57 protein-coding genes and 1 riboswitch (2 of these 58 running past the window's edge) are annotated in these 55,667 nt (G+C 72.8%); of the genes, 27 read left to right on the top strand and 30 right to left on the bottom strand.

All coding sequences use genetic code 11. From position 1 onward, the window contains the following. Positions 1-260: the 5' portion of a GlsB/YeaQ/YmgE family stress response membrane protein gene (locus tag ABZ877_RS11515; RefSeq protein WP_361068096.1), read on the bottom strand. It extends 16 nt beyond the left edge of the window; 260 of the gene's 276 nt are visible here — the first part of the coding sequence; it begins with the start codon at positions 258-260; the stop codon falls past the left edge of the window. Positions 261-486: 226 nt separating this feature from the next. On the opposite strand from ABZ877_RS11515, the gene ABZ877_RS11510 reads away from it, so the two are divergent. Further along, positions 487-837, top strand: coding sequence for a DUF3099 domain-containing protein (locus ABZ877_RS11510; protein WP_361068093.1), 351 nt, complete (start codon positions 487-489; stop codon positions 835-837). A gap of 232 nt (positions 838-1,069) precedes the next feature. Next, positions 1,070-1,327: a hypothetical protein gene (locus tag ABZ877_RS11505; RefSeq protein WP_361068090.1), complete on the top strand. Its 258-nt coding sequence runs from the start codon at positions 1,070-1,072 to the stop codon at positions 1,325-1,327. A 21-nt stretch (positions 1,328-1,348) separates the two neighbouring features. On the opposite strand, the gene moaA is transcribed toward ABZ877_RS11505, so the two are convergent. From moaA to ABZ877_RS11490, 3 genes are all read right to left on the bottom strand, one after another. Beyond that, positions 1,349-2,347 carry a GTP 3',8-cyclase MoaA gene (gene moaA / locus ABZ877_RS11500; RefSeq protein WP_361068087.1) on the bottom strand — a complete coding sequence of 333 codons (999 nt, stop codon included), beginning with the start codon at positions 2,345-2,347 and terminating at the stop codon, positions 1,349-1,351. 156 nt (positions 2,348-2,503) lie between these two features. Further along, positions 2,504-4,129, bottom strand: coding sequence for a cation acetate symporter (locus tag ABZ877_RS11495; RefSeq protein ID WP_361068084.1), 1,626 nt, complete (start codon positions 4,127-4,129; stop codon positions 2,504-2,506). After that, on the bottom strand, positions 4,126-4,497 hold the full coding sequence (locus tag ABZ877_RS11490) for a DUF485 domain-containing protein (RefSeq protein WP_361068081.1): 372 nt from the start codon (positions 4,495-4,497) through the stop codon (positions 4,126-4,128). Before ABZ877_RS11490 ends, ABZ877_RS11495 begins: the two co-directional genes overlap by 4 nt. Positions 4,498-4,794: 297 nt before the next feature. Here ABZ877_RS11490 and ABZ877_RS11485 point away from each other — a divergent pair, with 297 nt between their 5' ends. From ABZ877_RS11485 to ABZ877_RS11475, 3 genes are all read left to right on the top strand, one after another. Next, positions 4,795-6,333 carry a S8 family serine peptidase gene (locus ABZ877_RS11485; protein WP_361068078.1) on the top strand — a complete coding sequence of 513 codons (1,539 nt, stop codon included), beginning with the start codon at positions 4,795-4,797 and terminating at the stop codon, positions 6,331-6,333. Between the two features lie 59 nt (positions 6,334-6,392). Further along, on the top strand, positions 6,393-7,850 hold the full coding sequence (locus tag ABZ877_RS11480; RefSeq protein WP_361068382.1) for a S8 family serine peptidase: 1,458 nt from the start codon (positions 6,393-6,395) through the stop codon (positions 7,848-7,850). A gap of 84 nt (positions 7,851-7,934) precedes the next feature. Beyond that, positions 7,935-9,293, top strand: coding sequence for a CoA transferase (locus ABZ877_RS11475; protein WP_361068075.1), 1,359 nt, complete (start codon positions 7,935-7,937; stop codon positions 9,291-9,293). 15 nt (positions 9,294-9,308) lie between these two features. Here the strand turns inward: ABZ877_RS11475 and ABZ877_RS11470 are convergent, their stop codons facing one another. The 7 genes from ABZ877_RS11470 to ABZ877_RS11440 all read right to left on the bottom strand — a co-directional run bounded on the left by ABZ877_RS11470 (position 9,309) and on the right by ABZ877_RS11440 (position 16,253). Continuing rightward, positions 9,309-10,352 (bottom strand): zinc-dependent alcohol dehydrogenase family protein, encoded by a 1,044-nt coding sequence (locus ABZ877_RS11470; RefSeq protein ID WP_361068072.1) that lies wholly within the window; start codon positions 10,350-10,352, stop codon positions 9,309-9,311. Between the two features lie 21 nt (positions 10,353-10,373). Next, positions 10,374-11,048, bottom strand: a complete 675-nt coding sequence (locus ABZ877_RS11465; RefSeq protein WP_361068069.1) for a lysoplasmalogenase — start codon at positions 11,046-11,048, stop codon at positions 10,374-10,376. Further along, on the bottom strand, positions 11,045-11,929 hold the full coding sequence (locus ABZ877_RS11460) for a sterol desaturase family protein (protein WP_361068066.1): 885 nt from the start codon (positions 11,927-11,929) through the stop codon (positions 11,045-11,047). Before ABZ877_RS11460 ends, ABZ877_RS11465 begins: the two co-directional genes overlap by 4 nt. A gap of 104 nt (positions 11,930-12,033) precedes the next feature. Beyond that, complete coding sequence (locus tag ABZ877_RS11455) at positions 12,034-13,269, bottom strand: amidohydrolase family protein (protein ID WP_361068063.1); 1,236 nt, start codon at positions 13,267-13,269, stop codon at positions 12,034-12,036. Beyond that, a complete protein-coding gene (locus ABZ877_RS11450) occupies positions 13,266-14,558 on the bottom strand; it encodes an amidohydrolase family protein (protein ID WP_361068060.1) in 1,293 nt (430 codons plus the stop codon). Before ABZ877_RS11450 ends, ABZ877_RS11455 begins: the two co-directional genes overlap by 4 nt. Before the next feature lie 13 nt (positions 14,559-14,571). Beyond that, positions 14,572-15,456: an SDR family NAD(P)-dependent oxidoreductase gene (locus tag ABZ877_RS11445; protein WP_361068057.1), complete on the bottom strand. Its 885-nt coding sequence runs from the start codon at positions 15,454-15,456 to the stop codon at positions 14,572-14,574. Further along, positions 15,456-16,253, bottom strand: coding sequence for an acetoacetate decarboxylase family protein (locus ABZ877_RS11440; protein WP_361068054.1), 798 nt, complete (start codon positions 16,251-16,253; stop codon positions 15,456-15,458). The genes ABZ877_RS11445 and ABZ877_RS11440 overlap by 1 nt, the downstream gene beginning before the upstream one ends. A 162-nt stretch (positions 16,254-16,415) precedes the next feature. Here ABZ877_RS11440 and ABZ877_RS11435 point away from each other — a divergent pair, with 162 nt between their 5' ends. From ABZ877_RS11435 to ABZ877_RS11410, 6 genes are all read left to right on the top strand, one after another. Then, a complete protein-coding gene (locus ABZ877_RS11435; RefSeq protein WP_361068051.1) occupies positions 16,416-17,054 on the top strand; it encodes a TetR/AcrR family transcriptional regulator in 639 nt (212 codons plus the stop codon). A 67-nt stretch (positions 17,055-17,121) separates the two neighbouring features. Further along, positions 17,122-18,126 (top strand): DEDDh family exonuclease, encoded by a 1,005-nt coding sequence (locus tag ABZ877_RS11430; RefSeq protein WP_361068048.1) that lies wholly within the window; start codon positions 17,122-17,124, stop codon positions 18,124-18,126. Positions 18,127-18,189: 63 nt separating this feature from the next. Further along, entirely contained in the window at positions 18,190-18,423 is a 234-nt protein-coding gene (locus ABZ877_RS11425) for a hypothetical protein (protein WP_361068045.1), read from the top strand. Between the two features lie 78 nt (positions 18,424-18,501). After that, positions 18,502-19,299: an SURF1 family protein gene (locus ABZ877_RS11420; RefSeq protein ID WP_361068042.1), complete on the top strand. Its 798-nt coding sequence runs from the start codon at positions 18,502-18,504 to the stop codon at positions 19,297-19,299. A 73-nt stretch (positions 19,300-19,372) separates the two neighbouring features. Then, complete coding sequence (locus ABZ877_RS11415; RefSeq protein ID WP_361068039.1) at positions 19,373-21,166, top strand: glycoside hydrolase family 15 protein; 1,794 nt, start codon at positions 19,373-19,375, stop codon at positions 21,164-21,166. A gap of 5 nt (positions 21,167-21,171) precedes the next feature. Further along, positions 21,172-21,927, top strand: coding sequence for an SDR family oxidoreductase (locus tag ABZ877_RS11410; protein ID WP_361068036.1), 756 nt, complete (start codon positions 21,172-21,174; stop codon positions 21,925-21,927). Between the two features lie 68 nt (positions 21,928-21,995). Here the strand turns inward: ABZ877_RS11410 and amaP are convergent, their stop codons facing one another. The 5 genes from amaP to ABZ877_RS11385 are packed head-to-tail and all read right to left on the bottom strand — an operon-like array spanning position 21,996 to position 24,264. After that, the gene (gene amaP, locus ABZ877_RS11405) at positions 21,996-22,574 is read right to left on the bottom strand and encodes an alkaline shock response membrane anchor protein AmaP (RefSeq protein WP_361068033.1); all 579 of its coding nucleotides are present in this window, start codon (positions 22,572-22,574) and stop codon (positions 21,996-21,998) included. Positions 22,575-22,578: 4 nt separating this feature from the next. Continuing rightward, entirely contained in the window at positions 22,579-23,223 is a 645-nt protein-coding gene (locus ABZ877_RS11400; protein WP_361068030.1) for a DUF6286 domain-containing protein, read from the bottom strand. Further along, on the bottom strand, positions 23,220-23,561 hold the full coding sequence (locus ABZ877_RS11395; protein ID WP_361068027.1) for a hypothetical protein: 342 nt from the start codon (positions 23,559-23,561) through the stop codon (positions 23,220-23,222). The genes ABZ877_RS11400 and ABZ877_RS11395 overlap by 4 nt, the downstream gene beginning before the upstream one ends. Positions 23,562-23,564: 3 nt before the next feature. Then, the gene (locus ABZ877_RS11390) at positions 23,565-23,750 is read right to left on the bottom strand and encodes a hypothetical protein (RefSeq protein WP_361068024.1); all 186 of its coding nucleotides are present in this window, start codon (positions 23,748-23,750) and stop codon (positions 23,565-23,567) included. 40 nt (positions 23,751-23,790) lie between these two features. Beyond that, a complete protein-coding gene (locus ABZ877_RS11385; protein WP_361068021.1) occupies positions 23,791-24,264 on the bottom strand; it encodes an Asp23/Gls24 family envelope stress response protein in 474 nt (157 codons plus the stop codon). Positions 24,265-24,373: 109 nt separating this feature from the next. On the opposite strand from ABZ877_RS11385, the gene ABZ877_RS11380 reads away from it, so the two are divergent. Next, positions 24,374-25,108, top strand: coding sequence for a nucleopolyhedrovirus P10 family protein (locus tag ABZ877_RS11380; protein ID WP_361068019.1), 735 nt, complete (start codon positions 24,374-24,376; stop codon positions 25,106-25,108). Positions 25,109-25,169: 61 nt separating this feature from the next. Here ABZ877_RS11380 and ABZ877_RS11375 read toward each other — a convergent pair whose 3' ends face one another. The 6 genes from ABZ877_RS11375 to ABZ877_RS11350 form a co-directional block, all read right to left on the bottom strand. Next, positions 25,170-25,961, bottom strand: a complete 792-nt coding sequence (locus ABZ877_RS11375; protein ID WP_361068017.1) for an enoyl-CoA hydratase/isomerase family protein — start codon at positions 25,959-25,961, stop codon at positions 25,170-25,172. A gap of 138 nt (positions 25,962-26,099) precedes the next feature. Further along, positions 26,100-26,321: a helix-turn-helix domain-containing protein gene (locus ABZ877_RS11370; RefSeq protein WP_361068014.1), complete on the bottom strand. Its 222-nt coding sequence runs from the start codon at positions 26,319-26,321 to the stop codon at positions 26,100-26,102. A 371-nt stretch (positions 26,322-26,692) separates the two neighbouring features. Beyond that, complete coding sequence (gene abc-f, locus ABZ877_RS11365) at positions 26,693-28,291, bottom strand: ribosomal protection-like ABC-F family protein (protein ID WP_361068011.1); 1,599 nt, start codon at positions 28,289-28,291, stop codon at positions 26,693-26,695. A gap of 202 nt (positions 28,292-28,493) precedes the next feature. After that, the gene (locus tag ABZ877_RS11360; protein WP_361068008.1) at positions 28,494-29,882 is read right to left on the bottom strand and encodes a hypothetical protein; all 1,389 of its coding nucleotides are present in this window, start codon (positions 29,880-29,882) and stop codon (positions 28,494-28,496) included. A gap of 88 nt (positions 29,883-29,970) precedes the next feature. Beyond that, positions 29,971-31,098: an alpha/beta fold hydrolase gene (locus tag ABZ877_RS11355; protein WP_361068005.1), complete on the bottom strand. Its 1,128-nt coding sequence runs from the start codon at positions 31,096-31,098 to the stop codon at positions 29,971-29,973. A 118-nt stretch (positions 31,099-31,216) separates the two neighbouring features. After that, positions 31,217-31,858, bottom strand: coding sequence for a class II aldolase/adducin family protein (locus ABZ877_RS11350; protein WP_361068002.1), 642 nt, complete (start codon positions 31,856-31,858; stop codon positions 31,217-31,219). Positions 31,859-31,951: 93 nt separating this feature from the next. On the opposite strand from ABZ877_RS11350, the gene ABZ877_RS11345 reads away from it, so the two are divergent. The 8 genes from ABZ877_RS11345 (at position 31,952) to ABZ877_RS11310 (ending at position 41,425) form a co-directional block, all read left to right on the top strand. Then, positions 31,952-32,692, top strand: coding sequence for a lysozyme (locus tag ABZ877_RS11345; protein WP_361067999.1), 741 nt, complete (start codon positions 31,952-31,954; stop codon positions 32,690-32,692). Between the two features lie 201 nt (positions 32,693-32,893). Next, positions 32,894-34,189, top strand: a complete 1,296-nt coding sequence (locus ABZ877_RS11340) for an inorganic phosphate transporter (RefSeq protein WP_361067996.1) — start codon at positions 32,894-32,896, stop codon at positions 34,187-34,189. Between the two features lie 12 nt (positions 34,190-34,201). Continuing rightward, complete coding sequence (locus tag ABZ877_RS11335; protein ID WP_361067993.1) at positions 34,202-34,423, top strand: hypothetical protein; 222 nt, start codon at positions 34,202-34,204, stop codon at positions 34,421-34,423. A gap of 162 nt (positions 34,424-34,585) precedes the next feature. Then, a riboswitch (cobalamin riboswitch) is annotated at positions 34,586-34,657 on the top strand. A gap of 80 nt (positions 34,658-34,737) precedes the next feature. Further along, positions 34,738-35,697, top strand: coding sequence for a cobalamin biosynthesis protein (locus tag ABZ877_RS11330; RefSeq protein WP_361068379.1), 960 nt, complete (start codon positions 34,738-34,740; stop codon positions 35,695-35,697). After that, entirely contained in the window at positions 35,694-37,205 is a 1,512-nt protein-coding gene (locus tag ABZ877_RS11325) for a cobyric acid synthase (protein WP_361067990.1), read from the top strand. The genes ABZ877_RS11330 and ABZ877_RS11325 overlap by 4 nt, the downstream gene beginning before the upstream one ends. A 163-nt stretch (positions 37,206-37,368) precedes the next feature. Continuing rightward, positions 37,369-39,435: a putative cobaltochelatase gene (locus tag ABZ877_RS11320; RefSeq protein WP_361067987.1), complete on the top strand. Its 2,067-nt coding sequence runs from the start codon at positions 37,369-37,371 to the stop codon at positions 39,433-39,435. Further along, complete coding sequence (gene cobO, locus ABZ877_RS11315; protein WP_361067984.1) at positions 39,435-40,034, top strand: cob(I)yrinic acid a,c-diamide adenosyltransferase; 600 nt, start codon at positions 39,435-39,437, stop codon at positions 40,032-40,034. Before ABZ877_RS11320 ends, cobO begins: the two co-directional genes overlap by 1 nt. Then, a complete protein-coding gene (locus ABZ877_RS11310; RefSeq protein ID WP_361067981.1) occupies positions 40,028-41,425 on the top strand; it encodes a cobyrinate a,c-diamide synthase in 1,398 nt (465 codons plus the stop codon). The genes cobO and ABZ877_RS11310 overlap by 7 nt, the downstream gene beginning before the upstream one ends. Positions 41,426-41,427: 2 nt before the next feature. On the opposite strand, the gene ABZ877_RS11305 is transcribed toward ABZ877_RS11310, so the two are convergent. After that, entirely contained in the window at positions 41,428-42,159 is a 732-nt protein-coding gene (locus ABZ877_RS11305) for a ZIP family metal transporter (protein WP_361067978.1), read from the bottom strand. A gap of 6 nt (positions 42,160-42,165) precedes the next feature. Between ABZ877_RS11305 and ABZ877_RS11300 the strand changes: the two genes are divergently transcribed. Further along, positions 42,166-42,600: a cobalamin biosynthesis protein gene (locus ABZ877_RS11300; protein ID WP_361067976.1), complete on the top strand. Its 435-nt coding sequence runs from the start codon at positions 42,166-42,168 to the stop codon at positions 42,598-42,600. A gap of 10 nt (positions 42,601-42,610) precedes the next feature. Then, positions 42,611-44,038 carry an Rv2231c family pyridoxal phosphate-dependent protein CobC gene (cobC, locus tag ABZ877_RS11295; protein WP_361067973.1) on the top strand — a complete coding sequence of 476 codons (1,428 nt, stop codon included), beginning with the start codon at positions 42,611-42,613 and terminating at the stop codon, positions 44,036-44,038. Positions 44,039-44,165: 127 nt separating this feature from the next. Here cobC and ABZ877_RS11290 read toward each other — a convergent pair whose 3' ends face one another. Together ABZ877_RS11290 and ABZ877_RS11285 are read right to left on the bottom strand one after the other, a co-directional pair. Further along, on the bottom strand, positions 44,166-45,110 hold the full coding sequence (locus tag ABZ877_RS11290) for an SCO1860 family LAETG-anchored protein (RefSeq protein ID WP_361067970.1): 945 nt from the start codon (positions 45,108-45,110) through the stop codon (positions 44,166-44,168). Positions 45,111-45,449: 339 nt separating this feature from the next. Next, complete coding sequence (locus tag ABZ877_RS11285) at positions 45,450-46,553, bottom strand: amidohydrolase family protein (protein WP_361067967.1); 1,104 nt, start codon at positions 46,551-46,553, stop codon at positions 45,450-45,452. A gap of 96 nt (positions 46,554-46,649) precedes the next feature. Between ABZ877_RS11285 and ABZ877_RS11280 the strand changes: the two genes are divergently transcribed. The 5 genes from ABZ877_RS11280 (at position 46,650) to thpD (ending at position 51,373) form a co-directional block, all read left to right on the top strand. Further along, the gene (locus tag ABZ877_RS11280) at positions 46,650-47,750 is read left to right on the top strand and encodes an aminotransferase class V-fold PLP-dependent enzyme (RefSeq protein WP_361067964.1); all 1,101 of its coding nucleotides are present in this window, start codon (positions 46,650-46,652) and stop codon (positions 47,748-47,750) included. 408 nt (positions 47,751-48,158) lie between these two features. After that, positions 48,159-48,671, top strand: coding sequence for a diaminobutyrate acetyltransferase (gene ectA, locus ABZ877_RS11275; RefSeq protein ID WP_361067961.1), 513 nt, complete (start codon positions 48,159-48,161; stop codon positions 48,669-48,671). A gap of 73 nt (positions 48,672-48,744) precedes the next feature. After that, positions 48,745-50,016, top strand: a complete 1,272-nt coding sequence (gene ectB / locus ABZ877_RS11270; RefSeq protein WP_361067958.1) for a diaminobutyrate--2-oxoglutarate transaminase — start codon at positions 48,745-48,747, stop codon at positions 50,014-50,016. 41 nt (positions 50,017-50,057) lie between these two features. Then, on the top strand, positions 50,058-50,462 hold the full coding sequence (locus tag ABZ877_RS11265; protein WP_361067955.1) for an ectoine synthase: 405 nt from the start codon (positions 50,058-50,060) through the stop codon (positions 50,460-50,462). 5 nt (positions 50,463-50,467) lie between these two features. Continuing rightward, positions 50,468-51,373 carry an ectoine hydroxylase gene (gene thpD / locus ABZ877_RS11260; protein WP_361067952.1) on the top strand — a complete coding sequence of 302 codons (906 nt, stop codon included), beginning with the start codon at positions 50,468-50,470 and terminating at the stop codon, positions 51,371-51,373. 66 nt (positions 51,374-51,439) lie between these two features. Here thpD and ABZ877_RS11255 read toward each other — a convergent pair whose 3' ends face one another. From ABZ877_RS11255 to ABZ877_RS11235, 5 genes are all read right to left on the bottom strand, one after another. Beyond that, positions 51,440-52,477 (bottom strand): maleylpyruvate isomerase family mycothiol-dependent enzyme, encoded by a 1,038-nt coding sequence (locus tag ABZ877_RS11255; protein ID WP_361067949.1) that lies wholly within the window; start codon positions 52,475-52,477, stop codon positions 51,440-51,442. Then, positions 52,477-53,073 (bottom strand): sigma-70 family RNA polymerase sigma factor, encoded by a 597-nt coding sequence (locus tag ABZ877_RS11250; protein WP_361067946.1) that lies wholly within the window; start codon positions 53,071-53,073, stop codon positions 52,477-52,479. Before ABZ877_RS11250 ends, ABZ877_RS11255 begins: the two co-directional genes overlap by 1 nt. Positions 53,074-53,157: 84 nt before the next feature. Next, entirely contained in the window at positions 53,158-54,285 is a 1,128-nt protein-coding gene (locus ABZ877_RS11245) for an aminotransferase class V-fold PLP-dependent enzyme (RefSeq protein WP_361067943.1), read from the bottom strand. A gap of 52 nt (positions 54,286-54,337) precedes the next feature. Beyond that, on the bottom strand, positions 54,338-55,054 hold the full coding sequence (locus ABZ877_RS11240; protein WP_361067940.1) for a DsbA family oxidoreductase: 717 nt from the start codon (positions 55,052-55,054) through the stop codon (positions 54,338-54,340). Between the two features lie 75 nt (positions 55,055-55,129). Next, positions 55,130-55,667, bottom strand: partial view of a DUF1349 domain-containing protein gene (locus tag ABZ877_RS11235; protein ID WP_361068376.1) — the 3' portion only. Its footprint extends 68 nt past the window's final position; only the last 538 of its 606 coding nucleotides appear in the window; the start codon falls outside the window, past its right edge — the gene reads right to left on this strand; it ends in the stop codon at positions 55,130-55,132.

Genomic DNA, 55,667 nt, shown 5'->3' with positions numbered 1-55,667 from the left:
TTGCCGCGGAGCGCCGCGTAGGCCGCGTCACCGACACCGACGACGATGACCGCGCCGATCAACTGCAGCAGGTGGCGGATCCAGTCGATGCCCTTGGTGTCGTTGACCCCGAGGCCCGTGGCCGCCCAGTTGCCCAGGACGCTGCCGAGGATGCCGAAGATCACCGTCAGCCACAGCGGGATCTGCTGCTTGCCCGGCAGGATCGCCTTCGCGATCAGACCGAGCACGAGACCCACGATGATTGCCCACAACCAGTTCATGCCGTCGCCTCCTCATGCGGCGTGCGCATACGGGCGTGCGCACCGTCATCTCAGTCTCTGTCCGTACTCCGTACGGCGCATGTCGGGCACGGCCGTACGCGGTACGGCGCAGGCCACACGCCCGGCTCCGGGCGCCCCCGGTCTCGTAGCGGGCGGACCCCGGGCGTACCGTGGAGGCAGTCCGGTCCGGGGAGAGTCCGGTGAAACGGTCGGGTGGTGGAGTGTGATGCGGAAGCGCGGCGGCAACGGCGGAGCAGAGGTCTTCCGTATCACCGGGGCCCGGCAGGGGCTCGCGGAGGACGTGCGCGGCCGGCAGCGCAGGTACGTCATCTCGATGGCGATCCGCACGGTGTCGGTGATCCTCACGGCCGTGCTGTGGAACGTCGAGCGGCCGGTCGCCATCGTGACGCTGGTGTTCGGAGCCCTGCTCCCCTATGTCGCGGTGGTCATCGCCAACGCGGGCCGGGAGAACGCGCCGGGCCTGCCGTCGACCTTCGTGCCCGCCGCGACCCGGCCCATGATCGCGTCCGGCCCCGCGGTCACCCCGGCGGAACCGGGTGCGGAGGACCGCGCCTGAGCGTGCGCGGACGCCCGTCGTCGTGGCCGGTCCGGACCGCCCGCGGGGGAAGCTCAAGAAAAGCTCAGATCAATCATGGAGTTCAGGTGCCGGGCGACGGGTCCCGCGTGACATACTGCGTACGCGCTCCGCATCCCCCGTCGGAGCGACGGACCGACGCCGGGCAGCTCCCCCCGTGGCTGCTCGGCGTCGCCATTTCCGGGCCTTTTCGCGGTGCCTTTAGGGTGGGGTCGTGAACCTCGCGAACCTCTCCGGACCGTCCGGCCCGTCCTCGCCGGACCCCGCCTCTCCCCAGTGCTCGGCCAAGGGCTGTCGCGCCGACGCCGTGTGGGTGCTCGCGTGGAACAACCCGAAGCTGCACACGCCGGAGCGGCGCAAGACGTGGCTCGCCTGCGAGGAGCACCGTGAGCACCTCGCCCAGTTCCTCGGCGTGCGCGGATTCCTCAAGGACGTGGTGAGCCTCCAGGAGTGGGACGCGCGCGAGCAGTGACGCGGCGCCCCTGAGTCCAGGTCAGCCGCCGATCGCCGACATCGGGCGGTCGGGCTGGAGGAACGACGGGTCGTCGAGGCCCGAGCCCGCCTTCTTGCCCCACATGGCGAGCTTCCAGATGCGGGCGATGTTCTCGTCGTTGTTCTCCGGCCCCTCCGCCCTGAGCGCCGCGCGCAGATCCGTCTCCTCCGTGGCGAACAGGCAGGTGCGGACCTGGCCGTCGGCGGTGAGCCGGGTGCGGTCGCAGGCGGAGCAGAACGGGCGGGTCACCGAGGCGATGACGCCGACCCGGTGCGGGCCGCCGTCGACGATCCAGCGCTCGGCCGGGGCGGAGCCCCGCTGCTCGGTGTCCTCGGCGGTCAGCTCGAAGCGCGTCCGCAGCGAGGCGAGGATGTCCCCGGCGGTGATCATGCCCTCGCGCTTCCAGCCGTGCTGCGCGTCGAGCGGCATCTGCTCGATGAAGCGCAGCTCGTAGCCGTGGTCGACGGCCCAGGCGAGGAGGTCGGGTGCCTCGTCGTCGTTGAGCCCCGGCATCAGGACGGAGTTGATCTTCACGGGGGTGAGGCCCGCCTCGTGGGCGGCGGCCAGGCCCTCGATGACGTCCTTGTGGCGGTCGCGGCGGGTGAGGGTCTTGAAGACGTCGGGGCGCAGCGTGTCAAGCGAGACGTTGACCCGGTCGAGACCGGCCTCCTTCAGGGCCTCGGCGGTGCGCTTGAGCCCGATCCCGTTCGTCGTCAGGGACATCTTGGGGCGGTTCGGCAGTGCGGCGACCCGCTCGACGATGCCGACGAGCCCGGGGCGCAGGAGCGGCTCGCCGCCGGTGAAGCGGACCTCGGTGATGCCGAGGTCGGAGGTGGCGATGCGGATCAGGCGGACGATCTCGTCGTCCGTCAGCAGGTCCGGCTTGGACAGCCATTGCAGGCCCTCTTCGGGCATGCAGTAGGTGCAGCGCAGATTGCACCGGTCGGTCAGCGAGACCCGCAGGTCGGTGGCGGTTCGGCCGAAGGTGTCGATGAGCACGTGGGCCCCCTCCCTGGTACGTGGTCCAGCCTTGTACCGAACGAGCCTACGTGACGGGTCCGACAGCGGCAGGGCGTTGATCCCACGAGCGTGCCCGGGCCCCGTCGTAGCTCTCTACGACGAGCTGCGACAAGACCCGGGCGCGGAAGGTTCGGCTCAGTGGGCGCCGGTGCCGGTGAGGGAACGGACCTCCAGCTCGGCGTACTTGCCCTTGTCGGCCTTCTCCTTGCCGAGGTAGGTACCGATGACGCCGAGGGCGAAGCCGACCGGGATGGAGATGATGCCGGGGTTCTCCAGCGGGAACCAGTGGAAGTCGACGCCCTTGAACATGGACGTCTTCTCGTTGCCGGAGACGACCGGCGAGAAGAGGACGAGGAAGACGGCGGTGAAGAGGCCGCCGTAGATCGACCACAGCGCCCCGCTGGTGTTGAACCGCTTCCAGAAGAGGCTGTAGAGGATCGTCGGCAGGTTCGCGGACGCGGCGACGGCGAAGGCGAGGGCGACGAGGCCCGCCACGTTGAGGTCGCGGGCGAGCGCGCCGAGGGCGATCGAGATGATGCCGATGAAGACGGTGGCCCAGCGGGCGGCCTGCATCTCCTGCTTCTCGGTGGCCTTGCCCTTCTTGATGACGTTCGCGTAGATGTCGTGCGCGAAGGAGGAGGACGAGGCGAGGGTGAGGCCCGCGACCACCGCGAGGATCGTGGCGAACGCGACGGCGGAGATCGACGCGAGCAGGATCGCGCCCCAGTTGGAGTCGACACCGCCCAGATGGAGCGCGAGCAACGGTGCCGCCGTGTTGCCCGCCGGGTTGGAGGCGATGATCTCGTCCGGCTTGATGAGGGCGGCGGCGCCGAAGCCGAGCGCGATCGTCATGAGGTAGAAGGCGCCGATGATGCCGATGGCCCAGTTGACCGACTTCCGGGCGGCCTTGGCGGTCGGCACCGTGTAGAAGCGGATCAGGATGTGCGGCAGTCCGGCGGTGCCGAGGACGAGGGCGATGCCGAGGGAGATGAAGTCGATCTTCGAGGTGGAGGTCGCGCCGTACTTGAGGCCCGGCTCCAGGAACGGCGAGCCCTTGCCGCTGTTCTCGGCGGCGGTGCCGAGCAGGTCCGAGATGTTGAAGTCGAACTTCAGCAGCACCAGGAAGGTCAGCAGGATCGTGCCCGCGATGAGGAGGACGGCCTTGACCATCTGCACCCAGGTGGTGCCCTTCATGCCGCCGATGGTCACGTAGACGATCATCAGGACGCCGACGAGGGCGACGATGCCGATCTTGCCCGCGTCCGAGGTGATGCCGAGCAGCAGGGAGACGAGGACGCCCGCGCCCGCCATCTGCGCGAGCAGGTAGAAGATCGAGACGACGATGGTGGAGGTGCCCGCGGCGGTGCGCACGGGCCGCTGGCGCATCCGGTAGGCGAGGACGTCGCCCATCGTGTAGCGCCCTGAGTTGCGCAGCGGCTCCGCGACCAGCAGGAGCGCGACGAGCCAGGCGACCAGGAAGCCGATGGAGTACAGGAAGCCGTCGTAGCCGAAGAGGGCGATGGCGCCCGCGATGCCGAGGAAGGACGCGGCGGACATGTAGTCACCGGAGACGGCGAGCCCGTTCTGGAAGGCGGTGAACTGGCGGCCGCCCGCGTAGAAGTCGGAGGCGCTCTTGGTCTGCCGCCCCGCCCATACGGTGATGACGAGCGTCGCGGCGACGAAGACCGCGAACAGGGTGATGATCAGCGGCCGGTGCTCACTGGCCTCGGCGGCGGCGAGTACGTGCACTGCGGGGCTCATGCGCCGCCCTCCATACGGGACTTGATGGCTTCGGCCTTCGGGTCGAGCTTCGCGGCGGAGTAGCGCGCGTACCACCAGGCGATGAGGAACGTGGTGAGGAACTGGGCGATGCCGAGCACGAAGGCGACGTTGATGTTGCCGAACAGCTTGGTGCCCATGAAGTCGCCCGCGTAGTTGGAGAGCAGGACGTAGACCAGGTACCAGGCGACGAAGGCGACGGTGAGCGGGAAGGCGAACGAGCGGTGCGCCTTGCGCAGTTCACCGAATTCCGCGCTCTCCTGCGCCGCGATGAACTCCTCGGTCGAGGGCAGGGCCACACCGGCGGTGTCGGGGCTGCCCTTCTGGGGTGGTGGTGCGTCGGTGGCCACGGAGTCTCCTCGTGATGCGAATGCTGATGGTGACGTGGGTCACGTCAGCCGGGTCGCGATGGTAGGGCTCCCCGGCGTGATCCAACAGGGGGCCGGTTTCGGCCAGCGCCCTCTGCACAACGGCACGGAGGTGCGGGCGCGTCGGTTCAACTCGGCGGATTTCTTTCGGAACCCGTTGCTGACCTGCGTCGACCGGGATACGTTCGCACCGCAACACGCGTCATGTACCTGCCCGAGCACCACATGTGTTCGGGCTTTCCGTATGCACCGAATACGCCCGGATGATGTGGAGACCCCATGGCTCATCTGCCCGCCAGACGCCGCCGCCTCGCCCTCGCCCTGCCGATCGGCATCGCGCTGACGGCCTCCTTCGGCTTCCTGCCGTCCGCGTCCGCCGCGCCCGCGGACTCGACCGTCGCGACGGCGGCTTCGGCGGACGAGGCGGCGTCGCTCGCGTACGTGGTGAACACCCGCGGCACCGACGCCCGCACCCTCGCCTCCGTCGGCAAGGCGATACGCGCGGCCGGCGGCTCCATAGTCGAGACGTACGGGAAGATAGGCGTCTTCGTCGTCCACTCCTCCAACCCCGACTTCGGCAAGCAGATCCGCGGGGCCAAGGGTGTGGCGACGGCGGGCGCGACCAGGACGGCTCCGCTCACCCCGGCCGGCACCACCGACGAGGGCGCCGTGCAGAAGCTCTCGAAGGCCGAGGCGAAGGCGCTGGCCGCGAAGGCCCCGGCGGCCCAGGAGCCTCTCGAGGCCGACCAGTGGGACCTGCGGGCCATCGGCGCCGACAAGGCCGCGCAGATCAACCCGGGCAGCCGGAACGTCACCGTCGGTGTCATCGACACCGGCGTCGACGACACCCACCCCGACCTCACCGCGAACTTCTCCGCGTCCCAGTCGGCGAGCTGCGTCGGCGGCAAGGCGGACACCTCGCCGGGCGCCTGGCGGCCCGCGAACCCCGACCACTACCACGGCACGCACGTCGCCGGTGAGATCGCCGCCCCGCGCAACGGGATCGGCGTCGCGGGCGTCGCGCCCGGCGTGAAGGTCGCGGGCATCAAGGTGGCCGACCCGGTCAGCGAGCTGTTCTACCCGGAGAGCGTCGTCTGCGCCTTCGTGTTCGCCGCCGACCACGGCATCGAGATCACCAACAACAGCTACTACGTGGACCCGTGGCAGTACAACTGCCTGGGCGACCCCGACCAGCGGGCCATCGTCGACGCGGTGAACCGGGCCCAGCTCTACGCCACCAAGAAGGGCACCCTGAGCTTCGCCTCCGCGGGCAACTCCAACCACGACCTGGACGCCGACGCGATCCTGGACGACTCCAGCCCGGACGACTCGACCCCGGTGAACCGCACGATCGACCCGCACACCTGCCTGGACATCCCGACGCAGCTCCCGGGCGTCGTCACGGTCAGCTCGACCGGCGTCACCAAGGCCAAGGCGTACTACTCGTCGTACGGCAACGGAGTCATCGACATCGCGGCGCCCGGCGGCGACAAGTACAAGATCCCGGCGGACACCCCGTCGAAGAACGGCCGCATCCTCTCCACGCTGCCCGGCGGCCAGTACGGCTGGCTCCAGGGCACGTCGATGGCGTCGCCGCACGCCGCCGGTGTCGCCGCGCTCCTGAAGTCGACGCACCCGAAGGCGTCCCCCGCGCAGCTCCAGGCGCTGCTGAAGGCGCAGGCCGACGAGGAGGTCTGCCCGGCGTCGTACGACGGTGACGGCGACGGTGTCGTGGACGCGGTCTGCGAGGGCGGCAAGCAGCGCAACGGCTTCTACGGCTACGGCATCGTCGACGCCCTCAAGGCGGTGAAGAAGTGACGGCACCGCGCCTGAGCAAGCGCCTCCTGCGCACCCTCGCCGTCCCGGCCGGTCTCGCCATGGCGGGCGCGCTCGCGGTCGTGCCGGACGCGGGCGCCGCGGAGGCGTCCGTCAAGGCGGACGGCCCGGAACTCAGCTACGTGGTCAACGTGCGGCCCGGGCACGGGAACGCGGTCCGCGCCGAGCGGGCCGTCGGCAAGGCGGGCGGCAGCGTCGTCATCGCGTACGACAAGATCGGCGTCCTCGTCGTCCACTCCAAGAACCCGGACTTCGCGAGGACGATCCGTACCGTGAAGGGCGTCCAGTCGGCCGGGGCCACGCGCACCGCGCCGCTGGCCGCGCAGTCCAGCGACGACCTCGCCACCGAGCAGGTCCTGACGGCCGCCGAGGCGAAGAAGGCGGCCGGGCGGGCGACGGCGGGGCAGGACCCGCTGGAGCCGTTGCAGTGGGACCTGCCCGCCATGAAGGCGGACCGGGCCCACGAGAAGTCGCTGGGCAGCCCGAAGGTGACCGTCGGCGTCCTCGACTCGGGCGTGGACGACACCCACCCGGACATCGCGCCGAACTTCGACCGGCAGGCGTCGGCGAGCTGCCTGGGCGGCGTGCCCGTGCAGAAGGACAACGCCTGGCGCCCCGTCGCCGGTGAGTCCGACCACGGCATGCACGTGGCGGGCACCATCGCCGCCGCGAAGAACGGCGTCGGCGTCACCGGGGTCGCGCCCGGCGTGAAGGTGGCGAGCCTGAAGGTGGCCGAGCCCGCGACCGGCATGTACTACACGGAGGCCGTCGTCTGCGGCTTCATGTGGGCCGCCGACCACGGCGTTGACGTCACCAACTCCAGCTACTACACCGACCCGTGGCTGTTCAACTGCAAGACGGACGCCGACCAGAAGGCGCTCGTCACGGCGGTCCAGCGGGCATCCCAGTACGCGGAGCGCAAGGGCGCGGTGAACGTCGCCGCGGCGGGCAACGCCTCGACCGACCTCGCGCAGGACGAGATCGTCGACGACTCCTCGCCGGACGACTCCACGCCCGTACCGCGCACGGTGAGGACGAAGGACTGCATCGACATCCCGTCGCAGCTCCCCGGCGTCGTCACCGTCTCGGCGACCGGCGCCAAGGGCATCAAGGCGTCGTACTCGAACTGGGGCAGGAACGTCATCGACATCGCGGCGCCCGGCGGCGACAGCACTGCCTACCAGACGCCCGCTCCCCCGGCGACCAGCGGCCTGATCCTGTCGACGCTGCCGGGCGGCAAGTACGGCTACAAGGCGGGTACGTCGATGGCGTCGCCGCACGTCGCGGGCGTCGCGGCCCTGATCAAGTCGACGCACCTCAAGGCGTCGGCGGCGCAGGTCAAGGCGCTGCTCTACCGGCAGGCCGACGCGACGCCGTGCACGAACCCGTACGACATCGACGGGGACGGCACGGTCGACGCGGTCTGCGAGGGCGGCAAGAACAAGAACAGCTTCTACGGGGTCGGCACCGCGGACGCGCTGGACGCCGTGACCAAGTAACGGAAACCGCATCGCGGTTGAGCGGGGCGGGGCCGGTCGGCCCCGCCCCGCTCGGTCGTCCGGGCCGTCCGGCATAGTGCGGGCATGACGCACGCACCCGGTACCGCGACCGCTTGGGAAGCGCTCGGCGGTGACCCCGCCCTGCTGTCCCACATCTCGTACCACGCGCGCGTGGGGGCGTTGCCCGCGCGCCTTCCCGTGCTCGAACTGGCCCGCGCCTGCGTGGGCGCGTGCGCGCTCGCGGGCGCGGAGTGGGCCGCCACGCGCGCGGGGCGCCCCGTCCCCGAGGTCCAGGTCGACGACGGCGCCCTCGCGACCGCCTTCGTCAGCGAGCGGCATCTGCGCGTCGACGGCCGGGCGGCGACCACGTTCGCGCCCTTGTCGCGTTTCTGGCGTGCCCAGGACGGCTGGCTGCGCACGCACGCGAACTATCCGCACCACCGGGCGCGGCTGTGCGCGGCGCTGGGCGTCGGCGCGGACGCGACCGTGGAGGAGGTGGCGGAGCTGCTCGCCGGGCGGTCGGCGGCCGAGGTGGAGGAGACGGTGTACGCGGCAGGGGGCCTGGCCGTCGCGCTGCGTACGCCCGGGCAGTGGGCGGCGCATCCGCAGGGCGCGGCGGTCGCGGAGCGGCCCTTGGTGGAGAGGGACCGCCTCGACGACGCGGCACCGCCTGCCCGTTCTGCCGCGCGCCCGCGCGTCCTGGACCTCACCCGGGTCATCGCGGGCCCGGTCGCCACCCGCACGCTCGCCCTGCTCGGCGCCGACGTGCTGCGGGTGGACCCGCCGCAGCTGCCGGAGGCCCCGGACGCGCACGCCGACACCGGGTTCGGGAAGCGCTCGGCCCGGCTCGACCTGACGACCGGCGCGGACCGGCGGACCTTCGAGGAGCTGCTCGACGGCGCCGATGTCGTGATCACCGGGTACCGGCCGGGCGCGCTCGACCGGTTCGGGCTGTCCCCCGAGGCGCTCGTCGCACGGCGCCCGGGGCTCGTCGTCGCGTCCCTGTCGGCCTGGGGCGCGTACGGCCCCTGGGCCGGGCGGCGCGGCTTCGACAGCCTCGTGCAGGTGGCGACCGGCGTCGCGGCGGTCGAGGGCGTGCCGGAACAACCGGGCGCGCTGCCCGCGCAGGCTCTCGACCACGGCACGGGCTATCTGCTGGCGGCGGGGGTGCTGCGGGCGCTCACCGATCAGGCGCGTGAGGGCGGTTCGCGGGTGCTGCGCTGCGCGCTGGCCCGGACCGCGCACTGGCTGGTCCACGAGGTGCGGCCGGAACCGCGCGCCGCGCGGGGCGAGCCCGTGGACCCCGCGCCCTGGCTGGCCGAGACCGACAGCGCCCTCGGCCGGCTCCGGTACGCGCGGTCGCCGGTGGCGTTCACCGGCGGCCCCGCGGACTGGGCGCGGCCGCCGGGACGCTGGGGCACGGACGCGCCCGTGTGGGCGTGAGCGAGGCGTACGGTCCTAGTTGGTGACCATGACCTTGAGGGCGGTGCGCTCGTCCATCGCCTTGTAGCCGCCGGGCACGCCCTCGACGTCGACGGTCATGTCGAAGACCGGCGAGGGGTCGATCGTGCCGTCCAGGACGTCGGGCAGCAGCTCGGGGATGTAGGCGCGGACGGGCGCGACGCCGCCGCGCAGGGCGATGTTCCGGCCGAACATGACGCCGAGGTCGAGCCCGGTGGAGCTGCCGTGCGGGACGCCGACGTAGCCGATGGCGCCGCCCGGGCGGGTGATGTCCACGGCCGTCCGCATGGACTGCTCGGTGCCGACGGCCTCGATCACGGAGTGCGCGCCCCGGCCACCGGTCAGCTCGCGGACCGCCTCGACGGCGGCCTCGCCGCGCTCGGCGACGACGTCGGTGGCGCCGAAGCGGCGCGCGATGTCGGTGCGCGCCTCGTGGCGGCCGAGCGCGATGATCCGCTCGGCGCCGAGCCGCTTGGCCGCGAGGACACCGCACAGGCCGACCGCGCCGTCCCCGACGACGGCGACCGTGCCGCCCTCGCGGACGCCCGCGCCGACGGCCGCGTGGTGGCCGGTGCCCATCACGTCGGAGAGCGTGAGCAGAGCGGCGAGCAGCCGCTCGTCGGAGGCCGCGTCTGCGGGCAGGCCGACCAGGGTGCCGTCGGCGAAGGGCACGCGGACGGCCTCGCCCTGGCCGCCGTCGTAGCCGACCGCGCCCCAGAAGCCGCCGTGCTCGCAGGACGTGGTCAGGCCCTCGCGGCAGAAGTCGCACACGCCGTCCGACCACATGAAGGGCGCGACGACGAGGTCACCGCGGCGCACCGTGGACACCTCGGAGCCGGTCTCCTCGACGATGCCGAGGAACTCGTGCCCGATGCGCTGCCCCGGCTGCCGTGCCGCCTCGCCCCGGTAGGCCCACAGGTCGCTGCCGCAGATGCAAGCGCGCAGCACGCGCACGACGGCGTCGGTGGGCAGGGTCACGACGGGGTCCGGGACGTCCTCCACCCGCAGGTCGAACGGGGCGTGGATGGTGGTGGCGCGCATGAGGAGGTTCCTTTGTGCAGGTCAAAGCGGGGTGCGCCGGATTGCGGCACGCTTTTCACGGTACGCCTCACCAGGCTCGTCGCGCGCACCGAGCACCCCCTGTACCAGCAGGTACTGCGCCGCCGCATAGGTGAGCATCACCCAGAAGTCGGGGCGTGGCAGCGCGGGCCAGTCGGCCACCCCCATGGCGATGAGCGAGTCGGAGAGCAGGAAGAGCGCGCCGCCCACGCCCGCGACCGGGCCGAGCCGCGACGCGCCGTACGCCATCGCGGTGAGCAGCACGCTGTACGCGGCGACGGGGCCGCGCAGGTCCGCGGGCAGCCCGGGCCAGAGCGCGGCGACCGTGGCGACGAGCGCGGCGCAGTAGGCGGCGCCGAGCAGGCGGCCACGCGCGCGTGGCGCCCCGTGGCGCCGGAAGAGCACGAGGTAGCAGACGTGCCCGGCGGCGAAGCAGCCCATCCCGGCGAGGAACGCGGCGTCCTCGTCGAACAGGAGTAGCACGTCGCCGCCCCAGCCGCACAGGAGCGCGGCGCACAGCAGCCGGGGCCCGCCGCGTGCGACGACGTACGCCACGAGGACGGGCATGAGGAGCGGCTTGGCGAGGGCGTGCGCGGCACCGGATCCGGCGAGGAGCGCGCCGAGGTCGGCGGCGCAGAGGGTGAGGAAGGCGGTGCGCAGGGCCCGTGGCAGGGTCACGCGGCGCCCTCGGGCACTTTCTGCGGCGGGTTCGGCGCGCCGGCCGGCGCGGGCTGCCAGCCCGGTCCGCGGAAGATCCGCCCGGCCAGCTCGCGCCAACTGCTCGCCGCTTTCAGGTCCCTGGCGATGGCGACGTACTCATGGGTGGCGACGCGCAGCGGGTTGTACGTGTCGATGTTCTTGGTCAGTCCGAACACCGGCCGCTCCTCCTCGGCGACCCACGAGCCGAAGAGGCGGTCCCAGACGATGAGGATGCCGCCGAAGTTCCGGTCCAGGTAGCCGCCTTGCGAGGCGTGGTGGACGCGGTGGTGGGAGGGCGTGTTGAAGACGAACTCGAAGGGGCGCCACAGCTTGTCGATGCGTTCGGTGTGGATCCAGAACTGGTAGACGAGGTTGGCCGAGGAGCAGAACGCGAGCGCCGCCGGGTGCACGCCGCAGGCGATGAGCGGCAGATAGAACGGCCAGACGGTGAGGCTCGTCCAGGGCTGGCGCAGGGCGGTCGACAGGTTGAACTTGCGGCTGGAGTGGTGCACGACGTGGCAGGCCCACAGGATGCGGATGACGTGGTGCCCGCGGTGCGACCAGTAGTAGAAGAAGTCCTGCCCGAGCAGCATGAGCGGGACCGTCCACCACAGGACGGGCACGCGCAGCGGGGTGAGTTCGTAGACCGCCGCGTAGATCGCGACGATGGGGATCTTCCACAGGAAGTCGAAGACCAGGCTTCCCAGGCCCATGGTGATGCTGGTGGCCGCGTCCTTGGCCTCGTATCCGGCGGCGTCCTCGTCGGGGTGGATCCGCACGCTGACGATCTCGACGATCGTGAGCAGCACGAAGGCGGGTATCGACCACAGCACGACATCGGGCAGGTTCGGCGACGACATGCGTGCACGGTACGGGCGGGTGCCGGGCCCCGGCTAGGGGTTGTTACCGACAAGTATTACCGGCGGTAGGCCCGGACCCGCCAGGGCGCGGCTCCCGTACGTCATCACCACACCCGGACCGAACCCCCCGGCGCGAACACCGGGCTGGTGGCGTCGGCCGGTGGCTCCTTCAGTGGTTCGGCGATCTCCGCGACCGTCGGGCCCACGCGCGCGGCGACCGGGTCGAGGAGGGCGAGGTCGAAGCCGTAGACGCGGGCCGCGTTGCCGCCGACCATCGCCGCGACCTCCTCGCGCGGCAGGCCCGCGTAGGCGATGCGCAGGCCCTCGCGGCTGTAGGGGTACGTGCCCTCGTCGTGCGGGTAGTCGCTGCCCCACATGATCTTGTCGAGGCCGATGCGGTCGCGCAGCGGCACCTCGTGCGGGCGCATGAAGCTGGCGCCGACGAAGCAGTTCTCGCGCCATACGGTGGACGGGCCCTTGCCCATCGAATCGGCGAGGCCGGCGCCGAACTTGGACTCCGCCGTGCTCGCCCTGGACGCCGCCGCGACGAGCCGCCCGTGGTAGTAGTCCAGCATGTCGAGCACGCCAGGGATCCATCCGGAGCCCTGCTCGGTGAGGACCAGCTTCAGGTCCGGGTGCTTGCGGAAGGCGCCGCCGAAGACCAGGTGCCACAGGGCGCGGTGGGAGAACCAGGTCGTCTCCACCATGAAGACGGCGCGGGCCGCCGGTTCGTCGCCGAGCGGCGGGGACGCCGAGCCCGCGTGGTGGTTGACGGGGACGCCCAGCTCGGCGCAGACGCGCCAGATCGGATCGTACGCCGACGAGTACAGCTCGGGGAGTCCGGATCCTGGCGGGGTGCCGGGCAGCAGCACGCCGCCCGTCAGGCCCGCTTGAGCCGCCCATCGGATCTCCTGCACCGCCTCGTCCACGTCGTTGAGGAGGATCTGGAAGACGCCCGCCCTGCGCCCCGGCGCGGCGGCGCAGAAGTCCGCGAGCCACCGGTTGTGGGCGCGCAGGCCCGCCCAGCGCTGGGTGAACTCCGCGCGCGTGGGCGCCGGTGCCATCAGCGAGGCCGACGGGAAGAACGGCGGGACGGTGTTGGGGAAGACGACCTCGGCGACGATGCCGTCGCCCTCCAGCTCCTCGATGCGGCGCGCGGAGTTCCAGTTGCGGTCGGCGGTGTCGGCGAGCAGGTCCTCGTAGGGGTTGACGTAGGTGGCGGCCCAGGCGTCGAAGTCGTCGTGGTGGGCGCGGTCCAGGTACGGCTTGTAGTCGAGGAGGTCGGCGCCCGCATGGCAGTCCGCGGAGATCACCGTGTAGCGGTCGGGCGGTGTGGTCACGGGGTCACCCCCAGGGTCGGGAAGTCGTGGTCGGTCAGCCAGTGCCGGCCCACGTCGCGCGAGCGCGCCCAGGACGCCTCGACGGCGCTCTGGTCGGTGTCCTGGCCGAGGTCGGCGGGGGCCGGGCCGATCCGGGCGGCGAGCGGGGCGAGCGCGGCGGTGTCGAAGCCGAAGACCTCGGCGGCGGCGAGGCCGAGCATCCGGCGGGTCTCGGCGACGGGGATGTCGTGGAAGGTCCTTCGCAGCCACGCGCGCGTGTCGGGCCAGGTGCCCTCGGGGTGCGGGAAGTCGCTGCCCCAGAGGATGTTGTCGACGCCGATCTCGTAGCGCTGGGCGAGTTCGCGGCGTTTGGTGTTGGTCGCGCAGATGAACACCTGCCGGTCCAGGTACTCGTGCGGGGGCCGCTTGAGTTCGGCGAACGGGGAGAGCTTCTTGCCGCCGTGGGCGCCCAGGTAGAGGCGGTCCATGAACCAGAGCAGGTTCGGCAGCCACCAGCAGCCGGACTCGGCGACGCCGAACCTCAGGCCCGGATGGCGTTCGAAGACGCCGGACCACAGCAGGAACCAGAGCGGGCGCGCGGGCCACCATGTGACCTCGCTGACGTAGATGCCGAGGTGGTCGCCGTACTCGTGGCGCGGGGCCGCCCCCGAGTGGGTCACGACCGGCATCGCGCACTCGGCCGCCGCCGCCCACACGGGGTCGTAGCGGCTCGCGTGGTACGGCTCCTTGTCGACCCACATGGACGGGATCATCAGCGCGCCGAGCCCCGACTCCTTGGCGCGGTGGATCTCGGCCACGACCTTGTCGGGGTCGGCCGTGATGGGCAGCAGGGCCACGCCGCAGTGTCGCTCCGGGTGCTGCCCGACGAACTCGGCGAGCCACCGGTTGTGGGCCTGTGCGCCCGCCATGCCGAGGTCGGGGTCCTGGTCGCCGGAGAGGCCGAGGCCGACGCCGAAGGGGGCCGCCGTCCGGCTGTCGACGGCGTCCGCGTCGGGGAAGACGACCTCGGCGGCGACCCCGTCGCCGTCCAGCTCCTTGAGGCGCTGGGTCGCGTCCCAGCCGCCGCGCAGGCCCTCCTCGTGGTCGGCGAACCACTTCGCGGCGAAGGCGTCGTTGCGGATGCCGAGCCGGGTCGCCTCCTCGCGGCGGGCGTCGCGCTCGCCGAGGAAGTCGTCGAAGGCGCGGTGGAAGCGGCGCTCCAGGTAGGGCCGGTACTCCTCGGTGGGCAGTCCGGCGTGGCAGTCGGAGGAGATGATCAGGTACGGGTCGTCGGTCCGCTGAGCCGTCATCGCGGGTCACCCCTCAGTCGAGAATGAAGCTCTCCAGGTACGCCGGGTCCGCCCGGTCCAGCATCGATCGCGCCCTCGCCCTGATCTGCCGGTCGCTGTGCTCGCTCGCGGGCAGCAGCCAGAACCGGTCCGCCGCGATGCCCTCGGCGACGAGGTCCGCCACCTCCTCGACCGGCGTGAACGCGACCTCCTTCCCGGCCTCCTTCATCGCCGCCTCCCACTGGTCGAGGCTGCGGTAGGGCGTGCGGCGGGGGCGCTCCTTGGCGTACCGGGCGGGCCGGTTGCGGTGCGACTCCCACAGTCCGGTGCGCAGCATGTGGGGTCCCGGGAAGAGCACCGACGCGCCCACGCGCGCGTGCTCCGCCTTCAGGTGCGCGTACGGCGACTCGGTCATGGTGACGACGGCCGCCTTGGTGACGGCGTACACGGACGCGGTGGGCAGCGGCGCGATCCCGCCGTCGCCGGAGGAGGTGTTGACGACGTGTCCCGGCTCGCCGGAGGCGATCATGCGGGGCACGAACGCCTGGATGCCGTGGAAGACGCCCCACACGTTGACGGCGAACGCCCACGCCCAGTCGCTGGGTTCGTGCTCCCACATGCGGCCCTCGGCGCCCGAGCCGACGCCCGCATTGTTGCACAGCACATGGCAGGCGCCGAACGTCGCGTACGTGTCCTCGGCGAGCGCCATGACCTCCTCGCGCTCGCCGACGTCGACCACGCGCGCGTGCACCGTCGCCCCGTCCGCCCGCAGTCCCTCGGCGGCGCTCTCCAGGGCGCGCTCCTCCACGTCGGCGAGGACGACCCTGAGGCCGTCCGCCGCGAACCGGCGCGCCATGGCGAGCCCGATGCCGCTCGCCGCGCCCGTGACGACGGCGACCTGCCCCGCCTCCAGGCGCATCAGACGCTCCCCACGGGCGGCCCGTCGAGGATCTGGAGCGGGTCGTCGTAGCGCTGGTGGAGGTACGGGAGCAATGCCTGGCCGTCGACGCGTTCGACGACCCGGCCCTGCTGGTCGGTGGTCCTCTCACCGAGGGTGATCTCCACCAGGGTGCGCACGCCCAGGTCGGCGACCGGGTCGTACATGGACTCGCGGAGCACCACGTCGCCGGTGACCCGCTCCAGCTTCCTGACCTTCTCGTTGCGTACGCAGTGCACCAGGACGGGGTCGGCGTCGAACCCCGAACCGTCCACCGCGGGAAGGAACTTGAAGTAGAAGTCCGTCTTCCGCGTCGGCTCCGGCACGGGCAGGGTCTCGCTGACCGCACCCCGCACCTCCACGAACGCGATGCCGTGCCGGGCGAGGGCGGCCCGCACCACGAGCCCGTCGCGCTCCACCGTGACGTCGCCGAGCTTCTTCGGCTCCCCGAACACCTCGCGGCCGCCGGTCAGGGCCCGCTCGTGCGTCATCGGCATGACGAGCGGATACCAGCCCGCCACCCCGGCGTGCTCGGCGGCGACCGCGACGGAGCCCGCGCCGAGCGGGTAGCCCGGCAGCTCGACCTTGCTGATGCTCACTCGTACGAGCGGGCGCCCGGCGGGCTTCAGCGGCGGCGGGAGCACCGCCGCCACCGTGTCCGGGTCGGACTCCCACACGGCGACCACGCCGGTGGACCAGATGTCGGGGAGCCTGCCGCTCGCCGTGCGCGCGGCGGCGATCTCCGCCTCGGTGCGCGCTCCGTACCGTACGCGTGCCATGTCGTACCGCCCTTCGTCCGTGACGTGCGGGGGTCGTTCGCGTGGCGCATCGAGCACGGCCTCGCGGGCCGCCGGTTCTGTAACACAGTTACACCGGCGGCGATGAAGGGTAAAGACACGCGCACCGGTCATGAGGCGCGCGGACGCGAAGGGGGCGATCCGGTGTCCCGCCCACCGCTCACCCGCGACGAGGTCCTCACCGCCGCCGCGCACCTGGTCAAGCGGCACGGCCCGGACGCCCTGACGATGCGCAGGCTCGCGGCCGACCTCGGCACGGCGGTCACCTCGATCTACTGGCACGTCGGCAACCGCGAGTCGCTGCTCGACGCGCTGGTGGAGCGCACGGTCGCCGACCTCGGCGAGATCCGGCCGCGCGGGGCGACGCCGCACGCGCGCGTGGTCTCCGTCGCGCGGGCGCTGCGCCGTCAGTTGCGCGCTCATCCGCACCTGGTGGCGATGGTCCACGAGCGCGGCCTGACCGAGCGCATGTTCCTGCCCGCGCAACAGGCGCTGGTGCGCGAGGTGCACGCGGCCGGGCTGCGCGGGGTCCGCGCGGCCGACGCCGTGCGCGCGGTGCAGTTCCTGGTCGTCGGGCACGTCCTGGTCGAGCGGAACCGGGAGCGGTCCCCCGTCCAGCGGCCGGGCGAAGGGGACTTGTGGGGCGAACAAGCCGAAAAGGACACGGCGCCCGGGAGTGACCGGGCGCTCGCCAGGGCGCTCGCCGCGCCGGTCGATCCGGAGCGCGTCTTCACCACCTCCGTGAGCGCCCTGGTGAAGTCGCTGCTCGCGGCCGGAACCTGACGAGGGCTCCGGCGCACGGGCCGGGCGGCGACCGCGGTGTCAGTCGCGGGCCGTATCCTCAGGGACCATGCTCGAAGACCGCCCGACCGCATCGTCCGCCGCAGCCGACTGGCCGACCGCGTACCCCGAGGGATACGCGGTCGTCGACGTCGAGACCACCGGCCTGTCCCGGGACGACCGGATCATCTCGGCCGCCGTCTACCGGCTCGACGCGCAGGGCGTGGTCGAGGACCACTGGTACACGCTGGTCAACCCCGAGCGCGACCCGGGCCCGGTGTGGATACACGGTCTGACGAGCGAGATGCTCTCCGGCGCCCCGCTGTTCCCGGAGATCGCGGAGGAGTTCGCGGCGCGCCTGGAGGGCCGCGTCCTGGTCGCGCACAACGCGGTCTTCGACTGGTCGATGATCGCCCGCGAGTACGCGCGGGCGAAGCGCACCGCCCCGGTCCGCCAGCGCCTGTGCACCATCGCGCTCTCCAAGGAGCTGGGGCTGCCGCTGCCCAACCACAAGCTGGAGTCGCTGGCCGCGCACTTCGGCGTCGTACAGCAGCGCGCGCACCACGCCCTCGACGACGCGCGCGTGCTCGCGGAGGCGTTCCTGCCGAGCCTGCGCGCGGCGGCCGCGGGGAAGGTGCGGCTGCCGCTCCTGGAGTGCCGTCCGCTCACGGAGTGGTCGGAGCCCGCGGTGCCGCGCCAGCCGAGCGGCTCGTACGGCTCGCCGTACCGGGGCGGCGGCGCGGGCGGCTGGCGTCCGTCCCGGAAGCGGCCGGCGTGCCCGTACCCGAACCCCGGCCGTTACGAACCGGGCAAACCGCTCAAGCAGGGCATGAGGGTGGCGTTCTCCGGGGACACCTCGGTCGACCGGGAGCTCCTGGAGGACCGGGCGGTCGAGGCGGGGCTGCACGTGGCGACGAGCCTGTCGCGGCTGACGAGCCTCCTGGTGACCAATGACCCGGACTCGTACACCTCCAAGGCCGTGAAGGCGAAGCAGTACGGAACGCCGGTCATGGACGAGGCGGCGTTCGGGCAACTGCTCCAGTCGGTGGAGCCCGCGGACGCGACAGACGGGTGATTGCGGGGCGACTCGCCCGGCAGTCACTCGCCCGGCGCCACCGCGCGGCCCACCCTGTGGCGCATGGCACGTTGTGAAGTCTGCGGAAACGACTACGGCATGACCTTTGAGGTGCACGCGCAGGGAGCGGTGCACGTCTTCGACTGCTTCTCCTGCGCGATCCACCGCATGGCGCCGATCTGCGAGCACTGCCGGTGCCGCATCATCGGGCAGGGCGTCGAGGTCGACGGACACTGGTTCTGCGGGGCGCACTGCTCCCGCGCGGAGGGGAAGGTGGGCATCGTCGACAGCGTCTGACCCCGGCCTTCGCCACTCCCGCCCCAATCGGACGCACCCCCCTGAAACCACCCCATGCCCGAGCGGTACGGTCATGGGGTGTACCGCTTCCTGTTGACCCGGCAGTGGGTGATCCTCACCCTGGTCGCCCTCGTCCTCATCCCCACGATGATCCGGCTGGGCATCTGGCAGATGCACCGCCACGACGAGCGCGCCCACCGGAACCAGCTGGTCACGGACGCGCTGTCGGCCGATCCCGTGCCCGTGCAGAGCCTCACCTCCCCCGGCCACAAGGTCACCAGCGCCGAGCGGTACCACGCGGTGACGGCGAAGGGCCGCTTCGACACCGACGACGAGGTCGTCGTGCGCCGCCGCGTCAACTCCGACGACGAGGTGGGCTACCACGTCCTGACCCCGTTCGTGCTGACCGACGGCAAGGTCGTGCTCGTCAACCGCGGCTGGATCCCGGCGGACGGGCCGAGCCAGACCGCCTTCCCCAGGATCCCCGCCCCGCCGCGCGGCGAGATCACCGTCACCGGCCGCCTGATGCCCGACGAGACCACCGAGGCCAGCGGCATCAAGGACCTCAAGGGCCTGCCCGACCGGCAGATCATGCTGGTCAACAGCGAGGAACAGGCCCAGCGGCTGCACCGCGAGGTGCTCGGCGGCTACCTCGCCCAGACCGCCCCCGAACCCAAGGGCGACACCCCGGAGCTGATCGGCAAGCCCGGCCAGGAGGACGCCGCGCTGAACTTCGCGTACGCCTACCAGTGGTGGCTGTTCGCCGCGGCCGTACCGGTCGGCTGGGTGGTCCTGCTCCGCCGCGAGCTGCGCGACCGCCGCAAGAAGGAGGAGTCCGAGGGCGAAGCGCGGGAGACGACGCCCGCCGCCGTCTGAGCCGCCCCGGCCGCGCTCACTCACCCGGTCGCGACCTGGATTGCCGCACGGCGGCTCCGGGAACGCGGACCGCGTGCACCCACATATCGAGGACTACGCCCTCATCGGCGACGAACAGACCGCGGCCCTCGTCGGCAAGGACGGCTCCGTCGACTGGCTCTGTCTGCCCCGCTTCGACTCCCCCGCCTGCTTCGCCGCGCTCCTCGGCGACGAGGAGAACGGCCACTGGCGCCTCGCTCCCAAGGGTGCGGGCGACTGCACGCGCCGCTCGTACCGGCCCGGCACCCTCGTCCTGGACACCGAATGGGAGACGGACGAGGGCCACATCCGGATCACCGACTTCATGCCGCAGCGCGACAAGGCACCCGACCTCGTCCGGATCGTCGAGGGCATCAGCGGCCGCGTCACCGTCCGCGGCACCCTGCGCCTGCGCTTCGACTACGGCAACGTGGTGCCCTGGGTGCGGCGCTGCGACGGACACCGGGTGGCCGTCGCCGGACCGGACGCGGCATGGCTGCGCAGCGAGCCCGAGGTGCACACGTGGGGCGAGTCCTTCGGCACCCACTCCGAGTTCACCGTGGAGGCGGGCGAGACCGTCGCCTTCGTCCTCACCTGGCACCCCTCGCACCACCACCGCCCCAAGCTGATCGACCCGCACAAGGCGCTGCGGCACAGCATCGCGGACTGGGAGGCGTGGGCGGACCGCTGCCGCTACGACGGACCGCACCGCGAGGCCGTGCTCCGCTCCCTGCTCACCCTGAAGGCGCTCACCTACGCGCCGACCGGCGGCATGGTCGCGGCCCCCACCACCTCGCTCCCGGAGGAGATCGGCGGCGTACGGAACTGGGACTACCGCTACTGCTGGCTGCGCGACTCCACCATGACCCTGAACGCGCTCGTCCGGGCCGGCTACCTCGACGAGGCCGAGGCGTGGCGCGACTGGCTCGTGCGCGCCGCCGCCGGTGACCCCGCGAAGCTCCAGATCATGTACGGGCTCGCGGGCGAGCGGCGGCTGCCCGAGGAGGAACTGGGCTGGCTCGACGGGTTCCGCGGCTCGAGCCCCGTACGCACCGGGAACGACGCGGTGCGGCAGTTGCAGCTCGACGTGTACGGGGAGGTCGTCGACTCGCTCCACCTGGCACGGCGGTACGGGCTGCGGGACAAGCCGCACGTGTGGAGACTCCAACTGGCGCTGCTCGACTTCCTCCAGGAGGCGTGGCGCGAGCCCGACGAGGGGCTGTGGGAGGTGCGCGGGCCGCGCCGCCACTTCGTCCACTCCAAGGTCATGGCCTGGGTCGCCGTCGACCGCACCGTACGCGCCCTGGAGGACGACCCGAGCCTGCCCGGCGACCTCGGCCGGCTGCGCGAGCTGCGGGACACCATCCACGCGGAGGTGTGCGAGCGCGGCTACGACGCCGAGCGCGGCACCTTCACCCAGTACTACGGCTCGACGGAACTGGACGCGGCGACGCTGCTCATCCCGCGCGTGGGGTTCCTGCCGGCCGACGACCCGCGCGTCATCGGCACCGTGGACGCGGTCCGCGACGAACTCGCCCAGGACGGCTTCGTCCGCCGCTACAGCACCGATCGCACCACCGTCGACGGCCTGCCGGGCGACGAGGGCGCCTTCCTCGTCTGCTCGTTCTGGCTGGCGGACGCGCTGCACATGACCGGGCGCACGAAGGAGGCCCGCGAGCTGTTCGAGCGGCTGTGCGCGCTCCGCAACGACGTGGGCCTGCTCGCCGAGGAGTACGACCCGGCGGCGGGCCACCAGCTCGGCAACTTCCCGCAGGCGTTCAGCCACATCGGCCTGGTGACCACGGCCCTGACCCTGTTCGGCACCGGCGACGCGGCAGAGGCAGGATAGGGGCCATGGATCTTGGACTGAAGGACCGTGTCTACGTCGTCACCGGCGCCACCCGTGGCCTCGGCAACGCCGCCGCCCGCGAACTCGTCGCCGACGGCGCGAAGGTCGTCATCACCGGACGCGACGAGCAGAAGGCCAAGGACGCGGCGGCCGACCTCGGCCCGAACGCCGTCGGCATCGGCGTCGACAACGCCGACCCGCACGTCGCGGAGCAGGTCATCGCCGCCGCGCGGGAGCACTTCGGCTCCTTCGACGGCATCCTCGTCAGCGTGGGCGGACCCGCGGCCGGCTTCGTCGCCGACAACACGGACGAGCAGTGGCAGTCCGCGTTCGAGTCGGTGTTCCTCGGCGCGGTGCGGCTCGCGCGCGCCGCGGCGGCCGAGCTCGGCGAGGGCGGCGTCATCGGCTTCGTGCTCTCCGGCTCCGTGCACGAGCCGATCCCCGGCCTGACCATCTCCAACGGGCTGCGCCCCGGGCTCGCCGGGTTCGCCAAGTCCCTCGCCGACGAGCTGGGCCCGCGCGGCATCCGCGTCGTCGGCCTCCTCCCGGCCCGCATCGACACCGACCGCGTGCGCGAGCTGGACGCCCTGTCCGCCGACCCGCAGGCGACCCGGGTGGCCAACGAGTCGCGGATCCCGCTGCGGCGCTACGGCACCCCGGCCGAGTTCGGCAAGGCCGCCGCGTTCTTCCTGTCACCGGCCGCGTCGTACCTGACGGGCGTGATGCTGCCGGTGGACGGCGGGGCCAGGCACGGCTTCTGAGCAGCAGCAAGGAGCACACAAGGGTGCGGGGCGACCGGAGGGCCACCCCGCACTTGCTTCCGCGTCGCCTAATTCACGCGCTCCGCGCGGTGCTTGACCGCCCGCAGCCGTACCTCGGCCGGGAGCGCGTCGAGCCCCGCCGACCGCTTGGCCTGCGCCAGCGTGTCGTCGCCGAGCCGCCGCAGCGCCTCGCCGGGCGTGGCGTGCGGGGCCAGGGTGAGGCTCGCGCGCGCCTTGGGCGCGGACCGGCGGCCGGTCAGGACCGCGCCCGCGTGCTCCACGCCGTCCAGCGACTCGGCCCCGTCGACCAGGACGCTCTCCAGGGCGCGTCCGCGCAGCCGGGCGCCCTCGCCGTCCCCGGTGTCGACGAGCACCTCGGAGAGGCGGTGGCGCCGCAACTGGGCGACGAGCCACCACAGCGCGAGCAGCAGCAGGACGGCGAGCGCGGCGATGACCACCGGCCACCACCAGCCCTCGTCGCGCCAGCGGTTCCGGTCGGCGGCGCTGAGCAGCACGTCCTTGCGGCCGTCGTGGATCCACCAGGACGGCGGCTTCACGCCGAGGCCGACGGCGAGCACCGAGCCGCCGACGATCACCAAGGCGATGCCGAGCAGCGCGAGCACGATCCGGTTCACTGTTCTCAGCACGCCGTCATCCCTTCTTGCCGGGGCGCGCCACGCGCACGGAGAGCCGCGGGTCGTGGCTGAGCCCGAGACCCCGGACGCTGTCGCCCAGCGCGGCGTCCAGGTCGCCCCGTACCTCGTCGAGTTCACGGAAGTGGGAGACCGCCCGCACCTTCGCCTTGGCGCGCTTGACGCGGACCTTGACGGACTGCACGCCGGGCACCTCCATCGCCCGGTCGCGCAGCACCATCGCGGCGGCGTCCCGGTGCAGGCCCGCCCGTACCTCGGGGTGGACGCGGCGCATCGGCAGCATCCCGCGCAGTCCCGGGGTGAGCGCGAGCAGGAACAGCCAGAGCCCGAGCGCTGCGGCGACGCCCGCGCCGATCAGGACGGCGGTGTCGTCCAGCGGGCGTTCGGCCAGCTCACGGGCGAGAGTGCGGCGCCATTGCATGCCGGGGCGTCCGGCCCGTACGGAGGCGATGTCGTAGAGCAGGATGCCGATCCCGCCGAGGAGGACGAGCGCGGCGAGGGTCGCCGGGACGCGGCGGGCCGACCAGAAGCGGCCGGTCCGCTTGCCGCGCTCCGGCGGACGCGTCTCGGCGGCCTCCTGCCGCTCGCCCGTGTCGCTCCCGGCGCGCTCGGCGACAGGCAGCCGCTGAGTGGGTTCGCTCACCGGATCCTCCCGCGGTCCGCGCCCGTGCGCTCCGGATGCAGCCGTTCGACCTGCACGGCCACCTCAGGCACCTCCATGCCCGCCAACGTCCTTACCCGGTCGGCCACTTGGCGCCGTACGGCACCGCACTGGCCGCCGATGTCCGCGGGGTAGCCCAGCTCCAGGCTGATGCGGACCCGGGCGGTGCCGTGGTGCACGGCGACCGTGGCGTGCGGCGGCGAGCCGTCGGCCGGGACGGTGTCCAGCGCCTCTCGTGCCGCGTACGCGGCGATCTTCGCGACGACCCGGTCGGCGATCCGGGTCGCGCCGCGTTCGGCGGACGCGACCTGTGTCGCCACGGGTCACCGCCGCCGGTCGCCGCGCGTGCGGAAGAACTCGCCGGGCTGAAGATCCCCCTCGAGGAACCGTCCGGCGATGAAGCCGATGGCGCCGAGCGCCGCCACCAGCAGGAAGGCCCCGAAGCCGCCGAAGTATCCGGCGAACGCGAGGGCCATGCCGGCGATCATGCCGACCACGGCCATGTTCATCGTGTGCTCCTCTTGCCCGCGCGGCGGGCGGATGCGGGTCTCACTGGAGCTTCGACTCCGGCTCGTCGTCCTCCTCGTCCGGCAGCTTCACGTCGCTGACGGCGATGTTCACCTCGACGACCTCGAGCCCTGTCATGCGCTCGACGGCCACGACGACGTTCTCCCGGACGGCGCGCGCGGTGTCCGCGATCGAGACGCCGTACTCGACGACGATCTCCAGGTCGAGGGCGGTCTGCACCTCGCCGACCTCGGCCTTCACGCCGCGCGTCACGGACTTGCCGCCACCGGGCACCCGGTCGCGCACGGCGCCGAAGGTACGGGAGAGGCCGCTGCCCATCGCGTGGACGCCGTCCACGTCACGGGCGGCGAGACCGGCGATCTTCTCTACGACGCCGTCGGCGATGGTGGTCCGGCCCCGGCTGCCCGGGTCGCCGCCGCCCCGCTTCGCCACGTTGGTCCGCGCGGCGGCCGCCGCCGTCGCTCCGCCCGGCTGCTGGTGCGTGGTCTCGCTCATCGAGCCGTCCCCTCTTCTTTGAGGTGTGATCTCGGTGGAGTGTGCTTTCTTTTGCCCACATTAAGTGCGGTTACCCCGTCTCGCGCCCGGGATGGGGCAGCCTGGGGGAATGACGGTAGATCGATGGGCACAGGCGGTACGGCACCAGCTCGGCATCGGCAGGCTCGTGCCGTTGGGCGGACCGGGTGACGGGGCGTGGATCGCGGAGTCGGCGGCACGGGACGTGCTGCGTGTCGCGGTGGCGCCGGTGCGCGGGGTGCGTCTGGGTTCGTTGCGCCTGGAACAGGCCGATCCCGAAGGGACGTACGAGGCTGCGGTGCCGGCCCCGCCGGGCGCGCTGCCGCCGGGGCCGCTGCGGATCGTGGCGGAGTGCGCGGCGGCGGCCGACGAGCCGCTGCCGGTGGTCACGACACGACTGCGGATGACGCTCGCGCGTGCGGCGGGTGATGAACTGGGCCTGGTGGTGGAGGCGGTGGACCTTCAGGTGACGGAGTTGCTCGAGGCAGGCTCCGAGCGGCCCGCCGCGCCGGAGCCGGCCCCTGACGAACCGTCGGAGCCGCGCCCGCTCTCCGGTGACGAGGCGCGCGCGGCCCAGGCGGCGCGGTCCGTGCCCGGCGTGACCGCGCTGACGGGCGCCCTCGGCGGCATGAGCCGCGCGGTCCACATCGAGGAGCACGATGCGGCGCCGGGTGCGCTGCCGCGCCGCCACGTCCGGGTGGAACTCGCGGTATCGGCCCGCTCCCGCACCCTGGACGTGGCCCGCCAGGTCCGCCGCGCGGTGACAACGGCCTTCCCGGACGCACCGACGGTCGCGGTCCTGGTCACCGCCGTCACCCGGCCGTAGCGACAACGGTCGCGGTCCGGGAACACAGCACGGGGGCGCCGGGCCTTGCCGAGGCCCGGGGTCAGTCGTCGAGGCCTGCCAAGTCCCTCAGGCGGCGGCCCTGGGCGGCTCGTTCTGCTGTGCGCTGGGCGTCCAGGGTGCGGGTGGCCGCGCCCTGGAGCAGGGCCTTCGTCTCGATCACGGCGTCGCGCGGGGCGGCGAGGAGCGCGGCGACCAGGTCGCCGGTGGCGGCGGCCAGCTGGTCGCCGGGGACCGCGACGTTGGCGAGGCCCGAGGCGACGGCCTCGTCGGCGTGCACGTAGCGGCCGGTCACGCAGATCTCCAGAGCGCGCGCGTAACCGACGAGGGAGACGAGCGGGTGCGTGCCGGTGAGGTCGGGGACGAGGCCGAGGCTGGTCTCGCGCATGGAGAACTGCACGTCGTCGGCGACGACGCGCAGATCGCAGGAGAGGGCGAGCTGGAACCCGGCACCGATCGCGTGCCCCTGCACGGCGGCGACGGACAGCAGATCGCTGCGGCGCAGCCAGGTGAACGCGGACTGGTACTCGGCGATCGTGGAGTCGAGGAACTCCTCACCGCCGCGCGCCAGGTCGATGAAGGACGGCTCGCCGTCGAACCCCTCGGGCGTGAACGCCTTGCGGTCGAGGCCCGCAGAGAAGGACTTGCCCTCGCCGCGCACCACGACGACGCGCACGGAGCCCGGCAGCGAGCGCCCGGCCTCGGTCAACGCCCGCCACAGCGCGGGACTCTGGGCGTTGCGCTTGTCCGGGTTGCTCAGGGTCACCGTGGCGATCGCGTCGTCGACGGTGAGCCGGACGCCGTCCTTGTCGAGGAGCGGTGCGGGCTGAGTCATCGGGGCCTCCGTGTCTGCGCGGTCATAAGTGACTGCACAGTAACCACCCGGTCGGTCTGCCGACCGACCGGGTGGTCACCGAAGGAACCAGTGAGCCGAACGGACCCGCTTCCGGCCCGTGCGAGCAGGTCGGACGCGTCAGTTCGCCGCGGCCTTCTTGCCCCGCGTGGCCCCACCGCGACCGCGCAGCGTGACCCCGGACTCGCTCAGCATCCGGTGGACGAAGCCATACGAGCGGCCGGTCTCCTCGGCCAGTGCCCGGATGCTCGCACCGGAGTCGTACTTTCTCTTCAGGTCTGCCGCGAGCTTGTCGCGCGCGGCGCCGGTCACCCGGCTGCCCTTCTTCAGAGTCTCGGCCACCCGTGCCTCCTCATGGGAAGTGCGCTCTGGAATTCCCATGATCACCCCTTGCGGCCGTCCTGGCCACCCATTCGGCAAGGTCGGTGGCGGCGCAATTCCCGTCGGGAAGGCGATCCACCCGACCGGAACAGAAAATTCCGGATGCCTTTTTCGCTGCCCGCCACCGCCTTTTCCGGAGAACCGGCAGGTCAGTGGCGGGCCCGGAAGAGAAGGGCGGCGCGGCCCGGTGCGCCGCAAAATGCGTGTATGACACACCGCAGTACGAGGCGATCTCACTCAGATGATGGATCACGGATCGGCCGAATGATCCATACTCAGTGGATCAGCCATTCGATCAAGCGGCGCTGACGATCACGCGCCCCCGCGAGGGGTCACGCGAGGGCGACGAGGTCCGCGTACCCCTGGCCCCACAGGTCCTCGACACCGTCCGGGAGCAGGATGATCCGCTCGGGCTGGAGCGCGTCCACGGCGCCCTCGTCGTGCGTGACCAGGACGACCGCGCCCTTGTACGTGCGCAGCGCGCCGAGGATCTCCTCGCGGCTGGCCGGGTCGAGGTTGTTCGTGGGCTCGTCCAGGAGCAGGACGTTCGCCGAGGAGACGACCAGGGTCGCGAGGGCGAGACGGGTCTTCTCGCCGCCGGAGAGGACCCCGGCGGGCTTGTCGACGTCGTCGCCGGAGAACAGGAACGAGCCGAGCACCTTGCGGACCTCGACCAGGTCGAGGTCGGGCGCGGCGGAGCGCATGTTCTCCAGGACGCTGCGCTCGGGGTCGAGCGTCTCGTGCTCCTGCGCGTAGTAGCCCAGCTTGAGGCCGTGGCCCTCGACGACCCGCCCGGTGTCGGGCTTCTCGGCGCCGCCGAGCAGGCGGAGCAGGGTGGTCTTGCCCGCGCCGTTGAGGCCGAGGATGACGACCCTGGACCCCTTGTCGATGGCCAGGTCGACGTCGGTGAAGATCTCCAGCGAGCCGTACGACTTCGACAGGCCCTCGGCCATCAGGGGCGTCTTGCCGCAGGGCGCGGGCTCGGGGAAGCGGAGCTTGGCGACCTTGTCGGCGCGGCGCACCTCCTCCAGGCCCGCGAGGAGCTTGTCGGCGCGCTTGGCCATGTTCTGCGCGGCCACCGTCTTGGTGGCCTTGGCGCGCATCTTGTCGGCCTGCGCGTTCAGCGCGGACGCCTTCTTCTCGGCGTTCTGGCGCTCGCGCTTGCGGCGCTTCTCGTCGGCCTCGCGCTGCTGCTGGTACAGCTTCCAGCCCATGTTGTAGACGTCGATGCGGGAGCGGTTCGCGTCCAGGTAGAAGACCTTGTTGACGACCGTCTCGACCAGCTCGACGTCGTGGGAGATCACGATGAAGCCGCCGCTGTAGTTCTTCAGGTAGTCCCGCAGCCAGACGATGGAGTCGGCGTCCAGGTGGTTGGTCGGCTCGTCGAGGAGCAGGGTGTCGGCGTCCGAGAAGAGGATGCGGGCCAGCTCGATACGGCGGCGCTGACCGCCGGAGAGCGTGTGCAGCGGCTGGCCAAGGACCCGGTCGGGGAGGTTCAGCGCGGCGGCGATCGTGGCGGCCTCGGCCTCTGCGGCGTACCCGCCCTTGGTGAGGAACTCCGTCTCCTGGCGCTCGTACTGCTTGAGCGCCTTGGCCTGGGTGGCGCCCGTGCCGTTGGCGATGCGCTGCTCGTTCTCGCGCATCTTGCGCATCAGGACGTCGAGGCCGCGGGCGGACAGGATGCGGTCGCGGGCCAGGACGTCGAGGTCGCCGGTGCGCGGGTCCTGGGGGAGGTAGCCGACCTCGCCCGAGCGCGTGATGGTGCCGCCGGCCGGGATGCCCTCACCGGCGAGGCACTTGGTCAGGGTGGTTTTGCCCGCGCCATTGCGGCCGACGAGGCCGATGCGGTCGCCCTTGGCGACGCGGAAGGAGGCGTTCTCGATGAGGATGCGGGCGCCGGCGCGCAGTTCGATACCGGATGCGGTGATCACGGGGGTGCTCCAGGACAGGGTTACGGCTGGTTGACAAGACGAGGGCCAAGGCGGGGGCCATGGCGAGGGCCGGTCGGCGCCGCTAATCCACCCAGAGAAGAAACGTCATACGAGCCAGTTTAACGGGGTGATGCAAGCGGATTTTCCGGGGCGCCGGGAGGCGGGGCGCCCCGTCGGCCCCGCCCGTCCCCGGGCGGAGCCGTCACGCACCGCCCGTGTGGACCTGGAACGCCGCTCTGCGCACCGCCTTCGCGAGGGCGGGGTCGGGGTGGGCCGCCGCCAGGGCGACCAGGACCTGGACCGTGCGGGGGTGACCCACGGCACGGACCTCGTCGAGGAGGGCCGGGACGGTCGGCTGGACCGCGGACTCCAGGTGGCGGACCAGGAGCGGCGCCTCCCCGTGGTCGGCGACGGCGGCCGCCGTGTCCACCCACAGCCAGGTCGCCTCCTCGCGGGTGAGGACCGTGTGGACGTCCTCGGGGTCGGCGCCCTCGTGCTCGGCGAGCCAGAGCAGGGCGTAGGGGCGCAGGCCGGGCTCGTCCGCGCAGCGGCGCACCTCGGGCTCGGCGGGGGCACCGACGACACGCAGGGCCTCGAAGGCCAGGCCGCGCAGCAGGGCGTCCTCGCCGCGGGCCGCCGCCAGGAGCTCGGTGACCGCGCTGCCCACGTCACGGGCGGCGAGCCAGGCGCGGTACTCGGCACGGGCCGCGTTCGGCCGCAGGCGGGCGCAGCCGCGCAGCATGTCCTCGGCGGAGACCTCGATGTTCCCGGCCGGGGACTGGGCGGCGACGCAGATCTGCTCCAGCTTGACCCAGACCGCCCAACTGCCGAGCGGTGTCAGCGTCGCGTGGCCGTCGGCGTACGTCAGCGCGCCGACGGCGGCGAGACCCGCGAGGGCCCAGTCGAGGAGCGGCAGGAGCGGGGTGTCCTGCGGCGGCACCGGTTCGGGCTGGGGGCCGTAGGGGATCTCGCAGCGCTCGGTGCGCAGTTCGGCGACGCGCTGGTCGAGGAGGTCGAGGAGTTGCGCGGTGGGCACGGGGCCCGCCATGAGCTGGCAGAAAGAGAGCAACTGCGGGACCGCTTCGACGACTTCGGCGACCGCGGCCGGTTCGAGGGAGTCCGGTGCCGGGTGGACCAGGGACCAGGCGTCGAAGAGGGCGACCCAGCCGCGCAGCACGGCGGTGTCGTCGCGGTCCCAGACGCGCAGCCGCCAGCCGGGCCGGGCGACGTCGCCGTGGACCTCGACGAGGCCGGCGAGGCGCGCGGTGTCCCAGTCGGCGCGGACCTGGGCGACGGTGAGCCCCAGATCGTCGGCCGCGCGGCGCGCGGTGGCGTCCGAGAGGGTGCCCTTGCCGTCGCGCGCGCCCGTGCCGTTGCCGGGGCTGAGCGCGGTGTCCGCCCAGCGCGCCACGCGGACGGCGGCGGCGAGGCCCTGGCGGGCGGAGCGGGCCAGTTCGGCGGGGGGCGGGGTGCCCTCCGGCGGGCGCGGCGCGGGCCTTCGGACCGCGGCGCGTGGGGCTGCTGCGGTGAGGGGCCGGTGGCGCGGGCCGACGAGTCGGAGCCTGGAGTCGCGCGGGGTACGGGACGTCACTGGAGCAGTGTCCAGGGTGACCCCGCGAATTCCCAAACGGGAGCCCTTGTTCGGAGTTCGCGTCGTGGTTCGCAGGCCCGCCGGGGGCTCACATCAGCGGGGTCAGGAAGCGCCGCAGCCGCTCCTCGTACGCCTCCGGGTCGGCGTTCCACATCGCGTTGTGCGGGGCGTCGTCGACCGTGTGGAGGGTGACGAGGTCCGGGCGGCGGTCCGCGAGGCGGCGGGACAGCTCCCAGGGCGCCACCTCGTCGTCGGGGCCGTGCACGAGGAGGGTGGGGACGGCGAGGGTGCCCGGTACGACCACCTCGGCGAACCGGTCGCCGGTCAGCCCGGTGCGGCCCTGCGCGGCGCGGACCGCGAGCGGCAGGAGCGCGGACGGGGTGTGCCGGGCGCGGGCCAGGGCGCGCAGGGTCGCCTCCCAGTCGAGCACCGGGGAGTCGAGGATCAGGCCGCTGACGCGGTCGCGCAGCGCGGAGTACGTGGCGGCGCGCAGCGCCATGGCGGCGCCGGTGGACCAGCCGTAGAGGATGACCTGCTGGGCGCCGTGGCGCACGGCGTAGCGGATGGCGGCGTCCAGGTCGTGCCACTCCGTCGTGCCGAAGTGGTGCAGACCGTCGGGGGCGGGGGGCGCGCCGGGGTCGCCGCGGTGGGCGAGGTCGAGCACCGGGAACTGCTGGTGGCGCAGGAAGCCCATGACGTTCATGGGGTGTTCGCGGGTGGTGCCGAGCCCGTGCACGGTGATGACCCAGGTGTCGCGGACGCCGGGCAGGAACCAGGCGGGCAGCGTCCCGAGTTCGCCGGGCACGTCGACGTCGGCGTGGTCGAGGCCGAGCGCGGTCTTGGGGGTGCCGGTGTGGACCCGCGGGGTGAGCCAGGCCTTCGCGCCGGGCTGGGGCGCGCCGAGCGTGACGCGCTCCAGCCGGCGCACGACGGTGTCCGCGGGGTGCTCGGCCGACTCGATGACGGGCCCGACGACCGCGTGCCAGTCGTCGCCCGCGAGCCCGTACGTGCCCGGGCGCAGCGACGACAGGTCGCGGGTCAGGGTGATGTGCCCGGCGGCGGTGGTGTGGACGGTGAGCCGGGGTTCGGTGGGCAGGGGGTGGCCCGCGGGCGCCTTCAGCGCGGCGTCGCTGGCCAGCCGGCCGGCGGCGATCGCGGCCGCGGAGGTTCCGAGGACGGCGGTGACGGCAGCGGCCGTCGCTCTGGCGATACGCACCCGTCCAGTGTCCGCGTCCGGGCCCGCGCGGGCCAGTGGGGTGCGGGGTCGGGGTGACGCGGTCGCGCCATGATCCGGATGTCTCATGGCGTGTCACCGCCGGTGCGGGCCGGGCGTGTCAGGGCTGTCCGTATCCGCTGAGGCGCTCGCCCGCCTCCCGTAGCTGCGCGTCGGACAGGAGCGCGGGGGCGCGGCCGGGGACGGAGTGGGCGGTGAGCCAGAGACGGCACATCCACTCCAGTTGAGCGGTGCGGTCGTAGGCGGCGTCGAGCGTGTCCCCGTAGGTGAGGGTGCCGTGGTTGCGCAGGAGGCAGCCGGTGCGGCCGGAGAGGGCGTCGAGCACGTGTTCGGCGAGCTCCTGCGTGCCGTACGTCGCGTAGGGGGCGACGCGGACGCGGCCGCCCAGGGCCGCCGTCATGTAGTGGATGGCGGGCAGCTCGGTGACGAGCGTGGAGACGGCGGTGGCGTGCACGGCGTGGGTGTGCACGACGGCGCGCGCGTCCGTGTGGCGGTACACGGCGAGGTGCATCGGGAGCTCGCTGGTCGGCGTGAGCGTGCCGGCCTGCCGCTCGCCGTACAGGTCGACGGCGACGAGGTCGTCCGGGCCGAGCCGGTCGTAGGGCACGCCGCTGGGGGTGACGAGGACGGTGTCCCCCACGCGTATGGAGACATTGCCCGACGTGCCGACGACCAGGCCGTCGCGCACGGTCCTGCGGGCCGTCTCCACCAATTCTTGCCACGCCTGCTCGAGTTGCGTCATGCGGAGCATCCTGTCAGGCATCCTAAGTCGCATATGGGTACAAAACGACCACAGACCCCAATTCGGGCTGTGCCGAGCAGATCCGGGGGAGACATGGCTCGTGATCACCGACCGTCCCGCCGCGCCCGCCTCACCGTGGCGACGTCCGTGGCCGCTCTCGCGCTGGGGGCGGCCGCGCTGGCCGAGCCGCCCGCGCAGGCCGCGGCCAAGCCGCGGGGGCACGACGTGTCCTCGCACCAGAAGAGCGTGAACTGGGCGAAGGCCAAGAGCAAAGGCTCCCGGTTCGTCTATGTGAAGGCGACCGAGTCGACCACCTACAAGAACCCCTACTTCTCACAGCAGTACGGTGGCGCCCGCCGCGCGGGCATCATCCGGGGCGCCTACCACTTCGCCCTGCCGAACAAGTCCTCCGGCAAGGCGCAAGCCTCCTACTTCGTGCGCAACGGCGGCAGCTGGTCGCGGGACGGATGGACGCTGCCGCCCGCGCTCGACATCGAGTACAACCCGTACGGCAAGGCCAAGTGCTACGGGCTCAGCAAGGCGAAGATGGTCTCGTGGATCAAGTCCTTCAGCGCCGAGACCCTGCGCAGGACCGGCCGGTACCCGGTGATCTACACCAACGCCCGCTGGTGGAGGCTGTGCACCGGGAACAGCCGCGCCTTCGCCGCCAAGCACCCCCTCTGGCTCGCCCACTACAGCAAGAACGTGGGGCCCCTGCCCGCCGGATGGTCCTTCTGGACGTTCTGGCAGTACGACAACGGCGGCAGCCTGCCGGGTGACCAGAATCTCTTCAACGGGTCGATGACCCAGTTGCGGCGTCTGGCCAACGGGTAGCCGAGCAAGGATCGGGCCTCCCGGAACCCGGGATTCCGGGCTTCTCCGGGGGCCGATCCGGAACGGCGCACACCGTGCCGGACGAAGCGGGGCGAGATCACTCCGGATCGGGTCACCATGACGCCCCGCCCAGTTCATCTTCCGTTCACCCTGCTTACTTACGTTCAGCGTGCCACTGACGTCCAACCGAAGCCTGGGTAAATGGAACACATCACGCTGCTCCTCGCGATCGTGATCGTTACCGCGCTGGTCTTTGATTTCACCAACGGTTTCCACGACACCGCCAACGCGATGGCGACGACCATCTCGACAGGCGCCCTCAAGCCGAAGACGGCGGTGGCCATGTCCGCCGTGCTGAACCTCGTCGGAGCCTTCCTCTCCGTCGAGGTCGCCAAGACCATCTCCGGCGGCATCATCAACGAGGACGGCCTCAAGACAGAGGTCATCTTCGCGGCGCTCGTCGGCGCCATCCTCTGGAACCTGGTCACCTGGCTGGTCGGCCTGCCCTCCAGCTCCTCGCACGCCCTGTTCGGCGGCCTCATCGGCGCCGCGGTCATGTCGATGGGCTGGTCCTCGGTGAACGGCGGGACCGTCGTCACCAAGGTGCTGCTGCCCGCGGTCGCCGCGCCGATCGTCGCCGGACTCGCCGCGACGCTCGCCACACGGCTGACCTACCGCATCAGCAAGCACACCGACGAGAAGGCCACCTCGAAGGGGTACCGCGCCGGGCAGATCGCCTCCGCCGGGCTCGTCTCCCTCGCCCACGGCACCAACGACGCGCAGAAGACGATGGGCATCATCACCCTCGCCCTGATCACCGGCGGCGTCCTCGCGCCCGGCGCCAACCCGCCGCTGTGGGTCATCGTCTCGGCCGGTCTCGCCATCGCGCTCGGCACCTACCTGGGCGGCTGGCGGATCATCCGCACCATGGGCAAGGGCCTCACCGAACTGGCGCCGCAGCAGGGCTTCACCGCCCAGACCAGCGCCGCGACCGCGATCCTCGCCTCCTCGCACATCGGCTTCTCCCTCTCCACCACCCAGGTCTGCTCGGGCGCCGTGATGGGCGCGGGCCTCGGCCGCAAGGGCGGCGTCGTCCGCTGGTCCACCGCGACCCGGATGTTCGTGGCGTGGGGCCTGACCCTGCCGGCCGCCGGTCTGGTCGGCGCGGGCGCCGAGTTCCTCACCAAGCAGGGGCCCTGGGGCGTCGGCCTCACCGCGGCCCTCCTCGTCGGCGGCTCCGCCGTCATCTGGAAGCTGTCCCGCCGCGAGACCGTCGACCACACGAGCGTCACCCCGGACACGCCGGGTGCCGTGGAGGAACCGGCCGGGGTCATAACGACGGCCATCGCCGCCGTCTCCCCGCCGCCGGCCGGCGCGGTCGCGGAGGCCGGGGCCCCGGTCCCGGTCGACCTGAAGGCCACGATCCCCGCGATCCCCTCCCCCTCGTCCGCCCCGGCCGCGGCCGACCCCGCGCGCCCCGCCGGCGCCACGCTGTAAGGAACCGAAGCCATGAACATCGACTGGGCGGCCCTCGGCTCCGTCTTCGGCGTCAGCCTCGTGACCACGGTGGCCCTGGTGGGCCTGTTCACCCTCGGCATCGTCGGCCTCTCCAAGCGGGAGGCGGCGGCGCAGCGCGGGGCCTCGGCCACGGCGGTCACATCGGGCGCGTACGTCTGCTTCGCACTGTGTGCGGCGGCGGTGGCGTACGGGATCTATCTGATCGTGGCCTGAGACGACGTCCGAAGGGTGGGGTGGGGGGCGCGCCGCGTCCCCCACCCCACCCTTCTGCGTGCCCTGTGGACCTCCCCACACTCCCCCTTCCCAGGTCAACAGCAAGTTGACGCGCATTCGCGCTGCGTGGTGGACTTCCCGGGCCATGTACGGCAGCAGTCCGAGGAAGCCGGTGCGAATCCGGCGCGGTCCCGCCACTGTGAGCCCTCCGCGAAGGGGGCGAGCCAGGAACTCTCTGCTGTCGGTCTCGTCGAACCAGGGCGTGGACACCCTGAGTGAGGACAACCACCACCATGTTCGCCCCGCGCGGCACGGTGCGGGCCGGGCGCGTGTTCGCGTACGGTGCCGCCGCCGGACTCGTAGCCGACCTGTTGCTCGGTGATCCGCGCCGGGGGCACCCCGTCGCCGGTTTCGGCCGGGCCGCGGGCGCCGTGGAGCGGGTGCTGTGGCGGGACCACCGGGGCTGGGGCGCCGCCCATGCCGTGGTCTGCGCCGGGGGCGCCGCCGCGGTGGGGGCGCTCGCCACGCGGGCCGTACGGACGTCTCCTGTCGCCTCGATCGCGCTGACCGCCGTCGCCACCTGGGCCGTCGTCGGCGGGACCACGCTCGGGCGGGAGGCCCGGGGCATCGGGGCCGCGCTGCGAGCGGGTGAGGTGGAGGCGGCCCGGGAGCTGCTGCCGCGCCTGTGCGGGCGGGATCCGCAAGGCCTCGACGCCGACGGGATCGCGCGCGGCGTCGTCGAGTCCGTCGCCGAGAACACCTCGGACGCCGTCGTGGGCGCGCTGGTGTGGGGGGCCGTGGGCGGAGTGCCGGGCCTCCTCGCGTTCCGCGCCGTGAACACGCTCGACGCCATGGTCGGGCACAAGTCGCCCCGCTACCGCCGGTTCGGCTGGGCCTCGGCCCGGCTCGACGACGTCGCCGGGTGGCCCGGCGCGCGGCTGACCGGCGCCCTCGCGGTGCTCGCGGGCGGGCGTCCGCGCGAGGCGGCCCGCGCCTGGCGCGCCGACGCGGGGCGCCACCCCAGCCCGAACGCGGGCGTGGTCGAGGCGTCGTTCGCGGGCGCGCTCGGGGTGCGGCTCGGCGGGACGCTCGCGTACGGCGGCAGGGTCGAGCACCGGCCCGTGCTCAACGCGGGCGGGCGCCCGGTACGGGTCGAGGACGTCGAACGGGCCGCGCGGCTGTCGCGGCGGGTGAGCTGGCTGGCTTGGGGAGTGTGCGTGGGCGGACGGGCGCTGTGGGCGCGGAGGCGACGGATGACGGGTGCGGGCCGATGAGGGGCGGCGGGCTGCTCGTCGCGGGCACCACGTCCGACGCCGGGAAGAGCGTGGTCACCGCGGGGATCTGCCGGTGGCTCGTACGGCAGGGCGTGAAGGTCGCGCCGTTCAAGGGGCAGAACATGTCCCTGAACTCGTTCGTGACCCGCGAGGGCGCCGAGATCGGGCGGGCGCAGGCCATGCAGGCGCAGGCCGCCCGGGTCGAGCCGACCGCGCTCATGAACCCGGTGCTGCTCAAGCCCGGCAGCGACCGCAGCAGCCAGGTCGTGCTCATGGGCAAGCCCGTGGGCGAGATGAGCGCGCGGGGGTACCACGGCGCGCGGCAGGGCGCGCTGCTCGACACCGTCGTGGGGTGCCTGGAGGAGTTGCGGGGCAGTCATGACGCTGTGATCTGCGAAGGCGCCGGCTCCCCCGCCGAGATCAACCTGCGCCGTACCGACATCGTGAACATGGGCATCGCGCGGGCGGCCCGGCTGCCCGTGCTCGTCGTCGGCGACATCGACCGGGGCGGGGTCTTCGCCTCCTTCTTCGGCACGACGGCGCTGCTCGCCCCCGAGGACCAGGAGCTGCTCGCCGGGTATGTGGTGAACAAGTTCCGGGGCGATGTCAGCCTGCTCGAACCGGGTCTCGACATGCTCAAGTCCCTCACGGGGCGGCCGACTTACGGCGTCCTCCCCTACCAGCACGGGCTCGGCATCGACGAGGAGGACGGGCTGCGGGTCTCCCTGCGGGGCGCCGTGCGCGAGTCCGTCGTCGCGCCGCCGGTCGGCGCCGACGTGCTGCGGGTCGCGGTGTGCGCGGTGCCGCTGATGTCGAACTTCACGGACGTCGACGCGCTGGCCGCCGAGCCGGGCGTCGTGGTCCGTTTCGTGGACCGCGCGGAGGAGCTGGCCGACGCCGACCTGGTGGTCGTGCCGGGCACGCGCGGGACCGTCAAGGCTCTTGAGTGGCTGCGCGAGCGCGGGCTCGCTGACGCGCTGGTCCGGCGGGCCGCCGAAGGGCGTCCCGTGCTCGGCATCTGCGGCGGGTTCCAGCTCCTCGGCGAGCGCATCGAGGACGAGGTCGAGTCCCGGGCGGGCGTCGTGGACGGGCTCGGGCTGCTTCCCGTACGCGTACGGTTCGCCCGCGAGAAGACGCTCGCGCGGCCGGTGGGCGAGGCGCTCGGCGAGCACGTCGAGGGGTACGAGATCCATCACGGGGTCGCCGATGTCCTCGGCGGCGATCCGTTCCTGGACGGGTGCCGGGTGGGGGCCGTGTGGGGGACGCACTGGCACGGGTCCCTGGAGTCGGACGGGTTCCGGCGCGCCTTTCTGCAGGCTGTCTCCGACGCGGCCGGGCGGCGGTTCGTGCCTGCGCCTGATACGTCGTTCGCGGCGTTGCGGGAGGAGCAGCTCGACCGGCTCGGGGATCTGATCGAGCGGGCCGCGGACACGGATGCGTTGTGGCGGTTGATCGAGGGGGGCGTGCCCAAGGGGTTGCCGTTCGTTCCGCCCGGGGCGCCGTCGTGAGCGCGGGGCCTGTGCGTCGCCCCCGCCGCCCCTTCCCGTCCCGTCCCCGGGCGCTGCGCCCCCGGACCCCCATGCGTTCGGTCGTACGTGCCGGTTCGTGGGGGCTTGTCGCGCCGTTCCCCGCGCCCCTAGGCAGTTCCCGTTCACCGGAGGTTGATCGCTGATGCCCGACCCGTATCCGTTCACCGCGCTCGTCGGGCAGGACGATCTGCGGCTCGCTCTCCTGCTCAACGCCGTCTCGCCCGCCGTCGGCGGCGTTCTCGTGCGCGGTGAGAAGGGGACCGCCAAGTCCACCGCCGTACGCGCCCTGTCCGCACTCCTTCCCGACGTGGACGTCGTCCCCGGCTGCCGGTTCTCCTGCGCCCCGGACGCGCCCGACCCGCAGTGCCCGGACGGGCCGCACGAGGTCGGACCCGGGGTCCAGCGGGCCGCGCGGATGGTCGAGCTGCCCGTCGGCGCCTCCGAGGACCGGCTCGTCGGCGCGCTCGACATCGAGCGGGCGCTCGCCGAGGGCGTGAAGGCGTTCGAGCCCGGCCTGCTCGCGGACGCGCACCGCGGCATCCTCTACGTCGACGAGGTCAACCTCCTCCACGACCACCTGGTCGACCTGCTCCTCGACGCCGCCGCCATGGGCGCCTCGTACGTGGAGCGCGAGGGCGTCTCCGTACGGCACGCCGCCCGCTTCCTCCTCGTCGGCACGATGAACCCGGAGGAGGGCGAGCTGCGGCCGCAGCTGCTCGACCGGTTCGGGCTGACCGTCGAGGTCGCCGCGTCGCGCGAGCCGGAGCAGCGCGTCGAGGTCGTCAGGCGCCGGCTCGCGTACGACGACGACCCCGAGGGGTTCGCCGCGCGCTTCGCCGCCGAGGAGGCGGAGGTACGGGAGCGGATCGCCGCCGCGCGCGCCCTGCTGCCCCATGTCCGGCTCGGCGACGGGGCGTTGACGCGGATCGCCGCGACCTGCGCCGCGTTCGAGGTGGACGGGATGCGGGCCGACATCGTGATGGCGAGGACCGCGACCGCGCTCGCCGCGTGGGCGGGGCGTACCGATGTGCTCGCCGAGGACGTGCGCCAGGCCGCGCTGCTCGCGCTGCCGCACCGGCGGCGCCGCAACCCGTTCGACGCGCCCGGCCTCGACGAGGACAAGCTCGACGAGACGCTGGACGAGTTCGGCCCCGACGACACCCCTGACGACGATCCGGAGCCCGAGGGGCCGGACGACCAGGGCCCCGACGATGACGGTCCCGGGGGCGGGGGCGGGCTGCCGCCGCAGGACGGGCCCGCGCCGGAGACCTCCGAGCAGGAGGGCCCCGGCCCGCGGGAAGCCCCCGAGACACCGGCGGCGCCCCCCGCGCCCGGCCCCGCGGCGCAGGAACAGCGCCCCGTCTCCCCCGGCGAACCCTTCCGTACGAAGATGCTGAGCGTCCCGGGCCTGGGCGAGGGCGCCGCCGGGCGCCGGTCCAGGGCGCGGACCGAGCACGGCCGCACGACGGGTGCCGTACGCCCCCGGGGCGCCCTCACCAAGCTGCACCTGGCCGCCACCGTGCAGGCCGCCGCGCCGCACCAGCGGGCGCGCGGACGGTCGGGCCCGGGGCTCGTCGTGCGCCGGGACGACCTGCGGCAGGCGACGCGCGAGGGCCGCGAGGGGAATCTGGTCCTCTTCGTCGTGGACGCCTCCGGTTCGATGGCCGCGCGACAGCGCATGGGCGCGGTGAAGGGTGCCGTCCTCTCCCTGCTCCTCGACGCCTACCAGCGGCGCGACAAGGTGGGGCTCGTGACGTTCCGCGGGACCAAGGCCGAGGTGGCGCTGCCGCCGACGTCGAGCGTGGACACCGCCGCCGCCCGCCTGGAGACGCTGCCGACCGGTGGCCGTACGCCGCTGGCCGCAGGTCTCCTCACGGCGCACGAGGTGCTGCGCGTGGAGCGGCTGCGGGACCCGGCGCGCCGCCCGCTGATGGTCGTCGTCACCGACGGGCGCGCCACGGGCGGGCCCGAGCCGGTGAAGCTGGCGGGGCGCGCGGCCGGGCTGCACGCCGTCGAGGGCACGGCGTCCGTGGTCGTCGACTGCGAGTCGGGCATGGTCCGGCTCGGGCTCGCCGCCCAGCTCGCCGGTCAATTGGGCGGCACGGCCGTCACGTTGGACGAGCTGCGGGCGGACGCCATCGCCGGGCTCGTCAAGGACGTACAGGGACAGCGACAGACAACGAACCAGACCCGCAGGAGGGCCGCCTGATGCCGCAGGGACAGCCGAGTGTCGTACCGGACGACGGACTGACGACGCGTCAGCGCCGCAACCGTCCGCTGGTGTTCGTGCACACGGGCGTCGGCAAGGGGAAGTCGACGGCGGCCTTCGGGCTCGCTCTGCGCGCCTGGAACCAGGGGTGGCCGATCGGGGTGTTCCAGTTCGTCAAGTCGGCGAAGTGGAAGGTCGGCGAGGAGAACGCGCTCAAGGTGCTCGGCGCCTCCGGCGAGGGCGGCACCGTCGACTGGCACAAGATGGGCGAGGGCTGGTCCTGGGTCCAGCGCGATGACCAGGCCGACAACGAGGAGAAGGCCCGCGAGGGCTGGGAGCAGGTCAAGCGGGACCTGGCCGCCGAGACGTACAAGCTGTACGTGCTGGACGAGTTCGCGTACCCCCTGCACTGGGGCTGGATCGACGTGGACGAGGTGGTGCAGGTGTTGCGGGACCGGCCGGGCACGCAGCATGTCGTCATCACGGGCCGCAACGCCCCCGAGAAGCTGATCGACTTCGCCGACCTCGTGACCGACATGTCGAAGGTGAAGCACCCGATGGACACGGGCCAGAAGGGCCAGCGGGGCATCGAGTGGTGACGTCCGCATCCGCCGTACCCCGTCTGGTCGTCGCGGCGCCCGCGTCCGGATCGGGCAAGACGACCGTGGCGACGGGCCTGATGGCCGCGTTCGCCGAGCGCGGCCTCGCCGTGTCGCCGCACAAGGTGGGCCCCGACTACATCGACCCGGGCTACCACGCCCTCGCGACCGGGCGCCCGGGCCGCAACCTGGACGCGTACATGTGCGGCCCCGACCTGGTCGGCCCGCTGTTCGTACACGGCGCGCAGGGCTGCGACCTGGCCGTCGTCGAGGGCGTGATGGGCCTCTTCGACGGCGTCTCCGGCCAGGGCGAACTCGCGTCCACGGCCCACGTCGCCAAGCTGCTCAAGGCCCCCGTCGTGCTCGTCGTCGACGCGTCGTCGCAGTCACGCTCGGTGGCGGCACTCGTCCACGGCTTCGCCTCCTTCGACCCGGAGGTCCGGCTCGCGGGCGTCATCCTGAACAAGGTCGGCTCGGACCGCCACGAGCAGCTGCTCCGCGAGGCGCTGGAGGAGGTCGGCGTCCCGGTGTACGGGGCCCTGCGCCGCGCCCCACAGGTGGAGACGCCGTCCCGCCACTTGGGCCTGGTCCCGGTGGCCGAACGGAGCGCGGAGGCGGTGGACTCGGTACGGGCATCGGCGGCGATGGTCCGCGACGCCTGCGACCTGGAGGGCTTGCTGGCGCTGGCAAGAACGGCCCCGCCACTGTCCGAGGAGGGCTGGAATCCAGCAGCCTCAGGGGCGCGGGGAACTGCGCGAGCAACCACAACGAACCCGCACCCGCCGACGAACCCGATCGTGGCAGTGGCAGGAGGCGCAGCCTTCACCTTCTCCTACGCCGAGCACACAGAACTCCTCACGGCGGCAGGCGCCCAGGTAGCCACATTCGACCCCCTGAACGACGAACACCTCCCGGAGGGCACCGCCGGCATCGTCATAGGCGGCGGCTTCCCCGAGGTCTACGCCCCCGAACTCTCGGCGAACAACCAGCTCCGCAAGGCCGTCGCGGAGCTGGCCCGCACGGGCGCCCCCGTCGTCGCCGAATGCGCGGGCCTCCTGTACCTCGCCAGGTCCCTCGACGGCCAGGAGATGTGCGGGGTACTGGACGCCGACGCCCGGATGACGAAGCGGCTCACGCTCGGCTACCGGGACGCGGTCGCCGTCTCCGACAGCGTGCTCGCCCCGGCGGGGACACGGCTGCGCGGCCACGAGTTCCACCGCACGGTCCTCGAACCGGGCGCGGGCCCGTCCCCGGCGTGGGGCCTGCGGCTCCCGGAGCCGCGCGTCGAGGGCTTCGTACAGCAGGGTGTGCACGCCAGCTATCTGCACACGCACTGGGCGGCGCTGCCGGACATCGCCCGGCGGCTCGTGGAGCGGTGCGCCGCGCCGTGACCTCAGCCCGCGACGCCCACGACGAGCCAGATGAAGGCCGCGCCCGCGACCGTGCACAGCAGGGTCGAACGGGCCGGGTGGTCGTGGTGGGCCTCGGGCAGGATCTCGGCGGCGGCCAGGTAGAGCAGGACGCCGCCGAAGAAGCCGAGATAGCCGCCGAGCAGTTGCTCCGGAATGGTGAACAGGAGTGTGGTGGCGGAGCCGACGACGGGCGCCGCCGCGTCGGCCAGGAGCATGATCGTCGCCTTGCGGCGGGCGTTCCCGTACAGGCGCGTGATCGTGTACGTGTTGAAGCCGTCGGCGAAGTCGTGGGCGATCACCGCGAGCGCCACGGCGACACCCATCCCGCCGCCCACCTGGAACGCGGCGCCGATCGCGATGCCGTCCATCATGCTGTGCCCGACCATCGCCCCGGCCGCCGTGAGGCCCACCTCGGGGGCCCGGCCGTGCGCGTGCTCGTCGGCGCCGTGGGCGGCCTGGCGCTGGGCGAGGAGGTGTTCGAGGACGTGTGCGGCGAGGAACCCGGCGACGAACAGCAGCAGCGCGGCGGGCACCCCGAAGACCGGCCCGCCCGCCGCGTCGAGCGCCTCCGGCAGCAGGTCGAGGCCGACGACGCCCAGCATCAGCCCGCCCGCGAGGCCGAGCACCAGATGGCGCCGGTCGGTGACCCTCCTCGCGGTCCAGCCGCCGACCAGGGTCATCACAAAGGCGCCGAGCGCCACGAACACCGCCATGGGCCTTTGCTAACCCATGCGACACCCCCGGCGCACATCGTGGTGGTCGGGGTCGGCGCGCGCGCCGGGGTGAGCGCCGACGAGGTCCTGGGGCTCGTCGGCGCCGTCCTCGACGAGGCCGGCGCGGGCCCGGGTGACGTGGCCGCGCTCGCGACCGTCGAGGCGCGGGGGCGGGAGCCGGGGCTGATGGCGGCGGCTTCGCGGCTCGGGGTGCCGTTGCTGTCGTACGCGGCCGAGCTCCTCGCCGATGTGCCGGTGCCGCATCCGTCGGCCCGGGTGGGCGCGGTCGCCGGTACGCCGTCGGTCGCGGAGGCGGCGGCGCTGGCCGCGTCCCGGGGGGAGCTGGTCGTGCCGAAGCGGGTCTCCCGTGGGCGGGTGACCTGTGCGGTGGCCGCCCTCGGTCCCGGCCGCCCCTTCGTCCCTCTGGTCACCAGTCGCTAGGAGTCCGTTCGTGCTCACCCCTCCCCCGGCCCTGCTCGCCGCCCTCGCGCGGTCTGCCGATCGCTTTCCGTCCGGGCGGGACGACGTGTCGGTCCTGCTCGTGGGGCGCGGCTCGGCCGACCCCGTCGTGAACGCCGAACTCGTGGCCGCCGCGCGGCTGTTGTGGGAGGATGGCGCGTTCGCGGGGGTCGAGCCGGCGTTCGTCTCGGGCGCCTCGCCGGATGTGGCGTCCGGGCTCGACCGGTGCGCGGCGCTCGGGGCGCGGCGGATCGTCGTGCAGCCGTACGAGGCGGTGGCGCCGGACGAGGTCCAGGTACGGGAATGGGCCGCCGCGCATCCGGGTGTGGAGGTGCGGCTGGGCGCGCCCCCCGAGGTCGACGGCGAGAAGGGCGGGCCCGATCTGCGGCATCACGGGGACGCCGAGGTGCGGGACGACGGCGAGAAGCTGATCGACCTCGCCGTGAACGTCCGCACCGGCACGCCGCCCACATGGCTGCGGGAACACATCGCCGCCTCCCTGGAAGGGCTTGCGGCGTACCCGGACGGGCGCGCGGCCCGCGCGGCGGTCGCGGCCCGGCACGGGGTGCCCGTCGAACGGGTTCTGCTCACCGCCGGGGCGGCGGAGGCGTTCGTGCTGCTCGCGCGGGCGCTCGGGGTGCGGCGGCCCGTCGTCGTGCATCCGCAGTTCACCGAGCCGGAAGCGGCGCTCGCCGACGCGGGCCACGTCGTGGAGCGGGTGCTGTTGCGGGAGTCCGACGGGTTCCGGCTCGACGCGTCGCTCGTGCCCGAGGGGGCGGATCTCGTCGTCGTCGGGAATCCGACCAATCCGACCTCCGTCCTGCATCCGGCGGAGGAGATCGTCCGGCTCGCGCGGCCGGGGCGGGTGCTCGTCGTCGACGAGGCGTTCATGGACGCGGTGCCGGGTGAGCGGGAGGCCCTCGCCGGGCGGACCGACGTGCCCGGGCTCGTGGTGCTGCGGAGTCTGACGAAGACGTGGGGGCTGGCGGGGCTGCGCATCGGGTACGTGCTCGCCGAACCGGGCGTCATCACGGCGCTCCAGCGGGCGCAGCCCTTGTGGCCCGTGTCGTCGCCCGCGCTTGTCGCCGCGCAGGCGTGTGTGTCCGCGCGGGGAGTTGCGGAGGCGGAGGCTGCGGCGCGGGGCGTTGCGGCGGACCGGGCGTATCTGGTGGGGCTGCTTGAGGGGCTGGCGGAGTTCGGGGTGGAGGTGGCGGGGCCCGCGCACGGGCCGTTCGTGCTGGTGCGGGTGCCTTCGGCGGGGGTGGTGCGGGAGGTGTTGCGCGGGGTCGGGTTCGCTGTGCGGCGGGGGGATACGTTTCCGGGGTTGGGGCGGGATTGGGTGCGGGTCGCTGTGCGGGGCCGGGGCACCAGTGCGGAGTTTGTGGCCGGGTTGAAGCGGGTTCTGGGTTCCTTCGGGTGAGGGGGCTGGGGTGCGCCTTCGCGCCGCGGGGGTGACGTTGTGTCGCGGGTGCTTGTTCGTTGTGGCTGGTCGCGCCGTTCCCCGCGCCCCTGGCGGGGCGCCGGGGTGGCCGGCGCCCCTTTTTTTCTTAGGCCCTTGCTCGGTTCCTGCGGGTCAGGGCTACTGAGCCGGCGCCCGCTGCCAGCAGGAGGAAGGCGCCGCCCGCGATGTACGGGGTGGCTGAGTTGCCGCCCGTTTCGGCGAGGTCGGCCGGGGGCTCCTCCTTGGTGCCCTGGGGGACGACCGTGTCGGGGGACGGGGTGGAGACCACCGGCGTTTCCTTCCCGGGCGCCTGGGGCTTCGGGGACTCGCAGGTGGCCTCGGCCAGGGTGACCTCGCCGTTGACCTCGGCGACGTTCAGCTTCAGCGGGTTGACCGAGACCCGCAGTCGCAGCGCGGACGCGGCCGCCGTCCGGGACGTCGTCGACGTGGAGGAGAGGGCCAGGGAGACGTCGCCGACGCCCGGCACCTTCACCTCGGTCGTACCGCCCGCCGTCAGCGTGACCTTCTTGCCGAGGACCGTGACGGAGCCGAGGAGGTTTGAGGTCGCGACCGGCTTCTTGCCCGCCTCGCACAGCGCCCTGGACGTGACCTGGTCCACCTCGATGAGGGAGAGCAGCGGCAGACCGGGGACGTGCACCTTGGCGTGGACGAGCTGGGTGAAGCCCTCCGCCTTCCGCGCGTCGACGGTCGCCTTCGCCTTGGCCACGTCCGCGCGCAGCACGTTGACCGGGCGGCCGTGGTCGACGCCGTCCAGGTTGACGGTGAGCGTGGTCTTGTCGGCGCTCGCGGGGGCCTGCACCTCGTTCAGCGCGGCCTTGAGGGGGACGTTCACGGTCTTGTTGAGGAGCGAGACGTCCAGGCCCGTGCGGAGCACGACCGCGCCGGCCTTGCCGCCGTGGTCGCCCGTCGCCGCGGCGGGGCCCGCGGTGGCGAGCGCGAGGGGCCCGACGGCGAGCACGGTCGCGGCGGCCGTCGCGGCGAGACGGCGGGCGGGCGTGCGCGGGGCGGTGGTGACAGTGGAGCTGGGCATGCTGGTGGGACCCCCAGGAGAGGACAGAACAGATTTCAGGACAGGCGATGGTCAGAGCAGATCCCCCGGGGCGGTGCGCGTGCAGGGACAGCACGAGCGCCGCCGACGGTGTCGACTGGTCATCGATGAGGGAATCTTTACGCACTGAGAGTGAACGGGCGGCCACCCGAGGTCAGTTCACTCCAACGAGGGGTTTTAGCTCACGCCTTCGAATCTTGGGGCTCGCCTGTTCCCTGAAGTCCCTCTTGTGTCACCCCGCGCGGGCGCGGCGGAGTTGTGTGCAACGAGCAGCTGCCTGACCGGGTAACGCTCTGTCAACGCCCTGTCCGCTCCCGCGCCTTACCCGACCACCCGTCCCCGCACCACGATCCTGCGCGGAGCGGCCAGGACGCGTACGTCCTCGCGCGGGTCCGAGCCGTACACCACCAGGTCCGCCGGGGCGCCTTCCTCCAGGGCGGGGCGGCCGAGCCAGGCGCGGGCCTTCCAGGCCGTCGCCGCGAGCGCCTCGACCGGAGGGATGCCCGCCTTCACCAGCTCGGCGACCTCGCCCGCGACGAGGCCGTGGGCGAGGGAGCCGCCCGCGTCCGTGCCCACGTAGACCGGGATGCCCGCGTCGTAGGCGTCGCGCACCGTGTCGTAGCGGCGGTCGTGGAGGCGGCGCATATGGGCCGACCAGCGCGGGAACTTCTGCTCGCCGCCCTTGGCGAGGTCCGGGAACGTGGCGATGTTGACCAGGGTCGGGACGATCGCGACGCCGCGTTCGGCGAAGAGGGGGATGAGGTCGTCGGTGAGGCCCGTGGCGTGTTCGATGCAGTCGATGCCCGCCTCGACGAGGTCGCGCAGCGAGTCCTCGGCGAAGCAGTGGGCGGTGACGCGGGCGCCGAGCCGGTGGGCCTCGGCAATGGCGGACTCGACGGCGCCGCGCGGCCAGCAGGCGCCGAGGTCGCCGGTGGAGCGGTCGATCCAGTCGCCGACGAGCTTGACCCAGCCGTCGCCGCGCCGGGCCTCCTGGGCGACGTAGGCGGTGAGGTCCTCGGGCTCGATCTCGTGGGCGTAGTTGCGGATGTAGCGGCGGGTGCGGGCGATGTGCCGGCCCGCGCGGATGATCCTCGGCAGGTCCTCGCGGTCGTCGATCCAGCGGGTGTCGGACGGCGAGCCCGCGTCGCGCAGGAGCAGCGTGCCGTGGTCGCGGTCGGTCAGGGCCTGCTTCTCGGCGGTCTCGGCGGGGACGGGGCCGTGGGCGTCGAGGCCGACGTGGCAGTGGGCGTCGACCAGGCCCGGCAGCGCCCAGCCCCGGACCGTCGTCACGTCCAGGCCCGGGGTGCGCGGACGGTCGTAGGTGACCTTGCCGTCGATCACCCACAGTTCGTCGCGTACGTCATCGGGTCCGGCCAGGACCCGTCCGGTCACGTGCAGCGCCCCCGCCGGGCTCGGCTCACTCATGCGCGAAGCCTATGAGGCGGGTGGGTACGCTCGACAGCGGCATCAGCCCGAACCCTTGAGCATCTGTCCGAAACCGTGAGCGAAGAGAGCACCACCGTGACGCATCCGTTTCTCGATCTGGCCCCCCTGAGCGCCGAGCACTTCGCCGCCGTCGAGGACCGTGTGGCCCGCCTCCTGAAGACCTCCCAGGACGTCGTGATCATGCAGGGGGAGGCGCTGCTCCCCCTGGAGGGCGCGATCCGGGGCGTCGCCGGGCCGGGCACCGTCGCCCTCAACGTGATCACGGGCCCGTACGGGCAGACCTTCGGCGACTGGCTGCGCGACTGCGGGGCGACCGTGCACGACCTGGCGGTGCCGTTCCACACGGCGGTCACGGCGGAGCAGATCCGGGAGGCGTTCGCCGCCCACCCCGACATCGACTTCGTCTCGCTCGTGCACGCGGAGGCGGCGACCGGCAACACCAACCCCGTCGCCGAGATCGGCGAGGTCGTGCGCGAGCACGGCGCGCTGTTCTACCTGGACGCGGTGGCGTCGATCGCGGCCGAGCCGGTGCTGCCGGACGCCTGGGGCGTGGACCTGTGCGTGATCGGCGCGCAGAAGGCGATGGGCGGCCCGGCCGGTGTCTCGGCGGTGTCGGTGAGCGCGCGGGCCTGGGAGCGGATGACCGCGAACCCGCAGGCGCCGCGCCACTCCTACCTCTCCCTGCTCGACTGGAAGCAGCGCTGGATCGACGGTGGCCGCAAGGCGCTGCTCCACGCGCCCGCGCAGTTGGAGATGCTCGCGCTCGAAGCCTGTGTGGAGCGGATCGAGAGCGAGGGACTCGACGCGCTGATGGCCCGTCACGCGAGCGCGGCGGCGGCGACCCGCGCCGGAACGCTCGCGCTGGGCGGGGGACTTGAGCCCTACGTGCACGAGGCGCGGGACGCCGCGCCGGTCGCGACGACGCTGCGGGCGCCCGCCGGGACCGACGCGCGCGACCTGGTCGCGAAGGCGCTGGCCGTCGACCCGGTGCTGCCGCTCGTGGCGGGCGGCGGGGCGCTGGCGCAGGAGATGATCCGGGTCAACCACTACGGCCCGCAGGCGACGCGCGGTGTCGTGCAGTCCTCGCTCGCCGCGCTCGGCGGGGCGCTGGCGGAGGCCGGGTTCGCGGTGGATCTGGAGGGCGCGCGCAAGGCGGTCGCCGCCGCCTGGGCGTAGCCGGAGGGCTTCAGCAGAAACAGGACCAAGCAATTCCGCCGTCCACAAAGTGGCGCCGCCCATTTACCGGGCGGCGCTTTTCTTTATCTTCCGCAAGAACTATTGCACTACATTCTTCCGCTTATTATCGGGGTAGCTTCCCGTACTGCTTCTGCCCGGATCCACAGAACGTAAACACTAAGATTTCAACAACGCGAGTCGACGCGAATCGGACAGGTTTCCGCCACGCGGGACGGTGTGACACACTCCACACCACGGGTGGTATGCCCGCTTATGTGCAGGGCAAATCGGTATATTTCCCTGCCCTCTCCTGCGCGGGCCCACCTGCGCGCGATAACACAGATCGCCGCGCCACGTAACCCCCCTCCCAGATGCAATTCCAAAAATTGCTGGGTAAATTCAAATCGCATGACCGCCGTACAAGCGAAATTCCAGCTCGACCAGCCCGGCGTGGCCGACGGTGCCGCGATCTGGCGTATCGCACGTGACTCGAAGGTGCTTGACCTGAACTCGTCCTACAGCTATCTGCTGTGGTGCCGTGACTTCGCCGCCACCTCCGCGGTCGCGCGGGACGAGAACGGCGAGGTCGCCGGGTTCGTCACCGGCTACACACGGCCGGACCGCCCGGGCACTCTGGTCGTATGGCAGATAGCCGTGGACGCCGCCCACCGCGGGCACGGTCTCGCCGGCGAACTCCTGGACGGCCTGGCCGCGAGGGTCGTCGCCGAGCGGCAGGTCACCACCGTGGAGACGACCATCACGCCGGACAACGAGGCGTCGCAGGCGCTGTTCCACTCCTTCGCCCGCAGGCACGGGGCCGGCGTGGAGCGCACCGTCCTGTTCGACGCCGGGCTCTTCCCCGACGACGGACACCTGCCGGAAGAGCTGTACCGGATCGGGCCGCTCGCGCCGGCCGCGTAGCCGCCGGGCCCCGCACACCGAAGCCATCCAAGCCAACCCCCCGCACACTCCCCTCCCAAGAGGAGCATTCGCTGTGACCATCACCCAGCCGGACCTGAGCGTCTTCGAGACCCTTGAGTCGGAGGTGCGCAGCTACTGCCGCGGCTGGCCCACCGTCTTCGACCGGGCCCACGGCAGCCGTATGTACGACGAGGACGGCCACGAGTACCTGGACTTCTTCGCGGGTGCCGGTTCACTCAACTACGGCCACAACAACCCCGTGCTGAAACGCGCGCTCATCGACTACCTGGAGCGCGACGGCGTCACGCACGGCCTGGACATGTCGACGACGGCGAAGCGCAACTTCCTGGAGTCCTTCCAGAACATCATCCTGCGCCCGCGCGACCTGCCCTACAAGGTCATGTTCCCGGGCCCGACGGGCACCAACGCCGTCGAGTCCGCGCTGAAGCTGGCCCGCAAGGTCAAGGGCCGCGAGTCGATCGTGTCCTTCACCAACGCCTTCCACGGCATGTCGCTCGGCTCGCTCGCGGTGACCGGCAACGCCTTCAAGCGGGCCGGCGCGGGCATCCCGCTGGTGCACGGCACGCCGATGCCGTTCGACAACTACCTCGACGGACAGACCCCGGACTTCATCTGGTTCGAGCGGCTCCTCGCCGACCAGGGCTCCGGCCTGAACCAGCCCGCCGCCGTGATCGTCGAGACGGTGCAGGGCGAGGGCGGCATCAACGTCGCCCGCGCCGAGTGGCTGCGCAAGCTCGCCGACGTGTGCGAGCGCTGGGACATGCTGCTCATCGTCGACGACATCCAGATGGGCTGCGGCCGCACCGGCGCCTTCTTCTCCTTCGAGGAGGCGGGCATCGTCCCCGACATCGTGACCGTGTCGAAGTCCATCAGCGGCTACGGCCTGCCGATGTCGCTGTGCCTGTTCAAGCCGGAGCTCGACGTGTGGGAGCCCGGCGAGCACAACGGCACGTTCCGCGGCAACAACCCCGCGTTCGTGACGGCCGCCGCCGCCCTGGAGACGTACTGGACCGACGGTCCGGCCATGGAGAAGCAGACGCTCTCGCGCGGCCAGCAGGTCGAGGAGGCGCTCGTCGCGCTGCGCGAGGAGTTCCGCGAGGAGACGGTGCAGTACCGCGGCCGGGGCCTGGTGTGGGGCCTGGAGTTCCGCGACAAGGAGCGGGCCGGCAAGGTCGCCAAGCGCGCCTTCGAGCTCGGCCTGCTGATCGAGACCTCCGGCCCGAACAGCGAGGTCGTCAAGCTCCTGCCGGCGCTGACGATCACGCCGGACGAGCTGGAAGAGGGGCTGCGCACGCTCACCAGGGCCGTGCGCGAGACCGCCTGACGACCCCTCAGGAACGCAACAGAGAGAGGCAGCGACATCCCGTGATTGTCCGATCGTTCAAGGAGATCGAGAACACCGACCGGCACGTGAAATCGGCGTCCGGCACGTGGGAGAGCAAGCGCATCGTCCTCGCCAAGGAGGGTGTCGGCTTCTCCCTGCACGAGACGATCCTGTACGCGGGCACGGAGACCGACATGTGGTACGCCAACCACATCGAGGCCGTACTGTGCGTGGAGGGCGAGGCCGAGCTCACCAACCGGGAGACCGGCGAGAAGCACTGGATCGAGCCGGGCACCATGTACCTCCTGAACGGCCACGAGCGCCACACGCTGCGGCCCAAGACGGACTTCCGCTGCGTGTGCGTGTTCAATCCGCCCGTGACCGGGCGGGAGGACCACGACGAGAACGGCGTCTACCCGCTGCTGACCGAACCCGAGGAGGCCTGATCCGCATGACCGCCATCCCCACGGAGCACGCCGTCACCGACCTGTACCCGACCCGGGGCACCTCCGAGGTGGCCACCCCGCGCGTCGACCCGGTCGTCTGGTCGCCGCCGGGCGCCCGGGGCCCGATCCGCGAGTCCGACCTCGCGGGCTTCGAGCGGGACGGCTTCCTCGCGATCGACGAACTGCTCGGCCCGGACGAGATCGGCACCTACCAGGCCGAGCTGAAGCGGCTGATCAGCGACCCGGTGATCAAGGCCGATGAGCGCTCCATCGTCGAGCCGAAGTCGCAGGACGTGCGGTCGGTCTTCGAGGTCCACAAGATCAGTGAGGTGTTCGCGAACCTGGTGCGCGACGAGCGCGTCGTGGGCCGGGCGCGGCAGATCCTCGGCTCGGACGTCTATGTCCACCAGTCGCGGATCAACGTCAAGCCCGGCTTCGGGGCGAGCGGCTTCTACTGGCACTCGGACTTCGAGACCTGGCACGCCGAGGACGGTCTGCCGAACATGCGGACGGTGTCGGTCTCCATCGCCCTGACGGAGAACTACGACACCAACGGCGGCCTCATGATCATGCCGGGGTCGCACAAGACGTTCCTCGGCTGCGCGGGCGAGACGCCGAAGGACAACTACAAGAAGTCGCTGCAGATGCAGGACGCGGGCATCCCGTCGAACGAGGCGCTGTCCAAGTTCGCCGACGCGCACGGCATCAGGCTGTTCACCGGCAAGGCGGGCTCGGCGACCTGGTTCGACTGCAACGCCATGCACGGCTCGGGCGACAACATCACGCCCTACCCGCGCTCGAACGTCTTCATCGTGTTCAACAGCGTGGAGAACGCGGCGGTGGAGCCGTTCGCGGCGCCCGTGCGCCGCCCGGAGTTCATCGGGGCGCGGGACTTCACCCCGGTGAGGTAGCGCTCGTACGCGTAGGAGTGGGGCGGGACCGGCCACCGGTCCCGCCCCACCGCTGTTCCCTGGTGTTCACAGCCAGGCGAGGCGGGCCGCCTTGCCGAGGACGGCGTGCACGGCGGCGTGATCGCCCCGGGCGGCCATCGGCACGGTGTGCGGGGCGACGCGTCCGCCGACGAGGAGACAGAAGTCGACGGCGGTCATGGTGAGTTCGCCGCAGACCGGTTCGCCCTCGGCGCCGAGGATCCACTCCGTGGAGCGCCCGGCGTCGGTGACGGTGAGGGCGACCGTCTCGGCGGCCGGGCCGAGGGCGAGCCCGACGATCCGCACGGCGAGGCGCACGAGCCGCCACAGGTGGGCGGCGGGCGGCGGGGGCACGGTCCGGCCGAGGGCGCGCCCGATGTCGTCGGCGTGGATCCACGCCTCGAAGCCGCGGACCAGGAAGTGGTCGGCGACGGGCAGCCGCGCCCCCACCACCGTGACCGGCAGCGCGGCGGTCTCCGGGTCGTGCGCGGCCGGGGTCGCGAGCAGCGCGGCGGCCTGCGCGCGCCATACGGCGACGGTGTCGCGCGGGGCACGGGTGCGCTCGTGGGCGATGACGCGGTGGGTGCGGGTGGCCCACGCCGTACGCCACCCGGTCCCGCCCGGCGTCGCGGGGCCGGGCGGCGGCTCGTTGGCGGGCAGTCCGAGGTGGACGGCGAGGTGTTCGTCGGCGGCGATCAAGTGGGCGATCGTGTCCTGCACGGTCCAGTCGTGCACGACGGGCGTGCGCCACACGTCGGCGTCGAACTCGGCGATCAGCGCCTGCAACGCGGCGACAGCCGCGGCGTAGGGCTCGGCGTGCGGGGCGGTGCGGGGCACGGCGGGGCGGGCGGCGAGCACGCGGGCCAGGGTGTCGTCCCCGGCCGTCGGCGGGGCCGGGTCCGGGGCCTGCCCCGGGCCGTCGAGGAGTCGTACGGTCTCGCGCAGGCGCTCCGCCTCCGCCGCGCACTGCGCGCAGGTCGCCAGGTGTTCGGGGACCGTGTGCTCCTCGGCCGGGGGCAGGGCGCGCAGGGCCCAGGCGCCGAGGAGTTCGCAGATCGCCGCGTGGTCGTAGGCGTCGGTCGCCATCACGCGCTCCTTTCCCTGGCCGGGTCGGGGGGGTCGGCCAGGGTCTCGGCCAGCCGGTGCAGGGCCGTGCGCAGCCGGGTCTTCGCGGTGCCCTCGGGGATGCCGAGCTCGGCCGCCGCTTGACGGTACGTCCGTCCGGCGAAGTACGCCAAGTGGACCACCTGCCGCTGGGGCAGCGGGAGTTCGGCGAGGGCGGAGTGGAGCAGGAGGGCGCGTTCGCGGTCCACGACCCGTTCGTCGGGGCCGGGGTCCTGCGCGGGGATCGCGTGCAGGACCTCGTCGTCGGCGGCGGCCTTGCGGTGGCGGGCCTCGCTGCGCACCCAGTCGACGGCGCGGCGGTGGGCCAGCATCGTCAGCCAGGTGCGCAGGGTGCCGCGGCGTTCGTCGTAGGCGTAGGGGCGGGCCCACAGGTGGGCGAAGACCTCCTGTGCGACGTCGTCGGCGGCGCCGGTCTGGCGGGTCACCCGGACGGCGACCGCCCGCACGAGCCCGCCGTAGGCGTCGTACACCTCGGTGAGCGCGGCCTCGTCGCCGTAGACCAGCCGCCGGTGCAGCTCGGCGTCGGCCGTCGGTCCTGTCCCGTGCTTGCGGGCCACCGGCACCACCACCTCGTCCCTGCCTTCCTAGCGTCCGGCGGGCCCGGGCGCCAGGTGTGGCGGCGTGACAGGGGCGGGGTGCGGTCAGTGGGACAGGGCGGCCAGGAGCCGGTCGACGTCCTCGGGCGTGTTGTAGAGGTGGAAGGCGGCCCGCAGGTGGCCGGCCCGGTCGGCGACCTCGATGCCGTCCGCGCGCATCTCGGCCGCCTTCGCCCCGAGCCGGGGCACGGACACGATCGGGGAGCCGGGCGACGGGACCGGCGTGTGGCCGAGGGCGGCGAGGCCCGTGCGGAAGCGGTCGGCGAGCGCGAGGTCGTGGGCGCGGACGGCGGCCGTGCCCAGCTCCTCGATCAGGGCGAGGGACTGCCTGGCGGCGGTGTACGCGAGGAGGCTCGGCGCCTCGTCGAAGCGGCGCCCGGAGCGGGCGGGCTCGGTGACGGGGCCGTAGCAGCTGTCCATGGGGACCTCGCCGGAGACGTAGCCGCCGAAGACGGGCCGCAGTTCGTCCGGGTCCTCGGGGCCGACGAAGAAGGCGGTGCCGCGCGGGCAGGAGAGCCACTTGTAGGCGACGGCGGAGACGTAGTCGGCGTCCGCCGCGTGCTCGTCGAGCGGGTACCACCCCGCGGCCTGCGAGGCGTCGACGTAGAGCCGGGCGCCGTGGGCGCGGGTCGCCTCGCGCAGGGCGGCCAGGTCGGCGACGCGGCCGTCGGCGGACTGCGCCGCGCTGACGGCGACGAGCGCGGTGCCGGGGCGGACCGACTCGGCGAGCGTGTCCAGCGGGACGACGCGGACCCGGAGGTCGCCGCGGACGTGGAAGGGGTTGACGGTGGAGCTGAAGTCGTTCTCCGCCGTGAGGACCTCCGCGCCCGGGGGCAGCGACGCGGCGACCAGGCCGCCGTAGACCGCGACGGACGCGCCGGCCGCGACCCGCGCCACCGGCACCCCGGCTATCCGCGCGAAGGAGGCGCGGGCCTCCTCCACGTCGGCGAAGAGGGCGTCGAGGGGGCGGCCCGCCGCCATGGTGTCGACGGCGATGCGCACCGCGTCGGCCGCCCGCGCGGGCAGCACCCCGAAGCCGGCGGTGTTCAGGTAGGTGGCGTCCGGGTGGTACTGGGCGCGGACGAGATCGAGGTCGAGCGCGGGCTCCGGCGGGAGGTCCAGGGCGGGGACGTCGGGCTGCTGGTCGCGTGTGGTCTCGTCAGTGGTCTGCATGACCTCACCATGCCCGACCGCGTGTGCGACCACGCCCCATGCGCTCCTCGGTTCAGCTCTGCGGGACCGCGCATCCGTCGGGCCCGCACGCGTCGCCGCCCTGCGCGCTGTCGATCACCGTCAGCGGGGAGCGGTTCTCCCACGCCTGGGTGAGGGCCTGCGTGAAGACCTCGGCGGGCTGGGCGCCGGAGACGCCGTACGTGCGGTCGAGGACGAAGAAGGGGACGCCGTTGGCGCCGAGCTGGGCGGCCTCCCGCTCGTCGGCGCGCACCTCCTCCGCGTACCGCTCGGGGTCGGCGAGGACCGCGCGGACCTCGGCCTCGTCCAGACCGGCGTCGACGGCGAGGCGCACGACGTGCTCCTCGTCGGCGAAGACGGACTCCCGCTCGGCGAAGTTCCCCCGGTACAGGGCGTCGATCATGGCGTCCTGGACGCCCTTCTCGTGCGCGAAGTGCAGGAGGCGGTGCAGGTCGAAGCTGTTGCCGTAGTCGCGGCCCTCGGTGAGGTAGGGCAGGCCGAGCGCCTGGGCCTGCTGCCCGAGCCCCTGCTCGTTGGCGGCGGCCTGCGCCTCGCTGATCCCGTACTTCTCGGCGATGTGCGGCACGACGAGGCCGGTGTCGCCCTTGGCGATGGTCGGGTCGAGCTCGAAGGAGCGGTGCACGACCTCGACCTGGTCCTTGTGCGGGAAGGCGTCGAGGGCCTGCTCGAACCGGGACTTGCCGATGTAGCAGAACGGGCAGTTGATGTCGGTCCAGATCTCGACGCGCATGGGGTCTCTCGCTCCAGTGGATACGTACGGCGCAGGGGGTGCCCTGCGCCGTACGTCAACCGGTGGCGGCGGTGGCTAATTCCCGTCCCGCAGGTCCTTGGGCGCGCCGGGGCGCAGCTCGACGCGGTCGAAGGCGACCTCGCACCCCTCCCCCGTCGGCGACTGCGCGAGGAAGCCGACCCGGGCCGCCGCCGCTGCCTTCTCGTCGCCGAGGGCGAAGACGCGGACGAAGGTCCATTTCTCGCCGTCGGTGGAGGCGTGGAAGGCGAACGCCGAGCCGGTGCGGGTGATCCGCAGCCACACCGTGGAGCCGGGGACGACGAAGGAGTTCGCGTCGTCGGAGCGCCCGCGCGTGACGACCGTGCAGATCGTGGGCTCGTCCGGGGAGCGCTCGTAGCAGAGCTTGGCCCACTCGCGGTCGCCGACGTGGAGGTAGAGGACGCCCGCGTCGAACGCCGCCGCGAAGCCGACCGTCACCCGGGCGATGAGCTGGAAGTCGCCCCCGGGCGGTGTGCCGAGGAGGCGGGGCGCGTCGGAGGCGGGTGCGAGGGAGTCGCCCGCCGGAGGCACGAAGCGGTCCTGGCGGGCGCCCGCGCGGCCGGTGAGCACGCCG

The sequence above is a fragment of the Streptomyces sp. NPDC046939 genome (genome assembly GCF_040644575.1).
GTDB lineage: Bacteria > Actinomycetota > Actinomycetes > Streptomycetales > Streptomycetaceae > Streptomyces.
Note: the sequence above shows the minus strand (reverse complement) of the source record. Positions and strands in the feature narration are given on the sequence as shown.

Bases quoted from the DNA above. Each gene is read 5' to 3' on its own strand.
- ABZ877_RS11510 (WP_361068093.1), top strand. From the start codon at position 487: ATGCGGAAGCGCGGCGGCAACGGCGGAGCAGAGGTCTTCCGTATCACC.
- ABZ877_RS11495 (WP_361068084.1), bottom strand. From the start codon at position 4,129: ATGAGCCCCGCAGTGCACGTACTCGCCGCCGCCGAGGCCAGTGAGCAC.
- ABZ877_RS11485 (WP_361068078.1), top strand. From the start codon at position 4,795: ATGGCTCATCTGCCCGCCAGACGCCGCCGCCTCGCCCTCGCCCTGCCG.
- ABZ877_RS11480 (WP_361068382.1), top strand. From the start codon at position 6,393: ATGGCGGGCGCGCTCGCGGTCGTGCCGGACGCGGGCGCCGCGGAGGCG.
- ABZ877_RS11475 (WP_361068075.1), top strand. From the start codon at position 7,935: ATGACGCACGCACCCGGTACCGCGACCGCTTGGGAAGCGCTCGGCGGT.
- ABZ877_RS11470 (WP_361068072.1), bottom strand. From the start codon at position 10,352: ATGCGCGCCACCACCATCCACGCCCCGTTCGACCTGCGGGTGGAGGAC.
- ABZ877_RS11460 (WP_361068066.1), bottom strand. From the start codon at position 11,929: ATGTCGTCGCCGAACCTGCCCGATGTCGTGCTGTGGTCGATACCCGCC.
- ABZ877_RS11450 (WP_361068060.1), bottom strand. From the start codon at position 14,558: ATGACGGCTCAGCGGACCGACGACCCGTACCTGATCATCTCCTCCGAC.
- ABZ877_RS11445 (WP_361068057.1), bottom strand. From the start codon at position 15,456: ATGCGCCTGGAGGCGGGGCAGGTCGCCGTCGTCACGGGCGCGGCGAGC.
- ABZ877_RS11440 (WP_361068054.1), bottom strand. From the start codon at position 16,253: ATGGCACGCGTACGGTACGGAGCGCGCACCGAGGCGGAGATCGCCGCC.
- ABZ877_RS11430 (WP_361068048.1), top strand. From the start codon at position 17,122: ATGCTCGAAGACCGCCCGACCGCATCGTCCGCCGCAGCCGACTGGCCG.
- ABZ877_RS11425 (WP_361068045.1), top strand. From the start codon at position 18,190: ATGGCACGTTGTGAAGTCTGCGGAAACGACTACGGCATGACCTTTGAG.
- ABZ877_RS11410 (WP_361068036.1), top strand. From the start codon at position 21,172: ATGGATCTTGGACTGAAGGACCGTGTCTACGTCGTCACCGGCGCCACC.
- ABZ877_RS11390 (WP_361068024.1), bottom strand. From the start codon at position 23,750: ATGAACATGGCCGTGGTCGGCATGATCGCCGGCATGGCCCTCGCGTTC.
- ABZ877_RS11385 (WP_361068021.1), bottom strand. From the start codon at position 24,264: ATGAGCGAGACCACGCACCAGCAGCCGGGCGGAGCGACGGCGGCGGCC.
- ABZ877_RS11380 (WP_361068019.1), top strand. From the start codon at position 24,374: ATGACGGTAGATCGATGGGCACAGGCGGTACGGCACCAGCTCGGCATC.
- ABZ877_RS11375 (WP_361068017.1), bottom strand. From the start codon at position 25,961: ATGACTCAGCCCGCACCGCTCCTCGACAAGGACGGCGTCCGGCTCACC.
- ABZ877_RS11350 (WP_361068002.1), bottom strand. From the start codon at position 31,858: ATGACGCAACTCGAGCAGGCGTGGCAAGAATTGGTGGAGACGGCCCGC.
- ABZ877_RS11345 (WP_361067999.1), top strand. From the start codon at position 31,952: ATGGCTCGTGATCACCGACCGTCCCGCCGCGCCCGCCTCACCGTGGCG.
- ABZ877_RS11340 (WP_361067996.1), top strand. From the start codon at position 32,894: ATGGAACACATCACGCTGCTCCTCGCGATCGTGATCGTTACCGCGCTG.
- ABZ877_RS11335 (WP_361067993.1), top strand. From the start codon at position 34,202: ATGAACATCGACTGGGCGGCCCTCGGCTCCGTCTTCGGCGTCAGCCTC.
- ABZ877_RS11325 (WP_361067990.1), top strand. From the start codon at position 35,694: ATGAGGGGCGGCGGGCTGCTCGTCGCGGGCACCACGTCCGACGCCGGG.
- ABZ877_RS11320 (WP_361067987.1), top strand. From the start codon at position 37,369: ATGCCCGACCCGTATCCGTTCACCGCGCTCGTCGGGCAGGACGATCTG.
- cobO (WP_361067984.1), top strand. From the start codon at position 39,435: ATGCCGCAGGGACAGCCGAGTGTCGTACCGGACGACGGACTGACGACG.
- ABZ877_RS11305 (WP_361067978.1), bottom strand. From the start codon at position 42,159: ATGGCGGTGTTCGTGGCGCTCGGCGCCTTTGTGATGACCCTGGTCGGC.
- ABZ877_RS11290 (WP_361067970.1), bottom strand. From the start codon at position 45,110: ATGCCCAGCTCCACTGTCACCACCGCCCCGCGCACGCCCGCCCGCCGT.
- ABZ877_RS11285 (WP_361067967.1), bottom strand. From the start codon at position 46,553: ATGAGTGAGCCGAGCCCGGCGGGGGCGCTGCACGTGACCGGACGGGTC.
- ectA (WP_361067961.1), top strand. From the start codon at position 48,159: ATGACCGCCGTACAAGCGAAATTCCAGCTCGACCAGCCCGGCGTGGCC.
- thpD (WP_361067952.1), top strand. From the start codon at position 50,468: ATGACCGCCATCCCCACGGAGCACGCCGTCACCGACCTGTACCCGACC.
- ABZ877_RS11255 (WP_361067949.1), bottom strand. From the start codon at position 52,477: ATGGCGACCGACGCCTACGACCACGCGGCGATCTGCGAACTCCTCGGC.
- ABZ877_RS11245 (WP_361067943.1), bottom strand. From the start codon at position 54,285: ATGCAGACCACTGACGAGACCACACGCGACCAGCAGCCCGACGTCCCC.
- ABZ877_RS11240 (WP_361067940.1), bottom strand. From the start codon at position 55,054: ATGCGCGTCGAGATCTGGACCGACATCAACTGCCCGTTCTGCTACATC.